46 protein-coding genes (2 of these 46 running past the window's edge) are annotated in these 57671 nt (G+C 60.0%); 26 read left to right on the top strand and 20 right to left on the bottom strand.

Going from position 1 to position 57671, the window contains the following annotated elements:
- From ACF6ZU_RS20125 to ACF6ZU_RS20135, 3 genes are all read left to right on the top strand, one after another.
- Nucleotides 1-6537: the 3' portion of a retention module-containing protein gene (locus tag ACF6ZU_RS20125; RefSeq protein ID WP_392886332.1), read on the top strand. Its footprint begins 588 nt before the window's first position; only the last 6537 of its 7125 coding nucleotides appear in the window; its start codon lies beyond the left edge, outside the window; the stop codon is at nucleotides 6535-6537.
- Between the two features lie 281 nt (nucleotides 6538-6818).
- Nucleotides 6819-8795 carry a hypothetical protein gene (locus tag ACF6ZU_RS20130; RefSeq protein WP_392886333.1) on the top strand — a complete coding sequence of 659 codons (1977 nt, stop codon included), beginning with the start codon at nucleotides 6819-6821 and terminating at the stop codon, nucleotides 8793-8795.
- A 217-nt stretch (nucleotides 8796-9012) separates the two neighbouring features.
- Nucleotides 9013-11292, top strand: coding sequence for an autotransporter outer membrane beta-barrel domain-containing protein (locus ACF6ZU_RS20135; protein WP_392886335.1), 2280 nt, complete (start codon nucleotides 9013-9015; stop codon nucleotides 11290-11292).
- A gap of 69 nt (nucleotides 11293-11361) precedes the next feature.
- On the opposite strand, the gene ACF6ZU_RS20140 is transcribed toward ACF6ZU_RS20135, so the two are convergent.
- The 3 genes from ACF6ZU_RS20140 to ACF6ZU_RS20150 all read right to left on the bottom strand — a co-directional run bounded on the left by ACF6ZU_RS20140 (nucleotide 11362) and on the right by ACF6ZU_RS20150 (nucleotide 13726).
- A complete protein-coding gene (locus ACF6ZU_RS20140) occupies nucleotides 11362-12570 on the bottom strand; it encodes a hypothetical protein (protein WP_392886336.1) in 1209 nt (402 codons plus the stop codon).
- Nucleotides 12571-12732: 162 nt separating this feature from the next.
- On the bottom strand, nucleotides 12733-13128 hold the full coding sequence (locus ACF6ZU_RS20145) for a YbaN family protein (RefSeq protein WP_392886337.1): 396 nt from the start codon (nucleotides 13126-13128) through the stop codon (nucleotides 12733-12735).
- A gap of 10 nt (nucleotides 13129-13138) precedes the next feature.
- Complete coding sequence (locus tag ACF6ZU_RS20150) at nucleotides 13139-13726, bottom strand: UPF0149 family protein (protein WP_368557619.1); 588 nt, start codon at nucleotides 13724-13726, stop codon at nucleotides 13139-13141.
- Nucleotides 13727-14802: 1076 nt separating this feature from the next.
- Between ACF6ZU_RS20150 and recQ the strand changes: the two genes are divergently transcribed.
- From recQ to ACF6ZU_RS20170, 4 genes are all read left to right on the top strand, one after another.
- Nucleotides 14803-16929 (top strand): DNA helicase RecQ, encoded by a 2127-nt coding sequence (gene recQ / locus ACF6ZU_RS20155; RefSeq protein ID WP_392886339.1) that lies wholly within the window; start codon nucleotides 14803-14805, stop codon nucleotides 16927-16929.
- Nucleotides 16930-17058: 129 nt separating this feature from the next.
- Nucleotides 17059-17493 (top strand): MarR family transcriptional regulator, encoded by a 435-nt coding sequence (locus ACF6ZU_RS20160; RefSeq protein WP_017337122.1) that lies wholly within the window; start codon nucleotides 17059-17061, stop codon nucleotides 17491-17493.
- Nucleotides 17494-17621: 128 nt separating this feature from the next.
- Nucleotides 17622-19379 (top strand): FimV/HubP family polar landmark protein, encoded by a 1758-nt coding sequence (locus ACF6ZU_RS20165; RefSeq protein WP_392886341.1) that lies wholly within the window; start codon nucleotides 17622-17624, stop codon nucleotides 19377-19379.
- A 45-nt stretch (nucleotides 19380-19424) separates the two neighbouring features.
- Nucleotides 19425-19712: a SelT/SelW/SelH family protein gene (locus tag ACF6ZU_RS20170; protein ID WP_008030428.1), complete on the top strand. Its 288-nt coding sequence runs from the start codon at nucleotides 19425-19427 to the stop codon at nucleotides 19710-19712.
- On the opposite strand, the gene ACF6ZU_RS20175 is transcribed toward ACF6ZU_RS20170, so the two are convergent.
- A complete protein-coding gene (locus ACF6ZU_RS20175; RefSeq protein WP_392886343.1) occupies nucleotides 19706-20599 on the bottom strand; it encodes a DMT family transporter in 894 nt (297 codons plus the stop codon). The genes ACF6ZU_RS20170 and ACF6ZU_RS20175 overlap by 7 nt on opposite strands.
- 92 nt (nucleotides 20600-20691) lie before the next feature.
- Nucleotides 20692-21456: an AraC family transcriptional regulator gene (locus tag ACF6ZU_RS20180; RefSeq protein WP_392886345.1), complete on the bottom strand. Its 765-nt coding sequence runs from the start codon at nucleotides 21454-21456 to the stop codon at nucleotides 20692-20694.
- A gap of 134 nt (nucleotides 21457-21590) precedes the next feature.
- Between ACF6ZU_RS20180 and ACF6ZU_RS20185 the strand changes: the two genes are divergently transcribed.
- A complete protein-coding gene (locus ACF6ZU_RS20185) occupies nucleotides 21591-22406 on the top strand; it encodes a UDP-2,3-diacylglucosamine diphosphatase (protein WP_392886347.1) in 816 nt (271 codons plus the stop codon).
- Nucleotides 22407-22525: 119 nt separating this feature from the next.
- On the opposite strand, the gene ACF6ZU_RS20190 is transcribed toward ACF6ZU_RS20185, so the two are convergent.
- Together ACF6ZU_RS20190 and ACF6ZU_RS20195 are read right to left on the bottom strand one after the other, a co-directional pair.
- Nucleotides 22526-23116 (bottom strand): HD domain-containing protein, encoded by a 591-nt coding sequence (locus ACF6ZU_RS20190; RefSeq protein ID WP_392886349.1) that lies wholly within the window; start codon nucleotides 23114-23116, stop codon nucleotides 22526-22528.
- A gap of 98 nt (nucleotides 23117-23214) precedes the next feature.
- Nucleotides 23215-23526, bottom strand: a complete 312-nt coding sequence (locus ACF6ZU_RS20195) for an Mpo1-like protein (protein WP_392886351.1) — start codon at nucleotides 23524-23526, stop codon at nucleotides 23215-23217.
- Nucleotides 23527-23686: 160 nt separating this feature from the next.
- On the opposite strand from ACF6ZU_RS20195, the gene ACF6ZU_RS20200 reads away from it, so the two are divergent.
- Nucleotides 23687-24748 carry an AraC family transcriptional regulator gene (locus tag ACF6ZU_RS20200; RefSeq protein WP_392886353.1) on the top strand — a complete coding sequence of 354 codons (1062 nt, stop codon included), beginning with the start codon at nucleotides 23687-23689 and terminating at the stop codon, nucleotides 24746-24748.
- On the opposite strand, the gene ACF6ZU_RS20205 is transcribed toward ACF6ZU_RS20200, so the two are convergent.
- Nucleotides 24705-26159 carry a TrkH family potassium uptake protein gene (locus ACF6ZU_RS20205; protein ID WP_392886355.1) on the bottom strand — a complete coding sequence of 485 codons (1455 nt, stop codon included), beginning with the start codon at nucleotides 26157-26159 and terminating at the stop codon, nucleotides 24705-24707. The two genes, ACF6ZU_RS20200 and ACF6ZU_RS20205, sit on opposite strands and share 44 nt — an antisense overlap.
- 121 nt (nucleotides 26160-26280) lie before the next feature.
- On the opposite strand from ACF6ZU_RS20205, the gene ACF6ZU_RS20210 reads away from it, so the two are divergent.
- Nucleotides 26281-26847: an NAD(P)H nitroreductase gene (locus tag ACF6ZU_RS20210; protein WP_392886357.1), complete on the top strand. Its 567-nt coding sequence runs from the start codon at nucleotides 26281-26283 to the stop codon at nucleotides 26845-26847.
- A gap of 109 nt (nucleotides 26848-26956) precedes the next feature.
- Here ACF6ZU_RS20210 and ACF6ZU_RS20215 read toward each other — a convergent pair whose 3' ends face one another.
- From ACF6ZU_RS20215 to ACF6ZU_RS20240, 6 genes are all read right to left on the bottom strand, one after another.
- Nucleotides 26957-28297, bottom strand: coding sequence for an ATP-binding protein (locus ACF6ZU_RS20215; protein WP_392886359.1), 1341 nt, complete (start codon nucleotides 28295-28297; stop codon nucleotides 26957-26959).
- 178 nt (nucleotides 28298-28475) lie between these two features.
- Entirely contained in the window at nucleotides 28476-28925 is a 450-nt protein-coding gene (locus tag ACF6ZU_RS20220; RefSeq protein ID WP_392886361.1) for a Spy/CpxP family protein refolding chaperone, read from the bottom strand.
- Between the two features lie 294 nt (nucleotides 28926-29219).
- Nucleotides 29220-29897 (bottom strand): response regulator transcription factor, encoded by a 678-nt coding sequence (locus ACF6ZU_RS20225; RefSeq protein WP_392886363.1) that lies wholly within the window; start codon nucleotides 29895-29897, stop codon nucleotides 29220-29222.
- Between the two features lie 7 nt (nucleotides 29898-29904).
- The gene (locus ACF6ZU_RS20230; RefSeq protein ID WP_392886366.1) at nucleotides 29905-30303 is read right to left on the bottom strand and encodes a translation initiation factor 2; all 399 of its coding nucleotides are present in this window, start codon (nucleotides 30301-30303) and stop codon (nucleotides 29905-29907) included.
- A gap of 109 nt (nucleotides 30304-30412) precedes the next feature.
- Nucleotides 30413-30712, bottom strand: coding sequence for a YciI family protein (locus ACF6ZU_RS20235; RefSeq protein WP_084320523.1), 300 nt, complete (start codon nucleotides 30710-30712; stop codon nucleotides 30413-30415).
- A gap of 1 nt (nucleotide 30713) precedes the next feature.
- Entirely contained in the window at nucleotides 30714-31310 is a 597-nt protein-coding gene (locus tag ACF6ZU_RS20240) for a septation protein A (RefSeq protein WP_392886368.1), read from the bottom strand.
- Nucleotides 31311-31397: 87 nt separating this feature from the next.
- Between ACF6ZU_RS20240 and ACF6ZU_RS20245 the strand changes: the two genes are divergently transcribed.
- The 7 genes from ACF6ZU_RS20245 (at nucleotide 31398) to arfB (ending at nucleotide 39100) form a co-directional block, all read left to right on the top strand.
- Nucleotides 31398-32261 carry a PHP domain-containing protein gene (locus ACF6ZU_RS20245; protein ID WP_392886370.1) on the top strand — a complete coding sequence of 288 codons (864 nt, stop codon included), beginning with the start codon at nucleotides 31398-31400 and terminating at the stop codon, nucleotides 32259-32261.
- Nucleotides 32262-32274: 13 nt separating this feature from the next.
- Nucleotides 32275-32904: an L-threonylcarbamoyladenylate synthase gene (locus ACF6ZU_RS20250; protein ID WP_392886372.1), complete on the top strand. Its 630-nt coding sequence runs from the start codon at nucleotides 32275-32277 to the stop codon at nucleotides 32902-32904.
- Between the two features lie 123 nt (nucleotides 32905-33027).
- A complete protein-coding gene (locus ACF6ZU_RS20255) occupies nucleotides 33028-33726 on the top strand; it encodes a segregation and condensation protein A (RefSeq protein ID WP_392893853.1) in 699 nt (232 codons plus the stop codon).
- An 11-nt stretch (nucleotides 33727-33737) separates the two neighbouring features.
- On the top strand, nucleotides 33738-34718 hold the full coding sequence (gene scpB, locus ACF6ZU_RS20260; protein ID WP_392886374.1) for an SMC-Scp complex subunit ScpB: 981 nt from the start codon (nucleotides 33738-33740) through the stop codon (nucleotides 34716-34718).
- A 317-nt stretch (nucleotides 34719-35035) separates the two neighbouring features.
- Complete coding sequence (gene rluB, locus ACF6ZU_RS20265; RefSeq protein WP_392886375.1) at nucleotides 35036-36274, top strand: 23S rRNA pseudouridine(2605) synthase RluB; 1239 nt, start codon at nucleotides 35036-35038, stop codon at nucleotides 36272-36274.
- Between the two features lie 774 nt (nucleotides 36275-37048).
- Nucleotides 37049-38464 carry an amino acid permease gene (locus ACF6ZU_RS20270; RefSeq protein ID WP_392886377.1) on the top strand — a complete coding sequence of 472 codons (1416 nt, stop codon included), beginning with the start codon at nucleotides 37049-37051 and terminating at the stop codon, nucleotides 38462-38464.
- Nucleotides 38465-38686: 222 nt separating this feature from the next.
- Nucleotides 38687-39100 carry an alternative ribosome rescue aminoacyl-tRNA hydrolase ArfB gene (arfB, locus tag ACF6ZU_RS20275; protein ID WP_008010994.1) on the top strand — a complete coding sequence of 138 codons (414 nt, stop codon included), beginning with the start codon at nucleotides 38687-38689 and terminating at the stop codon, nucleotides 39098-39100.
- On the opposite strand, the gene ACF6ZU_RS20280 is transcribed toward arfB, so the two are convergent.
- The 6 genes from ACF6ZU_RS20280 to phhA all read right to left on the bottom strand — a co-directional run bounded on the left by ACF6ZU_RS20280 (nucleotide 39097) and on the right by phhA (nucleotide 43505).
- On the bottom strand, nucleotides 39097-40296 hold the full coding sequence (locus ACF6ZU_RS20280) for an MFS transporter (protein WP_392886380.1): 1200 nt from the start codon (nucleotides 40294-40296) through the stop codon (nucleotides 39097-39099). The two genes, arfB and ACF6ZU_RS20280, sit on opposite strands and share 4 nt — an antisense overlap.
- 103 nt (nucleotides 40297-40399) lie before the next feature.
- Entirely contained in the window at nucleotides 40400-40582 is a 183-nt protein-coding gene (locus ACF6ZU_RS20285) for a hypothetical protein (protein ID WP_310337416.1), read from the bottom strand.
- Nucleotides 40583-40658: 76 nt separating this feature from the next.
- The gene (locus tag ACF6ZU_RS20290) at nucleotides 40659-40790 is read right to left on the bottom strand and encodes a hypothetical protein (RefSeq protein ID WP_392886382.1); all 132 of its coding nucleotides are present in this window, start codon (nucleotides 40788-40790) and stop codon (nucleotides 40659-40661) included.
- Between the two features lie 275 nt (nucleotides 40791-41065).
- Nucleotides 41066-42259: an amino acid aminotransferase gene (locus ACF6ZU_RS20295; RefSeq protein WP_392886384.1), complete on the bottom strand. Its 1194-nt coding sequence runs from the start codon at nucleotides 42257-42259 to the stop codon at nucleotides 41066-41068.
- Nucleotides 42259-42615, bottom strand: coding sequence for a 4a-hydroxytetrahydrobiopterin dehydratase (locus ACF6ZU_RS20300; RefSeq protein WP_060541364.1), 357 nt, complete (start codon nucleotides 42613-42615; stop codon nucleotides 42259-42261). The genes ACF6ZU_RS20295 and ACF6ZU_RS20300 overlap by 1 nt, the downstream gene beginning before the upstream one ends.
- Nucleotides 42616-42719: 104 nt before the next feature.
- The gene (gene phhA, locus ACF6ZU_RS20305; RefSeq protein ID WP_392886386.1) at nucleotides 42720-43505 is read right to left on the bottom strand and encodes a phenylalanine 4-monooxygenase; all 786 of its coding nucleotides are present in this window, start codon (nucleotides 43503-43505) and stop codon (nucleotides 42720-42722) included.
- A 380-nt stretch (nucleotides 43506-43885) separates the two neighbouring features.
- Here phhA and ACF6ZU_RS20310 point away from each other — a divergent pair, with 380 nt between their 5' ends.
- The 9 genes from ACF6ZU_RS20310 to ACF6ZU_RS20350 all read left to right on the top strand — a co-directional run.
- A complete protein-coding gene (locus ACF6ZU_RS20310; protein ID WP_392886388.1) occupies nucleotides 43886-45445 on the top strand; it encodes a sigma-54-dependent transcriptional regulator in 1560 nt (519 codons plus the stop codon).
- A 313-nt stretch (nucleotides 45446-45758) separates the two neighbouring features.
- Complete coding sequence (locus ACF6ZU_RS20315) at nucleotides 45759-46499, top strand: flagellar basal body rod protein FlgF (protein ID WP_392886390.1); 741 nt, start codon at nucleotides 45759-45761, stop codon at nucleotides 46497-46499.
- 45 nt (nucleotides 46500-46544) lie between these two features.
- A complete protein-coding gene (gene flgG, locus ACF6ZU_RS20320) occupies nucleotides 46545-47330 on the top strand; it encodes a flagellar basal-body rod protein FlgG (RefSeq protein ID WP_008030483.1) in 786 nt (261 codons plus the stop codon).
- Between the two features lie 52 nt (nucleotides 47331-47382).
- Nucleotides 47383-48078 carry a flagellar basal body L-ring protein FlgH gene (gene flgH, locus ACF6ZU_RS20325; RefSeq protein ID WP_392886392.1) on the top strand — a complete coding sequence of 232 codons (696 nt, stop codon included), beginning with the start codon at nucleotides 47383-47385 and terminating at the stop codon, nucleotides 48076-48078.
- Between the two features lie 27 nt (nucleotides 48079-48105).
- The gene (locus ACF6ZU_RS20330; protein WP_392893855.1) at nucleotides 48106-49194 is read left to right on the top strand and encodes a flagellar basal body P-ring protein FlgI; all 1089 of its coding nucleotides are present in this window, start codon (nucleotides 48106-48108) and stop codon (nucleotides 49192-49194) included.
- A gap of 11 nt (nucleotides 49195-49205) precedes the next feature.
- Entirely contained in the window at nucleotides 49206-50507 is a 1302-nt protein-coding gene (flgJ, locus tag ACF6ZU_RS20335; protein WP_392886395.1) for a flagellar assembly peptidoglycan hydrolase FlgJ, read from the top strand.
- A 22-nt stretch (nucleotides 50508-50529) separates the two neighbouring features.
- Nucleotides 50530-52593, top strand: a complete 2064-nt coding sequence (flgK, locus tag ACF6ZU_RS20340; RefSeq protein ID WP_392886397.1) for a flagellar hook-associated protein FlgK — start codon at nucleotides 50530-50532, stop codon at nucleotides 52591-52593.
- A gap of 13 nt (nucleotides 52594-52606) precedes the next feature.
- Nucleotides 52607-54178: a flagellar hook-associated protein 3 gene (locus tag ACF6ZU_RS20345; protein WP_392886399.1), complete on the top strand. Its 1572-nt coding sequence runs from the start codon at nucleotides 52607-52609 to the stop codon at nucleotides 54176-54178.
- Nucleotides 54179-54292: 114 nt separating this feature from the next.
- Nucleotides 54293-57671, top strand: partial view of a glycosyltransferase gene (locus ACF6ZU_RS20350; protein WP_392886401.1) — the 5' portion only. Its footprint extends 218 nt past the window's final position; 3379 of the gene's 3597 nt are visible here — the first part of the coding sequence; the start codon lies at nucleotides 54293-54295; its stop codon lies off the right edge, out of view.

Raw genomic sequence — 57671 nt, forward strand, 5'->3', positions numbered from 1 at the left:
AACGGTCTCGAAGTCGAGGGCGGTGAACTGACCGTCTACGAGAAAAACCTCCCCGCCGGTAGCGACCCTGATACCCCGGCCCTGACCCAGAACGGCTCTTTCACCGTCACTGCACCGGATGGCCTGCAAACCCTGACTGTGGGCGGGATCGCCGTCGTGACTGGCGGCGTGGCGGCGAACTTCCCACAATCGATCGCGACCGACACGGGCGCCACCTTCACCATCACCGGTTACAACCCGGCGACCGGCGTGGTGACCTACAGCTACACCCTGAGTTTCAGCGACACCCACCCGAATGGCGGTGATACCAACAGCATCTCCGAACATTTCGACGTGGTGGCCAAGGACGTCGACGGCAGCACCGCGACCGGGCAAATCAACGTCAACATCGTCGATGACGTGCCGACCGCGAACCACGACAATGCCTCGGTCGCCGAGGGCGGCATCATCAGCGGTAACGTGCTGTTGAACGACGTGAAGGGCGCCGATGGTCTCGCGTCGGGTGGCGGTGTAGTCGGCGTGCGCGCCGGCTCCGAAATCTCGACCCCGGTGCATGATGGCGTCGGTACCCAGATCAACGGCCAGTACGGTTACCTGATCCTGGACGCCCAGGGTAACGCCGAGTATCACAGCAACCCGAACTCGGTAGGCGACGGCGGTGCGACCGACGTGTTCACCTACACCATTCGTGATGCCGACGGTGACGAAAGCACCACGACGATCACCATCGACGTGATCAACAGTTGCATCACCGCGGCCAGCGATCACGAAATCACCGTCTACGAAAAAGCCCTCGACCTGAGCAAGGACGGCCAGGACCTGGCACCGGGCACCGTCGTTGGCAGCGATCCGCACAGCACGGGCGAAACGGCGTCCGGCACCCTGGTCGGTTCGGTCACCGGCGCCGTGGGCACGATCACCTATGCGTTGGTCGGCAATGGCGAAGGGGCGCATGGGCAACTTCTGCTCAATGCCGACGGCACGTATACCTACACCCTGACCTCGCCGGCCGGCACCTCGCCTCAGGCGAATGACGGCCCGAACACGCTGACCGAAACCTTCACGTATACGGCCACCGATCACGTCGGCAACACGGTCAGCAGCACCATCGTGGTCAACATTGTCGATGACGTACCGACCGCGCATAACGACGCTGCCTCCGTCGCCGAAGGCGGCATCATCAGTGGCAATGTGTTGGACAACGACGTGGCCGGTGCCGATGGCCTCGCGGCTGGCGGCGGCGTGGTCGGCGTGCGCGCCGGTGCCGGCTCGACCCCGGTGCATGACGGTCTCAACACCCAGATCAACGGCCAGTACGGCTATTTGACCCTCGATGCCCAGGGCAACGCGGAATACCACAGCAACCCGAATGCCGTAGGTCCCGACGGCGCAACCGATGTGTTCACCTACACCATCCGCGATGCCGACGGTGACGAGAGCACCGCGACGATCTCCATCGACGTGATCAACAGCTGCATCACGGCGGCCAGCGATCACGAAATCACTGTCTACGAAAAAGCGCTGGATCTGAGCAAAGACGGCCAGGATCTCGCTCCGGGCACGGTCACCGGCAGCGACCCGCACAGCACGGGCGAAACCGCTTCCGGCTCTCTGGTGGGTTCGGTCACGGGCGCCGTGGGCACGATCACCTACGCGCTGGTCGGCAATGGCGAAGGGGCCCATGGGCAACTGCTGCTCAATGCCAATGGCACCTACACCTACACCCTGACCTCGCCCGCTGACACCACGCCGCACGCGAATGACGGTCCGAATACCATCACCGAAACCTTCACCTACACCGCCACCGATCACGTCGGCAACACGGTCAGCAGCACCATCGTCGTGAACATCGTCGATGACGTGCCGACCGCCAACCACGACATCGCCTCGCTCGCCGAAGGCGGGATCATCAGCGGTAACGTGCTGGCGAACGACGTGGCCGGTGCCGATGGCCTCGCGGCCGGCGGCGGCGTGGTCGGCGTGCGTGCCGGTGCCGGCTCGACCCCGGTGCACGACGGTCTCAACACCCAGATCAACGGCCAGTACGGTTACCTGACCCTGGATGCCCAAGGCAACGCCGAATACCACAGCAACCCGAACTCGGTAGGGGGTGGCGGTGCGACCGACGTGTTCACCTACACGATTCGCGATGCCGACGGTGACGAGAGCACCGCGACCATTTCCATCGACGTGATCAACAGCTGCATCACGGCGGCCACTGATCACGAGATCACCGTCTACGAAAAAGCCCTCGATCTGAGCAAGGACGGCCAGGACCTGGCACCGGGCACCGTCGTTGGCAGCGATCCGCACAGCACGGGCGAAACCGCGTCCGGCTCCCTGGTCGGTTCGGTCACCGGTGCCGTGGGCACGATCACCTACGCGTTGGTTGGCAATGGCGAAGGCGCGCACGGGCAACTGCTGCTCAATGCCAATGGCACCTACACCTACACCCTGACCTCGCCGGCCGACACCACGCCGCACACGAACGACGGTCCGAACACCCTGACCGAAACCTTCACCTATACCGCCACCGACCATATCGGCAACACGGCCACCAGTACCATCGTGATCAACATCGTCGACGACGTGCCGACCGCCAACCACGACATCGCCTCGCTTGCCGAAGGCGGCATCATCAGCGGCAACGTACTGGCCAACGACGTGGCCGGTGCCGATGGCCTCGCGGCGGGTGGCGGCGTGGTCGGCGTGCGTGCCGGTGCCGGTTCGACCCCGGTGCATGACGGTCTCAACACCCAGATCAACGGCCAGTACGGTTACCTGACTCTCGATGCCCAGGGCAATGCCGAATACCACAGCCACCCGAACTCCGTGGGCCCCGGCGGCGCAACCGACGTATTCACCTATACGATTCGCGATGCCGACGGTGACGAGAGCACCGCAACCATTTCCATCGACGTGATCAACAGCTGCATCACCGCGGCCACTGATCACGAGATCACCGTCTACGAAAAAGCCCTCGACCTGAGCAAGGACGGCCAGGATTTGGCCCCCGGCACTGTCACCGGCAGCGACCCGCACAGCACCGGCGAAACTGCGTCCGGCTCCCTGGTGGGGTCGGTCACCGGTGCCGTCGGTACGATCACCTACGCGTTGGTTGGCAATGGCGAAGGGGCGCATGGGCAACTGCTGCTCAATGCCAATGGCACCTACACCTACACCCTGACGTCGCCGGCCGACACCACGCCGCACACCAACGACGGTCCGAATACCACCACCGAAACCTTCACCTACACCGCCACCGACCACATCGGCAACACGGCCACCAGCACCATCGTGATCAACATCGTCGATGACGTGCCGACCGCCAACCACGACATCGCTTCGCTTGCCGAAGGCGGGATCATCAGCGGCAACGTGCTGGCCAATGACGTAGCTGGTGCCGACGGTCTCGCCGCCGGTGGCGGCGTGGTCGGCGTGCGTGCCGGTGCCGGTTCGACGCCAGCGCATGACGGTCTCAATACCCAGATCAACGGCCAGTACGGTTACCTGACCCTGGATGCCCAGGGCAACGCCGAATACCACAGCAATCCAAACTCCGTGGGTCCCGACGGCGCGACCGACGTGTTCACCTACACCATCCGCGATGCCGACGGCGATGAAAGCACCGCGACGATCTCCATCGACGTACACAACGCCTGCATCACGGCCGCTACCGACAGCGACATCACCGTCTACGAAAAAGCCCTCGACCTGAGCAAGGATGGCCAGGACCTGGCCCCCGGCACCGTGGTCGGCAGCGACCCACACAGCACGGGCGAAACCGCGTCCGGCTCCCTGGTCGGTTCGGTCACCGGTGCCGTGGGCACAGTCACCTACACCCTGGTCGGCAGCGACCACGGAACGTACGGCCAGATCCTGCTGAACCCGAACGGCACCTACACCTACACCCTGACCTCACCGGCCAGCACCACGCCGAACGCGAACAACGGCGCCAACACGCTGAGCGAAAGTTTCACCTACAAGGCTACCGATGCACTGGGCAACTCCAGCATCAGCACGATCAAGGTCAACATCGTCGATGACGTGCCCAAAGCCGTGGCGGCCGAGCGTTCAGTGGCGGCGGCGGAGGTCGACACCAACGTGCTGCTGGTGATCGACGTGTCCGGCAGCATGAAGGACGCGTCCGGTGTGTTCAGCGCTTCCGGCGTCAGTCTGTCGCGCCTGGACCTGGCCAAGCAGGCGATCAGCGCCTTGCTCGACAAGTATGACGACCTGGGTGATGTGAAGGTGCAGATCGTCACCTTCAACGGCGGTGCCTCGGACAAAACCGACGTCTGGACCGATGTGGCCTTCGCCAAGTCGATCATTGCCGGCCTGAAGGCGGACGGCAACACCAACTACGATGCGGCCGTGGCGGTGGCGAAAGACGCGTTCGACACCAGCGGCAAACTCACCGGTGCACAGAACGTCGGTTACTTCTTCTCCGACGGCAAACCCAACGAAGGCGACATCGGCAAGACCGACGAGGCGAACTGGAAAGCCTTCCTCGAAGAGAACCACATCAAGAACTACGCGATCGGCCTGGGTAGCGGCGTCGGCAATGCCAACCTCGACCCGCTCGCTTACGACGGCAGCAACGGCACCGGCCATGGCACCAACACCAACGCGGTGGTGGTGACCGACCTCAACCAACTCAATTCGGTACTGACAGGCACCGTGGTCGGCGCGCCGGTCACTGGTTCGTTGCTGGGTGACGGCGGTACGTTCGGCGCCGATGGCGGTTTCGTCAAATCCATCACTGTCGATGGCACCACCTACACCTACGATCCGAAAGGCGACAACAACAAGGGTTCGCTGAATGCCAGCGGCGGCGCCAACCACGGCACCTTCAACACCGTCGACAACACCCTGAGCATCGCCACCAACGGCAAGGGCTCCCTGGTGGTGAACCTCGACACCGGCGAATACACCTACACCTCGCAAACAGCCACCAAAACGGTGATCACCGAAAACATCGGCTACACGCTCAGCGACAACGACGGCGACCTGGCCAGCTCGACGCTGGTGGTCAAGGTCGTGCCGAACGCGCCACCGGTGGCGGTCGATGATCACGTCATCACCAACATCCTGTCGGGCAACATCACCTTGCCGGGCGACGCACTGCTGGCCAACGACACCGATACAGACGGCGACAAGCTGACGGCCTCGCCGACCACGTTCAACACCGGCTGGGTCGCCAAAGGCGCGGACTTCATCGGCACCAACCAGTACTTCAGCTTTACCGGCAGCAACGCGCAATCGGTGAGCATCGCCCGCAGCGCCTTCGTCGCCAACACCGCGGCCATGACGGCCATGCTGGTGGTCAGCGGCGCGCTGGGTGAAGTCAAAAACAACAGCACCAACGACGAGGACCGCATCACCGTCACCCTTAAACAGGGTGAAACCCTCACCCTCGACCACAACCTGGCGGCCGGTCACGTGACCATGGAGTACTCGGTCAACGGCGGACAATTCATCGACATCGGCGATGGCAAGACCATCACCGCCGCCGCAGATGGCACCTACCAGATCCACATCACCAATATCGACGACGGCGGCAAGAACAACAGCGGCAAGGGCGCGGAAAACTACCAATTGACCCTGACCGTTGACTACTCCGGCGCCCACAACACCACCCCGGACTACCACGGCACCTACACCGCCAACGATCACCACGGCGGCAGCGACAGTGCGGCGGCAACAATCACCTACCAGGAAGGTCACACCCTCACTGGTACCACCGGCGATGACGTGCTGGTGGCGGGCACCGGCAGTAACGTGATCAACGCCGGCGACGGCAACGATGTGCTCACCGCCGGTGCTGGCAACAACGAACTGCACGGTGGTGCCGGCAATGACTTGCTCTACAGCGGCGCCGGCAACGACCTGCTCGACGGCGGCACCGGCACTGACACCGCGAGCTACGCCCATGCCACCGCCGGGGTCAAGGTCGACCTGAGCCTGCTCGGTGCGCAAAACACCCTGGGCGCCGGCACCGACACCCTGACCTCGATCGAAAACCTCATCGGTTCCGACTACGACGACAAGCTCACCGGCGACAGTCATAACAACATCATCACCGGCGGCCTCGGCAACGATGTGCTCAATGGCGGTGGCGGCGATGACTTGCTCATCGGTGGCCTGGGCAACAACACCCTTACCGGTGGCGCGGGTGCCGACACCTTCCAATGGCTCAAGGACAACAGCGGCCACGACGTGGTCACCGACTTCACCCCGGGCATCGACAAACTCGACCTGTCGCAACTGCTGCAAGGCGAGAACGGCACCGCGGCGTCGCTGGATGACTACCTGCACTTCAAAGTCACCGGCAGCGGCGATTCACTGGTCACCAGCATCGACGTCAGCAGCATGGCCGGTGCCGCGCCGAACCAGACCATCGACCTCGCGGGCGTGGACCTGGCCAGCCATTACGGGGTGACACCGGGAGCGGGCGGGATGATTGCCGGTGCGGACACGGCGACGATTATCAACGGCATGTTGAATGATCATTCGTTGAAGGTAGATACCGTGTGATCTGAAGCCTTAAACAATAAAACCCGCCATCCCTGTGTAAGGGATGGCGGGTTTTTTTTGCCTGCGATTTTTTACGCTGCCCGACCAGTGGTAGCAAAACCTGTTATTTCTGACAGTAGTCAGTTCTTCCTGAGTGCCTTTAAATCAAGACTCGTGATGTGTGAAGTAATCGATAAAAACTCATCTACGCAAGATGAATGCTCAATCTCGGTGCTTTTTTGTCTGGCGTTGAATAACCGAGCGTCAGGGCGATAAGGCTAAATATCAAAGGGGTATGAAAAATGTCTGTCAAACAAGGTTTTCCTGTTAATACCAGAAAAAAAAGAGCGGATTACTTAAAGTATCGAAACAGTCTGCGCATTGTAGATATGGATGCTCCCTACCCAGCGGACTCCAATCTTTTTTTAGATCCTTTGGTAGCAGGCGGCCCCAAGTTTCTTCCCGCTAGTCTTTTTAATAAAACACTGCAATTCATGCATCCGGTTTTTGATGGTCAAGATAGCAATAGCCCACCGAATGTTGTTGAATCGATATTGACGGTGGATGGTTCCCCGGACATGACATCCAAATTTGACGGTGTAACGCCTCTTGACCCACTTCCTCCTTTTCCCATGACCCTTCAGCTAACCAGTAAAGATACACAAGGATTGCGTAAAATTAGTTTGGCTTTTAAACTCCAGGACAACCCTGCAGATGTAGGGGTGTTCGAATATGAGGTCGATAAAGTCGCCCCCGTACTTGACAAGTCTGTAGAGCCACCGCCATCCGCCATTGCCGAAGGTTTGGATCCCTCGGACTTTGCTGGTGGTAAGACTGTTAAATTGACGTATGCACCCTGGTCGAATCAGAAACTTGGGGCTGTGATCAAATGCTATATCGGTCGTGATAAGAATACAAAAACGGAAATCGGAAGCATTACGATAACTGCGTCAAATTTAGGTCAGGCGCTCGAGTTTTTTTTGGAAGGTCGCCACGTTGTCAACTTTGATGGAAGGTATATTCTTTTCTGTGATGCCAGGAGTTATCCGGGTGTTCCGTCCTTGCCATCTGCAGAAACAGTATTGTATGTGTTTAAAGACCTTAAGCCTCAGGTGACGGAACGCTTGTACGTTCCCCAGATTCCAGACTCGACAGTTGATGTGATTGGAGTCCAAGAGTTGATTGATAAGCTGGGGGCTGGTCTTGAATCTCAGATACCAAACTTAAATACTTCATCGGATCAAATTGTTTACAACATCGATGGAAAGGATCAGCCCGAAAAGCCTATTCCTGGCATTCCAATTTTGCACAATCTCGATAGTGTTACCCTTGTTGAAAAGGGACATTTCAGAAATGATCTGAAACTAGGGTACAGAATTAAACGTGGCATCTTTTATTATCCGTCTCAACCTATCGTCACCAATTATTTGTTGGATGCTCGAAAACCGTGTGCACCATTTGATCCTCTTAATCCTGATCCCCCGGACACAAGTATGCTTCTCCCGTGGATTAAGGGCCCGGTTTCCACCATACCCAATCAGCTGACGGCAGCCGATAAGCAAAATGGTGGGGTTGTTAAAGGTTATTTACCCTATCACGCTAATTTTAAAGTAGGGGATTCGGCTCAATTTTACATTGGTGGTATTGCAGTGCCACCGCCGGGTGGGATCTTTGAGCCGGACATCACTGATGATCCAAAAGTGCCCGCTGAGTTTACAATGGATTGGACCTTTCTTGGGACTATTCCAGATAATAAAACTACACAACTCCAAGTCGTTGTTAGTCATGACTTGAATTATAATGAAGCGATATCTAGCGTGGATTTTGCGGATGTCAGTACGCAACCAATCATCCTGGCTGCGGCCGGATTCAAACACGCTCATGATAACCCGTTGATAGGTGTGAACTGCAACTCACTGAGAAAGCTGTCCAATGGCGATGTAGTGCTGGTTATTCAAATTCCTCCGGATTCAAGGCTGGCTAACAACGATGTTGTCATTAAGTACGTAGGGTATCCTGCTAATACACCTGGCACTCCTATTCCGGGATCTTCATGGGAAGATGAACCATATGCACCGTCTCCGCAAGAAGCGCTTTCCGGCTATGAAAGGTATATGCCTTATGACTATATGCTAGCTACACACAATGCCTACGGGCAGTTGAGCTATTCGACCACTATCAACAGTGAATTTGTCGAGAAAGATAGCGATATTATTCGGGTAAGTGCATTTAACGGCACGGTGACATGCGATCTGGCTAAACCGATTGACCCTGTATAAATCGATCGCCAGAAGGTAAAAGTTAACTTATTAGCTTGCTGTATATCCGGTGCCAGTCACCGGGTATACAGCGTTGTTGTTTGTAGTTTTTCGCGTCTGTTTTTTCTCGCTCTCACAGAGATTAATCCTACATTTTTTTGTAGGAAGTCTCTGTATCGTCCGCGGCCCTCAACGTTCTCCGCTTCTTGCAGGAGACAAGAAGACGGAAGGACAGCCCATGAGCTTCAACAACCTGATTTCACATAAACCTGCAGCCGCAGCCACGTTCAAAGTGTGGGCACTGTTGCCGGCCTTTTTGTTAATAAGCCCGTCGGCAATGGCGGCCATCATTGTTGGCGCGGGCGAAAACCTAACAATCGATCCGAATGACCCGGTCAGCGACTATTTGGTGGAAGATGGCGGCGTACTCAATGCAGGGGTGGTAACCACCCAAAGCTTGACCATCCGGACCGGATCGACCTTGAACATCGATGGCGCTACCGTCAATGGCAATCCTGGCTTCTACGGAATTCAGGTGTCTGATAGCCAGGCCACTATTCAACGGGCCACCGTGACGGCGGATACTGATGCTTTATGGGTTGCTCGACCACCGTCATCGACGCAGGGCTCGACGGTCGAGGCTACCGATAGCCGATTCCTGGGTGGTGAGACCGGCGCGCTGGTCACGGGGTTGAGTACATTGACGCTGACCAACAGCGAACTGCGAGGCACTAATGCCGGTAGTGTCGGACTGAAGAGTCGTGGCGGTGATGTCCGTGCACTGGCCGGCACGCTGATCAGCGGCGACAGCGCTGGCGTACAAATGATCAATGACGGCAATGGCCTGGGCACCAATACATTGTTGCTGGACAACTCCACCGTAGAGGGACGCAGCGGGCCGGCGATCCTGGTGGAAGGCGGTGTTCAAGGCGCGACCATCCAGGTGCAGAACAACAGTGTCCTGCGGGCGGGTAATGGGATTCTGTTGAAGGTACAAGGCGCCTCCACTGCGGCGATGAATGTCGTCGGCAGTGCCCTGGAAGGCAACGTGCAAGTCCTGGAGAACAGCACCGTCGACCTCTCGTTCAACGGGGCCTCGATGGTCGGTGACATCCTGCGCGAGGATGGCTCTACCGCCAATGTCACCTTGAACAGTGGCTCTTTGTTCACCGGGCGCTTGAACAACAGCAACCTGACGCTCAACCAGTCGAGCCTGACCATGGTCGACAATGACAGCATCGACAACTTGTCGATGAATGGCGGCCTCGTCAATTTCGGTACGCCGGGTGCGCAGCGCGCCAATCGACAACTTGAAGTGGGTGCGCTTGCTGGCGACGGTGTCATTGCCATGCAGGGCAATTTCCAGACTGGTGAAAGCGATTTGCTGAAAGCCGATGCCGCGACCGGCAGCTACGAATTAGCCGTCAATGCTTCGGGCAAGGACGCGTCGTCTCCTCAACAACTGACGCTGGTGCAAATTGGCAATAACAACGCGGATTTCGCACTGTTGGGAGGCCGGGTCGATGTGGGGACATTTGAGTACGATCTAGAAAAAAGAACCAATGCTACCGGTGATACGGAGTATTACCTGAACCCGACCACCCGACTCACTTCCGGTGCGCAATCGGTGGCAGCCTTGTTTCAAACCGCCCTTACTGTGTCATATGGCGAGTTGAAATCGCTGGAAAACCGCATGGGCGAGTTGCAGTCGGACGACAAGCGCCATGGCCTCTGGGTACGGTCGTATGGCAACAAGTGGAAGGTTGCCGACGGTTCATCGGGCGTGGGTTATCAGCAACAGCAGCAGGGTTTCACCATGGGTGGCGACACCCGGCTGGACGACAGTTCCTGGACAGTCGGTATGCTGGCGGGTTACAGCAAGTCCAATCTGGATCTCATTGGCGGCACCTCGGGCACAGTCAGCAGCTACTACTTCGGTCCCTATTTTGGCTTGCTGAATCGGGACAATGGCTACTACGTTGACGGCGCTCTGAAGTTCAACCATTTCCGCAATGAATCCAGCGTCAGGATGAGTGATGGCAAGCGTGCCGAAGGCGATTACAACAACTCGGCCGTGAGTGCGATTGTAGAAGGTGGCCGCAATATCGATCTTGGGGATGGCTGGTTTGCCAAACCTTCTGCCCAGGTATCCGCGGCAGTGATTCAGGGCAAGAGCTATCGGCTGGACAACGGCATGGAAGCTGAAGGTGACGACGTGCATTCGTTGCGGACGAAGCTGGGCGTCATGGCCGGTCGAAGCATCAACCTGGGGGATGCTCAGGTTCGTCCATACGGGCGAGTGGCGATGGTCCATGAATTTGCATCGAACGATAACAACGTGCGGGTAAACGGAAACTCGATCAATAACAACCTTGCGGGCACCGGTTTTGAAGCCGGTGCCGGGGTAACGGTTTCGTTGTCCGAGAAGCTGCATCTTGATATCGGTGTCGACTATGCCAAGGGTAAAAATATCGAACAGCCTGTGGCTGCGACCTTTGGTTTGAACTATCAGTTTTGAATGTGAGGGACGAAAAAAAACCGCTATTAGCGGTTTTTTTCGTTCTGCTTACTGCAGGTTTTTCTAACCTCAGGTGGGGGCCCGCGCCACGACACTCCAGGAATTGGATTCGGCCTTTTCATCTAATGTCAGGGCACTAACTTTATAGGTGCTCCCGACTATCAGGTCGCTTTGGAAATAGACCCATTTACCCTCAGCGTTGGTGCCCTCTGGAACGGGTTGGATAACATCGTTGACCTTGATTTTGACCGCACTATCCGGCGTATGGAGGCCTCTGGCAATAAACCAGTTCTTGTTTATATCTCCTCCGTTATTAATTGGGCGCCCATCGGCATCATAAATACGGGTGTCTGTTGGTGCGGTGGTGGCCGTTTCCACTTTAATCGTATGCGGCCCTGCGGTACCGCCACCGAAGTAGTTCCCAATGACGGTAATGATATTGTCGCCGTCGTCCAGCGGGCCTATCGGGAACTTGAAGACACCGGTTACTGGGTCCACAGTCGGTTTACCCGACAATACACCGTTGACGAATACTTCAGCTTCCTTCCCTGGTTCACACGTTCCTTCTACAAACCCGTTTTTGTCAGGTGTCGTGGCACCGTCAGCGATAGGAGTTCCGTTGCTATCGGTGACCTGTTTGAGGGTTACCGGCTCAACACCTTGCGCCACCACGGTAAAATTGAAAGGAGTCGATACCTTGCCATTGTTCGTCTTCACCGTGATGTTGTAGGAACCTTCTTCCACTTCCAGTCTAAAAACACACTTCCCGCAGGCGGTGGCTGGTTCCATTTTAAGTAAAACATCTTCATTAAACGCTTCCGCAGGCTGGTTCGGGAGTGCATCGCAGTGCAGGGTAACTTCCGTAGCAACGATGGTTTCTTTATCCTCAACCGGTACCCCTTCGTTGAAAACTGTGCGAATGATCGGCGTTAGGGTAGCCGCGGTAAAACGTTTGGGCAGTGACTCCGTAGTGGGTAGCCAATGGCCTTTGGCGCGCACGTTGTGGCAATCGAAGTTCTTCAAATTGAGCAACTGGCTTTCAAATGCGCCTACATCGTCGGTGTCTGCTTCGCCCAGTTTTTCATGTAGGTTCATGATCGAAACTTTGTTTCTCGGTACAGCATTGATGCCGGAAACTCTGATAACCGTTTTGTAGGTAGTTTTGTTTACGATGGAAACGCCATCATCATCGACGATTTTGCTGACTTCTAACAAGAGGCTGTCTTCAACCATTTCGTTCGGCGCATTCGATGAAGTGTTCGAGGGGAAATCGGTCATGGTCAGTACTCCGGTTGATCAAGGGGACGGAGTAATTTAAGGCCTCGAACTTACGAGTTGGCTACTGTCAGAAATAACAGGTTTGAGTATGTTTCCGATGAAAGGGGTAGTGCTGACGGATGTTGAAATCAGACCTATGTGCTAATAAAAACATCGGGAAGCTCAGGGTTCTCGCAAGGTCTTCTGCCGAAGAATGTACACCGTCACCAGCACCGCACTGGTCAGCATAAAACCGCGTGCCCACGGCAAGGGCACCAGGTAGCAGGAAAACAGTATGCTCACCCACATCAAGCCAATGGCGTAGACCTTGGCCTTGAGCGGAATGCCGTTGCCGTCGAGATAGTCGCGAATCCACGGACCCAAGCGTGGATGCTCCACCAGCCAGTTGTAAAAACGCGGAGAGCTGCGGGCGAAGCAGGCGGCCGCCAACAGCAGGAAAGGCGTGGTGGGCAACACCGGCAGGAAAATCCCGATCACCCCCAACGCTACGCTCAGCCAGCCGATGGCCAGCAGCACGTAGCGCAACATCAGGGAGCGGTGGCCTATGGGGTTGTCCATAGGCTGAACCTTAGTGGTGACGTGGCTTGAGGATCGCCGGTTTTTCGTCTGGCGCGTTGCACAGCAGGTACAGCGCGGTCAGGGCTTCCGGGATCTGTACGATCATGTCGTCCATCAGGTTGGCGTCGGCGGCGATGTCGGAGAACTCGGGCTGCTCGTCGAACAGGCCGGAACCGACCATGATCGGCAGCAGCATTTCGCTGACTTCGTCTTCGGCGGTTTCGAACCAGGCCGCTTCGCGCAGGAACACGCCTTCCATGAAACCGATGCACCAGCCGCGCAGGTCGGAATCGTCCGGGTCGTCGCCCAGGTCCAGTTCGCACGGCAGCTCGAACTCTTCGTCGGACGCCAGTTGGCGTGCGATGTGCGCCTTGAGGGCGAGCAGGGTGGATTCGATTGCTTCACGCTCGGTGTCGTCGGCGTAATGCGGCTCTTCGGCGAATAGGGCGTCGATCCATTCACGGTCGGGAACCTGTTCGGAACAGATCGACAGCGCGGTGAGGTAGCCGTGGGCGGCCACGTAGTCCAGCGCCTCGTCATGCAGTTCATCGGCGTCGAGGAAGACTTGCAGGCGGGTTAGTTGCTCAGCGAAGGACATTAAAGGGCTACCTTGGGAATTAAACGGATGCGGGAATTCTAGGCCTTCTTGAGCACGCAGGCCAGCCGCGCGGGATATTTGCACGCGGAGCACCGCAATCCTTGTAGGAGTGAGCCTGCTCGCGATGGCTGCGTGTCAGGCTACGGATTTTTTCAGGGTGTACATATCCATTCCTGCGGTAGTGGCCGCTATTGGTTTCACCCTTACGGCGAGTTACTTGGAAGAGCCCCAAGTAACCAAGGGCTCTTGCCCCTTTCGTTCGGTGGCTCGCTCCGGTCCTGCTTCGTGGGCCCGCCGCCATCGGCCATCCATGGCCGGGGGCGGCTACCGCGGCATCCTTGCCGCGGTGCCCACTGCGCAGAACCTCCACTCGGCCTAATGAGTGGTGAAAGTCAAAAGCCATACGCCAATCCCCTGTAGGAGCGAGCCTGCTCGCGAAAAACGCCCAGACACCGCGTTTATCCAGACAACCCGCGTCATCGTTGACGTCCATCGCGAGCAGGCTCGCTCCCACAGGGGGAACGCGGTCGAACAGAGAGCCAGGTCGGCTATCAGGCCGCCTCGACGGCTGTGGCGGTGGTCGCCCCCTCGAGAGGCCGAGTGGAGGTTCTGCGCAGTGGGCAACCCGGCATGGATGCCGGGTTAGCCGCCCCCGGCCATGGATGGCCGATGGCGGCGGGCCCACGGAGCAGGACCGGAGCGAGGGAATGCCGAGCCTAGGCGAGGCACCGAACGACAGGGGCAAAAGCGCTTGGTTACTTGGCGCTTTTCCAAGTAACTCGCCGTAAGGGCGAAACCAATATCAGCCATCACCACAACAATGGATATGTACCCAACCCAACCCCCTGATCACTGTGCAACATGAAGTCTCCAAAAAGCCGTCGCCTTGCGTTCCTCTTCTCAGCGGCGCCCTTTGCAAGGAAGCCCTCGGGTATACTCCCGCGTTTTGTGATGCCCTGCTGGCGTCGCGGCTGAAATGTGAAGCGTCATGCAACGCGCACTTACGATTAGTCGGTGCAGCCTTGCGGATCCTGAACCAGCCTTGCAGGGATGTTTCGGTGATTTTTGGAGTTTTTATGCTCGAACAGGCTCAACGCGTCCTCAAGGACATCTTCGGCTACGACAGTTTCCGTGGTCGCCAGGGTGCAATCATTGAGCGCGTGGCCAGCGGCGGTGACGCCCTGGTGCTGATGCCTACCGGTGGCGGCAAATCCTTGTGCTTCCAGGTGCCGGCGCTGCTGCGCAACGGCCTGGCGGTGGTGGTGTCGCCGCTGATCGCGCTGATGGACGATCAAGTGGCGACACTCGAAGAACTGGGCGTCGCCGCCGCCGCATTGAACTCCACGCTGAGCGCCGAGCAGCAACGCGACCTGGCCGCGCGGATCAAGCGCGGTGAAGTGAAAATGCTCTACCTGGCGCCCGAGCGTCTGGTCCAGCCGCGCATGCTGGCCTTCCTGCAAAGCCTGGAAATTGCCCTTTTCGCCATCGACGAAGCGCATTGCGTATCGCAATGGGGCCACGACTTTCGCCGCGAATACCTGCAACTGGGACAGTTGGCGGAATTGTTTCCCAATGTCCCGCGCATCGCCCTCACCGCGACCGCCGACAAGCGCACCCGGGAAGAAATCGTCGATCGCCTGCACCTCCAGGACGCCGAGCGCTTCCTGTCGAGTTTCGACCGGCCGAATATTTTCTATCGCATCGTGCCCAAGGAGCAGCCGCGCAAGCAGTTGCTGGCGTTCCTTGCCGAGCGGCGCAGCGATGCCGGCATCGTCTACTGCCTGTCGCGCAAAAAGGTCGATGAGGTTGCGGTGTTCCTCAGCGAGCAGGGCTTCCCGGCGCTGCCGTACCACGCCGGCCTGCCCAACGAAACACGCGCGCTGCACCAGAAGCGCTTCCTCAACGAGGAAGGCCTGATCATGGTCGCCACCGTGGCGTTCGGCATGGGCATCGACAAACCTAACGTACGCTTCGTTGCCCACCTCGATCTGCCGAAATCCCTTGAGGCTTATTACCAGGAAACCGGTCGCGGCGGTCGTGACGGCCTGCCGGCAGATGCCTGGATGGCCTACGGCCTGCAAGACGTGGTGATGCTCAAGCAAATGCTGCAGAACTCCGAAGGCGACGAGCGCCACAAGCGTCTGGAACATCATAAGCTCGACGCCATGCTCTCGCTCTGCGAAGAAACCCGCTGCCGTCGTCAAACCCTGCTGGCCTACTTCGACGAAGACATGCCCGAGCCGTGCGGCCACTGCGACAACTGCGTCGACGGCGTGCAGACCTGGGACGCCACCGAACCGGCGCGCCAGGCGCTCTCGGCGATCTACCGCACCGGCCAGCGCTACGGCGTCGGCCATCTGGTGGACGTGTTGCTGGGCAAGGACAACGAAAAAATCCGCAGCTTTGGCCATCAACATCTGTCGGTTTACGGCGTGGGCAAGGCGATGGGGGAGAGCGAATGGCGCTCCCTGTTCCGCCAGTTGGTGGCGCGCGGCCTGGCCGACATCGACCTGGAGGGCTACGGCGGCCTGCGTCTGAGCGACACCTGCCGACCGCTGCTCAAGGGCGAAGTGACCCTGGAGCTGCGTCGCGACCTCAAGCCGCAGACCACGGCGAAAAGCAGCAAGAGTCAGGCGAGCCAACTGGTGCGTGGCGAAGAGCGCGAACAGTGGGAAGCGTTGCGTGCCTTGCGGCGCAAACTGGCCGAAGAGCACGGTGTGCCGCCTTACGTCATCTTCCCCGACTCGACACTGCTGGAAATGCTCCGCAGCCAGCCGACCTCGCTGTCGGAAATGGCCACGGTCAGCGGTGTCGGCGCGCGCAAGCTGGAGCGTTACGGCGAGGCGTTCCTCGAAGTGCTCGGCGGTCAGGTCGAAGCGCCGAAAGTGGTGGCCGATGTGCGTCACGAGCTGATCACCCTCGCTCGGGCGGGCATGACACCGTTGCAGATCGCCGGTCAGTTGCAGTGTTCGGAAAAGAACGTCTACACGATGCTCGCCGAAGCCATTGGCAAGCAGCAGTTGTCGCTGGAACAGGCCCTGGACCTGCCTGAAGACTTGATGGGTGAAGTGCAGGATGCGTTCCTCGACGGCGAGGGCGAGTTGCCGCCAGTGGCGGAGATTGCCGAGCTGTTCGCCGGTCGCGTGCCGGAGGGCGTTCTGTATTGCGTACGGGCTGCGCTGCAGTCGGAATTCGAGATGTGATGCTCAAATCCTGAACACGTTCTATTGATGTAACGATTCAGTACAGAGCAAACCTTGCCTCAAACCGAGGGTCATGCTTAGCTGACTAATAATTAGTTTTATCTATTTCAGTCTAACCATGAGTGTTTTATGCCGTTAACCGATCAACACCGCTTTGGCATGCAACTGGCCCAGATGTCGCGCGGCTGGCGTGCCGAACTGGACCGCCGCCTGGCTGGCCTGGGTTTGTCCCAGGCGCGCTGGCTGGTGCTGCTGCACCTGGCGCGTTTCGAAGAAGCGCCGACCCAACGAGAACTGGCGCAAAGCGTCGGCGTCGAAGGGCCGACCCTGGCACGCCTGCTCGACAGCCTGGAAAGTCAGGGCCTCGTCCAGCGGCAGGCGGTGGTGGAAGACCGCCGGGCGAAAAAAATCCTCCTCTGTGCTCCGGCCCGTCCCCTGATCGAACAAATCGAAACCATTGCCACGCAACTGCGCCACGAATTGTTCGAGGGCGTCGACGAGGCGGATCTGAAAGTCTGCATGCGGGTTCACGGGCACATCCTGGCCAACCTGGAAAAATCTTGAGGCATAACCAGGTGTAAGCTTTTTGAGATACCCCGTTGGGCAGACTATAAAGAACTACTAGGCAATATCGTGTTCGTACCGGATGTGCGAACGCGCACCGGCTGGTTCTGGTTATCTAAGGGATGCTCATGCTTGAGAGTTGGCACGTAGTACTGCGGTGTTGCGCCAGGTTGCTTCTGGTCGGCGGGGTTGTCACTTACTCGGCAATGGCGCCCGCGCTGGGCCTGGGGGAAATCACCCTGCATTCGGCGTTGAATCAGCCATTGCGTGCCGATATTGCCCTGGAGGATGCGGCGGGTCTCGAAGAGGGTGATCTGTCGGTCAGCCTGGCCACGGCGGACGAGTTCAGTCGTGCCGGTGTCGAGCGGGTGTTCTTTCTCAATGACCTGAAGTTCACACCGATCCTCAAGGGCAACCGCAGCCTGATCCGCGTCAGCTCCAACAAAGTCGTCAATGAACCCTTCCTGAATTTTCTGGTGCAGCTCAATCAGCCCAACGGGCGCGTGCTGCGCGAGTACACCGTGCTGATCGATCCGCCGGGTTCACCGGGCATCGTACCGGTTGCCGACGAACCGCCCGCCAGTTCCCCGAACTCACCGTTCCCGAGCGTCAAACCTGCCGCTGCACCGGCGCCCGTCGCGAAAAAACCAGCCCCGAAAGTAGAACCCGTCGCTGCACCGGTCATCGATCCTTCCGCCGAGCAACTGGCGGCCAGTGTGCTGCAAAACCAGCAACTGCAAAAAACCGTCGATGAGCTGAACACGAAGCTTCAGGGCCAGGACGAGCAGATTGCCGCCCAGAAAAAACAGATCACCGAACTGGAAACCCGCTTGGCGGAGCTTCAGCAAGCACCCCCGGCGATCGTGGAAGCTGCAACGCCAGCACCTGTCGCCGCACCCGAACCCGAGACATTCAATTGGCCTCTGATCATAGGATTGGTCGTGCTGGTGGCCTTGTTGTTGCTGGCCCTGTTTGTTCGCCGTCAACGCCAGCAGATTCAGGTGATACCTGAAAACTCACCTGCTCAGCCATCGCGGCATGAGCCAGTGCTTGCTCCGGCTGTCGAACCAGCGGTAAGGACGTCGCAGCCGAAACCGGCGCCCGACCATCATGACGAGACACCCACAGGCGACGTGCTTGAAGGCGTGGGCATCTACCTGGCGTATGGCCGCTTCGCCGAAGCCGCGGGCCTGTTGCGCGATGCCTTGGCCAAGGAACCGCAGCGTACGGACCTGGCCGTGCAATTGCTGGAAGTCCTCGGCAAGCAGGGCGACACATCGGCCTATGACGCGCAGGAAACCCGCTTGCGGGAGGCCGGGTTCGATTCGCAGCAACTGCAGGACATGCGCGCCCGTTATCCGAAATTGAACACCGTGGTGCCAGTGGCTGCCGCCCCCGTGATCACCGCTCCAACGGTTACCGCACAGCCGCCCGCTGACGACTTTCAGTTGAACCTGGATGACCTGTCGATGGCGTCGAGCTGGGATCTGATCAGCCCCTTCGAAAATACCAAACCTGCGGAAAAACCAGTGAAGGCTGTGGAACCTGCCTTCACTTCGAACCTGCACGTGCTGCCTGATGTGTTCGAGATGCCGGAGGAGCCGACGCTGGACGAGCCTGAACTGGAATGGATCGCCGAGCCTGATTCGCAGTCTCTGGACGACGACTTTCTCAACGAATTCGCTGATGCCGGCCACTCACTGGAGCTCGAACCCCTGAGCCTGGAACCCGTGCTGCCGAGCCACGCCGGCAAACTGGAGCAAGCCCAGAACTGCATCGATGACGGCGATCTGGACAGCGCCATCGAGCTGCTCAATGAGTTGCTCGAGGAAGGCGATGAACCCCTCAAGCAGACAGCGCGCACGTTGTTGGCCGGTATCCGCTGAAGCCTTATCATGGCGGCGCCCACTGGCTCAGGAGTTTCGCCCGTCATGACCGCGCATAAACCGGAAATCGTCATCACCTACTGCACGCAATGCCAATGGTTGTTGCGTGCAGCCTGGCTGGCGCAAGAACTGCTCAGTACCTTTGGCGACGATTTGGGCAAGGTGTCACTGGTGCCCGGCACAGGTGGCGTGTTTCACATTTTCTGCAACGACGTCCAGATCTGGGAGCGCAAGGCGGACGGCGGTTTCCCGGAGGCCAAGGTGCTCAAGCAGCGAGTCCGCGACCAGATCGATCCGGACCGCGACCTCGGGCACAACGACCGTACTCAGTGAGACGCGGCTTCGGCGGCCACGGTTTTCTTGCTTGAGCCGCCCGAGAGCCGGCTGGACACCACAATCGCCACGATGATCAAGGCACCGCCGATCAACATGCGCAGCGTCGGGTTCTCATCGAACAGCAGCCACGCCACCGTGATGCCGTAGACCGGCTCCAGGGCGAACACCACGGCGGCGGTTCGCGCCTTGATCACCGCGAGGCTGGCGACGAACAGGCTGTGAGCGACGCCGGTGCAGAACACCCCGAGCAGTCCGATCCACAGCCAGTCGATGGCGCGGACTTCGCTCAACTGCGGCGCTGCCACCGGCAGCAGGCACAACGCAACCACCACGTTCTGGCACAGCGCCGCCTGTACCGGCGGTATTCTTCCGGAGCTGGCGCGGTTGGTCAGGGACAACAGGGCGAACAGCAAGCCGGAACCCACCGCCCACAGCAGGCCGGTGGTGGCGCCGCTGGCCAGGTCGAAATCCGGCGTGACCAGCACCAGGCCGACGCTCACCAGCACCACCAGCAGAATCTCGTTGGCGCGAATCCGCTCACGAAAAATCAGGCCTTCGAGGATCACGGTAAAGGCCGGGAAACTGGCAAAACCCAGGGTCGCAATGGCGACGCCCGCGACTTTCACTGCAATGAAAAAACTCACCCAGTGCCCAGCCAGCAGCAGACCGCTGAGCAGCAGGCGACGCCAGTCCACGGCCTGCAGTTTCTGCCAGCGCGTCTGGCTGGCGAATCGTGCGAACACGGCCAGGGCCAGCACGGCAAAGGCGGCACGACCGAAAACGATGACGGCGGGGGAGGTGGCGGCGAGTTTGCCGAACACGCCGGTCAGGCCAAACATCAGTGCGCCGATATGCAAGGCGCCGAGGGCGGTACGGGGAGTCATTGCGATCCTTGATGAAAAATGCGCCAGGTCAGAGACGAACGCAGGCTTGGTTCCATTTAATCGCGCCGTCGCCCTTTATGTCTGTCGGCAGACTATTGCGATTTGTCGCCAGCCTCGCGCCGCAATTTTCCGGGCGAGACCCCAAACTCGCGAAGCACCGCCGCTGAAAACGCGCTTTGCGAGCTGTAGCCAACGCGGCTGGCAATCTCGCCCATGGGCAGGGCTGAATCCCGTAACAGGCTCACGGCCATGTGCAAGCGGCGACTGCGAATGTAGTCCATCGGCGTCTGTCCGCATTCAGCGACAAACCGTGCATGCAGGCGAGCGCTGGAAAGGCCGGCGATGCGCGCCAGATCGGCGACTTGCAGCGGATAGGCCGCATATTGATCGATGTGGGCGTTCAACGCGGCGTAGGGCAGGCGCTTGCCGCCGGTCACGTCGGGCCTCGCGTTATTGAGGCTGGCCAGCAACAGCACCGCGCCTTGCTGCGCAATCACGGGATCGCTGACCGGACTGCCCGCCAGCCAGCTGACCAACTGGCTTTGCCCGGCATCCAGCGGCAGGCGCCCGGCGGTGTCGAGCAGGCGACGGCTGGCATCGGCGTGTTCGCCAAGGGACTGGGCAATCCACTGATCGCTCGGCACATCGAGCACCAGGCAGCGGCTGCCATTGGCGCTGCCGCAGGCGTGATGGAAACCGGACGGGACCACCACGAAGCTCTGTTGAACCACCTGGCTGCCACGCCCGTCGACCTCGAAATCCAGCGCGCCCGACAGGCCGAACACCAGTTGCGCGTGGTCGTGGCTGTGGACGATCAGGTCTTCCGTGTATTGGCGAAGCGTGAGGATCGGTCTCATCGCAGGTCTCCCGAATAAGGCCTCAGTCTACACCGAGGTCGTCCGGGCGCGTTGTCACAGGACTGACTTGCGACTGTCATGGGCAATTAACCCGACCGGCGCAAGCTTGCAAAAACTATCGCAGAGGGTTGCCCATGACCAGCGCCGAGCTCGCCAAACCCAGTCGTAAGCAACGTGTGCGGACCTTGTGGATTTCCGATGTGCACCTGGGCACCCGGGATTGCCAGGCCGAGCACTTGTCGCAGTTTCTCAAGGGCTACCACGCGGACAAGATCTACCTGGTCGGCGACATCATCGACGGCTGGAAACTGCGCTGCGGCATGTACTGGCCCCAGGCGCACACCAACGTGATCCGTCGCCTGTTGACCATGAGCAAGCGCGGCACCGAAGTGATCTACGTCACCGGCAATCACGACGAATTCCTCCGTCGTTATTCGAAGCTGATCCTGGGCAACATTCAACTGGTGGACGAGGCGATCCACGTGACCGCCGATGGCCGTCATTTACTGGTGATCCACGGCGACCAGTTCGACGTGATCACCCGCTATCACCGCTGGCTGGCTTTCCTCGGCGACTCGGCCTACGAATTCACCCTGACCCTCAACCGCTGGCTCAACCACTGGCGTGCCCGTTACGGCTACGGTTACTGGTCGCTGTCGGCGTACCTCAAGCACAAGGTGAAAACCGCCGTCAGCTTCATCAGCGACTTCGAAGAAGCCATCGCCCACGAATGCGTCAAACGCGAATTGCACGGCGTGGTCTGCGGGCACATTCACCATGCCGAGATTCGCAAGGTGGGTGAGGTGGATTACCTCAATTGCGGGGATTGGGTGGAATCGTGCACGGCGCTGATCGAGCACTGGGACGGTTCGATTGAGCTGTACCGGCTGGCGGATGCCCAGGCGCGGGAGGCGGAGTTGAAAGCGTTGAAAGTCCCGGAACCGGCATAGAAATGCAGTGCCTGGTCGGGTCCCTTCGCGAGCAGGCTCGCTCCCACATTTGGAATGCATTCCCCCTGTGGGAGCGAGCCTGCTCGCGATGGACCGCGAAGCGGTCCCCTTGACCCGCCTCAGGCCGGCGCGTGTTCCTCCATCGCCGCCTTGTAGATCGAGTTCTTCGGATGCGCAAACAACCGCTCCATCATCGGCTCGAAGAAGCTCAGCGGTAATGTCTCGTAAGCCGGATCAAACGCCGCCGCATCGTATTTGGCGCAGAATTCAATGGTCGCCTGATACTGCGGATGCCCGCTGAATTGCTCGCGCAAGTGCCGATCCATTCCCAGGTGATGGAAGAAGTAGTAGCCCTGAAAAATCCCGTGTTTCTCCACCATCCACAGATTCTCGGCGCTGACGAACGGCTTGAGGATCGCCGCGGCGATGTCCGGGTGGTTGTAGGAACCCAAGGTGTCGCCGATGTCATGCAGCAGCGCGCACACCACATATTCCTCATCGCGACCATCGCGCCAGGCTCGGCTGGCGGTTTGCAGGGAGTGGGTCAGCCGATCCACCGGGAAGCCGCCAAAATCACCCTCCAGTAATTTCAGGTGCGCCACAATCCGTGCCGGCAATTGCCTCGCGTAGGCACTGAAGTCGGCGGCGATGATCGCCCAGTCTTCCTGTGTGCCATCCTGCATGTGGGTGAAACGGGCGTTGGCATTCATCGGCCATCCTCTTGTCTTGTCGAAAGGGATTTTTTCAGTGTAGGACCTGTAACCGTTGGCGCACTGGCCGCGCGGGACGCATCGCTGGCCAATCGGGCCTAGAACGGCACGCGGCCCAGAATCATGTCGCGGTACATGACGAAATCGCCCAGCAGGCTGTAAAGCGGGTGTTGAAAGGTCGCAGGACGGTTCTTTTCAAAGAAGAAATGCCCGACCCAGGCGAAGCTGTAACCCGCCACCGGAAGCGCCAGCAACCCTAGCCAGGCGCCTTTGCCGATGCTCAGGGCCAGAATGAAGATAACCAGCGTCGTGCCGATAAAGTGCAATCGTCGGCAAGTACTGTTGCTGTGCTCGCTGAGGTAGTACGGGTAAAACTCAGCGAAGCTGTTGAAACGTTTGATGTTTTCCACGACTGCGATCTCTGTGGTTATTGTTCTGACTGCAAGTTGTTCTGCGGGGAGCTTATTTGAGTCTAGAGTGATCATTGGCATCAGCCAGTGACAATGGGCGCCACTTTAGTATCCTTCGGAAATTGGCCGTGGTATGCGGCTCACCAAGTAAGTAAACGCCATGAGCGAACGAACGACTTCTGCAAGCTGGGCGATGGGGATTGTCAAAGCACTGGAGATGGACGGCCTGGATTGCCGGGTACTGTTCAAGCAGCTGGGGCTCGACTACGCGTCACTGGATGATCCGGATGCGCGCTTCCCGCAAGATTCCATGACACGACTGTGGCAGCGCGCCGTCGAGCTGTCCGGCAACCCGGCGATCGGGCTGAACATGGGCAAGGTGGTGCGACCGGCATCCTTCCATGTGGCCGGCTATGCCTTGATGTCCAGCCAGACCCTGGCCGAGGGCTTTCAGCGGTTGGTGCGCTACCAGCGGATCATTGCCGAAAGCGCCGACCTGAGTTTCCGCCTGCTGGACGAGGGTTATGCGCTGATCCTGACCGTCCACGGCGACCACCTGCCGCCGACCCGGCAAAGTGCCGAAGCCTCGCTGGCCTGTGCGCTGGCGCTGTGTGGCTGGTTGACCGGGCGCACCCTGCAACCGCGCAAGGTGCTGGTGCAGGGTGAACAACCCGCCGATCTCGAACCCTATAAACAAGCCTTCCACGCGCCGCTGGTGTTCAACGCGCCCTACGACGCGTTGATCTTCGAACGTGCTGACATGGAAGCGCCGCTGCCGACCGCCAACGAAGCCATGGCGCTGCTGCATGACCGCTTTGCCGGGGAATACCTGGCGCGCTTTTCCGAGAGCCGCGTGACCCACAAGGCGCGTCAGGTGCTGTGCCGCTTGCTGCCCCAGGGCGAACCCAAGCGCGACACCGTGGCGCAGACGCTGCACCTGTCACAACGGACATTGCAGCGGCGCTTGCAGGAGGAGGGCACGAGTTTTCAGACGCTGCTCGACGATACCCGGCGCGAACTCGCTGAACAGTATCTGGCGCAACCGAGCATGACCTTGCTGGAAATTGCCTACCTGCTGGGGTTCGCCGATCCGAGCAATTTCTTCCGCGCCTTCCGCCGCTGGTTCGACGCCACCCCTGGCGAGTACCGGGTGCGGCTGATGGAAGCGCCGAACCAGGTCAGTGACGCCAGAACGCCGGAATACACAGAACAAACACCGTAATGATTTCCAGTCGGCCGAGCAGCATGCCGAACGAGAGGATCCACTTGGCGGCGTCCGGCAGGCTGGCGAAGTTGCCCGCCGGGCCAATGGTTTCGCCCAGGCCCGGGCCGACACCGGATACGGTGCTGGCGGCGCCGGTCAGCGCGGTCATCCAGTCGACACCGAGCAGCGACAGGAGCAGGGCGATCACGCAGATGGTGATGGCGAAGAAGAACGAAAAGGTCAGGATCGAACGCACGATCTCTTCGTCGAGGCGGTGGCCGTTGTACTTCTGCTTGATCACCGCGCGCGGGTGAATCAGCTGGTTAAGGTTGGCCTTGAGCAGGATGTAGGCGACCTGGAAACGGAAAATCTTGATCCCGCCCGCCGTCGACCCCGAACAGCCGCCGACGAACCCCAGGTAGAAGAACAGCATCAGCGAGAAATTACCCCAGAGGCTGTAGTCCCCCAGTGCGAAACCTGTGGTCGTGACCACGGACGTCACGTTGAGCGCCACATGCCGCAGCGCGTCCAGCCAATGCAGCTGGGTCGTCCACCAGTACCAGGTGCCGAGCACCAGCCACGTCACCAGCAACATGCCGATCAAGCCTTGCACCTGCTGGTCCTTGATCAGCGCCTTGCGGTTGCCGCGCAACGTCGCCACGTACAGGGTGAACGGCAGGCTGCCGAGAATCATGATGACGATCGCCACCCAGTGCACCGCCGGTTGCGTCCACTTGGCCAGGGACTGGTCGGACGTGGAGAAGCCACCGGTGGAGATCGCTGACATCGCGTGGTTGATCGCATCGAACGGGCTCATCCCGGCCCACCAGAACGCCAGGCTGCCGAGAATGGTGATGCCGACGTAGGCCGCCACGATCAGGCGCGCCACCATGTGCGAACGGGGCATGACTTTTTCGGAACGGTCCGAGGACTCGGTCTGGAACAACCGCATGCCACCGATGCGCAGCAGCGGCAGAATCGCGACCGCCATGCCGATGAAGCCGATGCCGCCGATCCAGTGCAACAGCGAGCGCCACATCAGGATGCCGGGCGACATGTCATCCAGATGATTGAGCACGGTGGAGCCGGTGGCGGTGATGCCGGACATGCTTTCAAAAAATGAATCGGTGTAGCTGATGTGCTGGGTCAGCAGGAACGGCAGCGCCGCGAAGATGCACACCACCAGCCAGCTGCTGACGGTCAGCAGGTACATGTCCCGCGGACGCAGGTGCACGTGTTCGGGGCGACCGGGAATCACCAGCGCCAGGCCGGCGAGGAAGGTGATCATGCTGGCCCAGAGAAACGAGGGCAGGTCGCCGGTGCGCTCGAAAATCACCAGCGTGGCCATGGGCACGACCATGGCGATGGCCAGCGTGATCAGGAAGAGGCCGATGATGAAACCAATGAGACGTAAAGTCGGCAACGCCATGAAGACCGCTCGGCTGAAAGTGGGAAGGGCGCCATTCTACGCGTGGGGCAGGGCATGTAAACCGGCACCGCCACGGCACTTGCAGCTAGAATAGCCAAACATTTTTTTCAGGAGGTGGCCGATGCAGGCTCTCGACGCTTTGCTCAACCGTGTTTCCGTTCCACGACTGATCGACCCGGCCCCCACCGCCGAGCAGCGCGAAGTGCTGTTCAACGCGGCGATGCGCGCTCCGGACCACGGCCATTTGCAGCCTTGGCGGTTCCTGACAGTCGAAGGCGCGGCGCGTGAGCAGATGGGCGAGTTGCTGGCCGAAGCCGCGAAACTGCAGGACAGCGAGGCTTCCGAAGCCGTGCTGGACAAGGCCCGCAATGGCCCGCTGCGCGCACCGTTGGTGGTCGTGGTGATTGCGCGGGTGCAGGATCACATCAAGTATCCGAAGTCTGAACAACTGCTGGCAGCCGGCTGCGCGGCCCACGGGATTTTGCTGGCGGCGTATGCGCAGGGGATTGGCGCGGTGTGGCGCACGGGTGAGCTGGCCTATTCGGCCCACGTGGCCAAAGGGTTGGGGTTGGCAGAAGGGGAGGAGGTGATTGCTTTCCTGTACCTGGGCACGCCGCTGAAAGAACCGCGTATTGCCGAGAAAGTCGAACTCGCCGAGTTCGTCAGCGCCTGGCCCGGCAAGAACTGACACCACCCATCAAATGTGGGAGCGAGCCTGCTCGCGATAGCGGTGTGTCATTCAAAGTAACTGGGGCTGACACACCGTTATCGCGAGCAGGCTCGCTCCTACAGGGGGATCAGGGTTGGACCAGGGCTCCGGGTATTAGGGGCAATTCCAGACTGGCAATGAACCCGCCCTGCGGATGGTTGGCCAGCACCAGGCTCCCGCCATGCCGTTCCGCCGCCCGACGCGCAATGGCCAATCCCAAGCCATGCCCCGCCGCCGTCTGCCCCGGCGCCCGATAAAACGGCTCACCCAACTGACTCAAATGCTCGGCTTCCACGCCGGGGCCATGGTCGCGCACGCTGACCACAATCCGCTCACCCTGACGCAACGCCAGCATTTCAATCGATTGCCCCGCCGGGTTAAAGCGCTGGGCATTGCGCAGCAGGTTGTCCACGGCGCGCTCGATCATCGTCGGCCAGCCCTTGAGGTTCAGGTACGGTTCGGCGTCGAGGCGAACGGACTGCTCCGGCGAGCCGAGTTGGGCATCCTTTTGCAGCGTGCTGAGCAGCGCATTCAGATCAACTTCTTCCGCGCTGGCATTGTCGGCATCGACTCGCGCCAGCACCAGGATTTCGCTGATCAGCGCTTCGAGCCGATCGCATTCGCGGGTCAGGCGCGGCCAGAGTTTTTCCCGCTCCTCGGGGCTTGCCCGTTCGGCCAGGGCCAGGGCGATGCGCAGCCGGGCGAGGGGGGAACGCAGCTCGTGGGACACGTCGCGCAGCAGTTGCCGCTGACTGCCGATCAGGCTTTGCAGGCGCGAGCCCATGCGGTTGAAGTCGTTGGCCAGCACGCCGAATTCGTCGCGGCGGTTGGCCAGTTTCACCAGGCTGTTCTGTTGATAGGTGGTTTGCCCCAGGTCATGCACCGCGCCGCGCAAACGGCTGAGTGGGCGGGTGATGGACAGGGTCACGAACAGGCTGAACAGGGTTAGCACCACCAGCGCGATGCCCAGCGCACTCAGCGGCCAGAGCAGGCTTTCGCGGTGCCAGGCGTCCAGCTCCGGGTGTGGAATGCGGTAGATCAGCAGGTAGGTGTCGCCGGTTTTCTCACTGGTGTATTCGGCGGTCAGGCGACGCCATGGCAGGCGGCGATCATCGTTGTTCTGTCGCGCTTCGAACGCTGCCGCCCGGCGCGGGAAGGTGCCACGAACGACCGGGTCGCCGCTTTCGTTGAGCACCTGGACGTCGATGTGATACTGGCGTTTGCGCTGTTCGAGAATGTCCTGCGCGGCTTCTTCGCCTTGGGCTTCGTAGGTTTGCGTCCATTCCTCGGGCAAGGTGTTGAGGCCCGGGTGGCGGCTGAGAATCCAGGCGTCCTGGTTGAGCATGTGCCCCAGCAGGATGGAGAGCCCTGCAACCAGAGCGATGGCCAGCCAGAAGCTGGCCAGGATACGCCAGAACAATGAGCGCACAGAAAATCCTCAAACAATCACAAATCCGAATGTGGGAGCGAGCCTGCTCGCGATAGCGGAGTGTCAGTCAATAAATGCTTTTCCTGACACTCCGCTATCGCGAGCAGGCTCGCTCCCACATTGAACCAAGTGGCAAAAGACCCAACGGTATTCAGCCGTTGGGTCCGGGGTCAGCGCATTATTGCGCTTTTTGCGGTTGCTGCGCTTTCCAGGCCTTGAATTCAGCCCATTCGGCACGACGCTCAGCCTGTTTTTTCTGGATCTCGTCGAATTGCTTCTGTTGATCCGGTTTCAGCAAGGCACGTACATCGGCCTCGGCTTTCTTGTGGTTGGCCGCCATTTCATCTTTCATGGCTTTCTGGTCGGCTGGCGAGAGTTTTTCCAGGTACTTGTCGACCACTTGCTTACGCTCGTGCATCTGCTCGCCCATGATCTTGCGGATCTGCTCGCGCTGTTCGCGGCTCAGGTCCAGTTGGCTGTATGGGCCTTTACCGTGCATGCCGTGCATCTGACCGCCGTGGCGCGGGCCGTCCATCGGACCACCCATCGGGCCGGCACCTTCAGGCATGGCCATGGCAACGGTCGGCAGGGCGGCAGCGAACATCAGAGCGATAAGAGTCTTGCGCATGGTGAATCTCCTTGTCTCGTTCCCGGTACGTTCCGGATGAGTACAGATTACGGAGATCAAGGTCAGCGGCGGTCAGCGGAGCGTAAAGCTTGGGTAAAGACGGTTTTGTATTTACCTGACACAACACGAAACCTGTAGGAGCCGGCTTGCCGGCGATTCAGGCGACGCGGTGTGTCAGGTAAGCCGCTATCGCCGGCAAGCCGGCTCCTACAAGGTTTTGTATTTCACCTGACACGATATCGAACCTGTAGGAGCCGGCTTGCTGGCGATGCAGGCGACACGGTATGCGGGGATTCAGAGGCTGTAGTAATAGCCGCGGCTACGCAGGGCGACGATGCGCGGCCGGCCATCGGGGTGGGGGCCGATCTTCTTGCGCAGGTTGCTCACGTGCATGTCCAGGCTGCGGTCATACAGGGTGAGCTTGCGGCCAAGGGCGATCTGCGCCAGCTCCTGCTTGTCCAGCGGCTCACCCGGCTGCTTGAGCAAGGCTTCGAGCAAGCGGCTTTCGGAGACGGTGAGGGTGAATTCCTGTTCATCGATGCTGACCACGCCGCGCACCGGGCTGAAACACAGGTCGCCCAGTTCGAGCTGGCTGGACACCGCCGCCGGGTGGCTGCGGCGCAATACCGCACGCAGGCGGGCGGTCAGTTCCCGTGGGTCGCAGGGCTTGGCCAGGTAATCGTCGGCGCCCAGTTCCAGGCCGAGGATGCGGTCCAGCGGCTCACCGCGGGCCGAGAGCATCAGCACCGGCAAGTCCGGGTGATCGTTGCGCAACTGCTTGAGCAGTTCGAGGCCGCTGCCGTCCGGCAGCATCACGTCCAGCACCACGGCGGCCGGAGAGGTTTCAGCCAGCGCGCGGCGAGCGCTCTGGCCATCGTGGCAGGCACGAACCTGAAAGCCTTCCTGGCTCAGCCAACTGACCAGCAGCTCACACAGCTCCTGATCATCATCAATTAGTAACAGCTCGCTCATGACTCACTCAATTTAGCCATTGTCGACGTTTTCGACTTGCACCACTGGCGAAGATACCGCAGAGCAAGGCCAATAGCGCTACTCCCGCGCCGATCACGAACCATTGCTGCTGATCCGTCAGGAAGCGCGGCAGCGAACTGCCGGCCTGGGCTTCCTTGAGTTGCAGTTTCAGGCGCTGGTTCTCCTGGCGCAACCGGCTCAGCTGCGCGCTTTCGCGCTCGGCATCGGCACTTTGCAGTTGTTTGCTCAATTCTTCCCGTTGCTGTTCGCTCACCTTCAAGCGTTGCTGCAACTCGGTGATCTGACCGCCGGCACTCAAGGACAGCGGCGTTGCGCTTTCCTCACCGTGGGCGGGTGCCACGATCGACAATGTCACCAACATCAGACACAACGGACCTTTGCGCATCGGAGCTCCTGATTCCAATCGATTATTGGGCAGGTTGTCGGCAGGCAAACGAGAATAATGAGCGATTGAGAGCGCGATGAACCGGGAAGGTTCATCGCGTGGGGGAGATTTACGGGAGGACTTGCTTGAACGGCTTGACCGAAACGTTGGCGTAGACGCCTGCGGCGATGTACGGGTCAGCGTCGGCCCAGGCCTGGGCGGCACTCAGGGAATCGAATTCGGCGACGATCAGGCTGCCGGTGAAACCCGCGGCGCCCGGATCATTGCTGTCGACCGCCGGGTTTGGGCCGGCCAGTACGATACGACCTTCGCCCTTGAGCACTTGCAGGCGCTCAAGGTGTGCAGGCCGCGCGGCCAGGCGGGCTTCCAGGGAGTTGGCGACGTCTGTGGCAACGATTGCGTAAAGCATGTCAGTCCTCGGTTTTTGGCGTGGTGGTATCGGCGTCGTGCAGGTGACGGGACAGGTAAATGCCCTGGGCGACCAGGAACAGCAGCGTCATGCCCAGGCTGCCGAAGACCTTGAAGTCGACCCAGTACTCCTGGAACGTGAACGCGACGAACAGGTTGGCGGCACCGCAGAACAGGAAGAATGCGATCCAGGCGACGTTCAGTCGGGCCCAGACCTGATCCGGCAGGGTCAGGGCGTGGCCCATGATGCGCTTGATCAGCAGCTGGTCACCGATGAAGTGGCTGCCGATGAACGCCAGGGCAAACAACCAGTTGACCACCGGTGCTTTCCATTTAAGGAAGGTTTCGCTGTGGAACGCCAAGGTCAGGCTGCCGAAGACCAGGCAGGCGATGAGGGTCAGCCACTGGCTCTTTTCCAGCTTGCGCTGCTTGATGAAAAGCGTGCCGTAGACCACCAGGGAGCTGATGATCAGCATCGCGGTGGCGCTGTAGATACCACCTACAGTCAGTTGATGACCGCCAATGTCGACGACCCGTGGATCAATCTTGAAAACGATGAAAAACAGCAGAAGCGGGATGAAATCGATGAATTGTTTCACAGTGGCAGCCAGAAGCAGGATGTGGCGGCATAATAACAAACATATGGGCGCGCGATAGCGCCAGCTGATTTGAGGTTACACATCCCCGTGAATGTCGATTTGCACTGCCATAGCACCGCCTCCGATGGCGCTCTTGCGCCTGCTGTCCTGGTGGCCCGTGCATACGAGAAAGGCGTGCGAGTCCTGGCCTTGACCGATCACGACACCCTCGAAGGGCTCGACGAGGCGCGCAACGCGGCGACTGCGCTGGGGATGCAACTGGTCAATGGTGTCGAGTTGTCCTGCACCTGGGGTGGCGCGACCATCCATGTGCTGGGCTACGGATTTGATGTGAATGCACCGCCGTTGGTCGAGGCGATCGCCCGATTGCACGATGGCCGCTGGTTACGGTCCGAAGAAATAAGCCGCAAGCTGGCATTGAAAGGCATGCCCGGCGCGCTGGAAGGCGCTCGCGCCATCCAGCAGGAACTGGGCGACAGCGGCAACGCGCCGGCCCGTCCGCACTTCGCCGACTGGATGGTGCGCGAAGGTTTCGTCAAGGATCGCGCCGAAGCGTTCCGCAAATGGCTGGGCGCCGGCAAGCTGGGCGACGTCAAGCAACACTGGCCGACCCTGGAAGAAACCGTCGAAACCCTGCGCGCGGCGAAAGCCTGGGTCAGCCTGGCGCATCCCTGGCATTACGATTTCACGCGCAGCAAGCGTCGCCGCCTGATTTCTGACTATATTCAAGCTGGGGGCCACGCTATCGAAGTGGTCAATGGCCATCAGCCCGCCGAGCAGGTGGGTAGCCTGGCGATTCTCGCCCGTGAGTTCGGTCTGCTGGTCAGTGCCGGCAGTGATTTTCATGGCCCTGGAGGCTGGTCCGAGATCGGTGAATACCGCCCGCTCCCGGAGGATCTGCCACCACTGTGGTGTCGATTCAAACATGACCCAATTATTGCCGCCGTCTGAACAGGTAGAGAATGTGAGTCAATTTTTCCAGATTCATCCGGAAAACCCGCAAGCGCGCCTGATCAAGCAGGCTGTCGAGATCATCCGCAAGGGCGGGGTGGTGATTTATCCCACAGACTCTTCCTACGCTATTGGTTGCCAGATCGGCGACAAGGTGGCCGTGGAACGCGTTCGCCGTTTGCGTGGCCTGGACGACAAGCACAACTTCGCGCTGATCTGCAGCGACCTGTCGCAGTTGGGGCTGTTCGCCAAGATCGACACCGGCACCTTCCGCCTGCTCAAGGCGCATTTGCCGGGGCCTTACACCTTCATTCTCAACGCCACCCGTGAAGTCCCGCGGCTGTTGTTGCACCCGAAAAAACGCACCATCGGCCTGCGTGTGCCCAGCCACCCGATTGCCCTGGCGTTGCTGGAAGAACTCGGCGAGCCGCTGATGAGCGTGACGCTGATCCTGCCGGGCGACACCGACCCGCTGAGCGATCCTTACGAAATGCGCCAATTGCTTGAGCATCAAGTGGACCTGATCATCGACGGCGGTTTCGGCGGGATCAAGGCGTCCACCGTGATCAACCTCGCCGACGGCGAGCCGGAAGTGATCCGCGTCGGTTGCGGCGACCCAGCGCCGTTCATGGCCGAGGCGTAGATGTCTGCAGTAGAACCCGTTGTCGACAGTCAGGCCGGAGCCCAGCAAGAGCTGCCGTTCGCCATGGTTTATGGCCAGGCGGTGCTGGAAATGCCCCTGGACCTGTACATCCCGCCGGACGCGCTGGAAGTTTTTCTGGAAGCCTTCGAAGGCCCCCTCGACCTGCTGCTGTACCTGATCCGCAAACAGAACATCAACATCCTCGACATCCCGGTGGCGGAAATCACCCGCCAATACATGGGCTATGTGGAGCTGATGCAGTCGGTGCGCCTGGAACTGGCCGCCGAGTACCTGGTGATGGCGGCGATGCTGGCCGAGATCAAGTCGCGGATGCTGTTGCCTCGCGCCGAAACCATCGAAGACGAAGAAGACGACCCGCGCGCCGAGCTGATCCGCCGCTTGCAGGAGTACGAACGCTTCAAGGCTGCCGCGGAAGGCATCGATGGCCTGAGCCGCGTCGGTCGTGATGTGGTGGTGCCCAAGCTCGACGCCCCGGAGGCACGGGCGCGCAAGCTGCTGCCGGACGTGAGTCTGGAAGAATTGCTGATGTCCATGGCCGAGGTCCTGCGTCGTGGCGACATGTTCGAAAGTCACCAGGTCAGCCGTGAGGCGCTGTCCACCCGCGAGCGCATGAGCGATGTGCTGGAACGGCTCAAGGGCGGCGGTTTCGTGCCGTTCATCGAGCTGTTCACCGCCGAAGAAGGGCGTCTGGGTGTGGTGGTCACTTTTATGGCGATCCTCGAACTGGTCAAGGAATCCTTGGTCGAGCTGGTGCAGAATGAGCCGTTCGCGGCGATCCACGTGCGAGCCCGAGCCGAATAACGAGTTGAATCATGAACCTGACTGAACCCCGCGAGCTGGCGCCACTGCTTGAAGCCTTTCTGTTGGCCTCGGGAAAACCGCAATCGCTTGAACGCCTGTTCGAACTCTTCGAAGAAGGCGAGCGCCCCGAGCCGCCGGTCTTCAAGAAAGCCCTGACGATTCTCGCCAAGTCCTGCGATGGCCGTGCCTTCGAGCTGAAGGAAGTCGCGTCCGGCTACCGCCTTCAGATTCGCGAAAAATTCTCGCCGTGGGTCGGGCGTTTGTGGGAAGAGCGGCCGCAGCGCTATTCCCGCGCCATGCTCGAAACCATGGCGCTGATCGCCTATCGCCAGCCGATCACTCGCGGCGAGATCGAAGACGTTCGGGGCGTGGCGGTCAACAGCCATATCGTCAAAACCCTGCTGGAGCGCGAGTGGATTCGCATCGTCGGCTATCGCGATGTCCCCGGTAAGCCGGCGATGTTTGCCACGACCAAGGCGTTTCTCGATCACTTCAACCTGAAGAATCTTGACGATCTGCCGCCGCTCGCTGAACTGCGCGAGCTGGAGCCCGACCCGGTACTGGATTTCGACGATGTGCCGGTGCCCGCCGGGTTGCAGGAACTGGCGGACGCCAGCGCCGAGCCGGAAGAGCCCAAGGAAGAAACCAGTTTCCATACGTTGTTGCTGGAACTGGACACCATGGAGGAGGGGCTCAAGACCGATTTCGATGACATTTTGCGTGATGGCGAGATAAGCGCGACCGAAGAGACATCGGTGCAATCGGAGCCCCTGGTCGAAGGTGAACTTCCAGTCGAAGCGGAACCCGAACCCGCCGTCGAAGAAGAACAGGAAGATGACGTGCTCGGTGTCGCTGAGGCGCGGGAAAAACTCCTGGCCGCGGTCGCTGCCCTCGACCAGCAGAAACCCGAACCCGAATTGTCCGACGAAGAAGCCGAAGCCCGGGCCCTCGCCGAAGCCATCGAAGCCGAACACCGCGAGTTCGAAGACTGATCCAAATCTCACAGACGATGAGACCCCTGTAGGAGCCGGCTTGCCGGCGATAGCGGAGTTTCAGCCACCAAATATTTCGACTGACCCACCGCGATCGCCGGCAAGCCGGCTCCTACAAAGGTTGTGTGGAATGGCGCCACCGGTCGGCGGAAATCCCGGTAACTCGCCATTCATCAGCTACTCTCTGATGCGCGAACGTTCACATGAGCGTATGATTCGCGACCCTTCGGCGATCCCTTCGCCCAAGTACAAGCTTTCAACGCTTCAGGACGCTCAATTCAGAGCCGCCTGAACAGACCACACCGGGAGGTGCCCAGATGAGTATCAACGACCAGAAAGACGACCAGGAAATCGGCCCAGCAGGCGAAAAACTGCAAAAAGTCCTCGCCCGTATCGGCGTCGGCTCGCGCCGTGACGTGGAAGCCTGGATCAGCCACGGCCGCATCAAGGTCAATGGCAAAGACGCCACCCTCGGGCAGCGCGTCGATATGCACGACGCCATCACCATTGATGGCAAGGTGATCAAGCGCGAAGAAGCCGCCGAGTCGGTACGCCGCGTGATCATGTACAACAAGCCCGACGGTGAAATCTGCACCCGCCTTGATCCGGAAGGCCGCCCGACCGTGTTCGACAAGATGCCGCGTCCGAAAGAAGGTCGCTGGATCAACATCGGCCGTCTGGACATCAACACCACCGGCCTGCTGATGTTCACCACCGACGGTGAACTGGCCAACCGCCTGATGCACCCGTCCTACGAAATGGACCGTGAATACGCGGTACGTGTCCGTGGTGAAGTCGATGACGAGATGATCGAGCGCCTGAAAGCCGGCGTGGTCCTCGAAGACGGCCCGGCCAAGTTCACCGACATCAAGCAGGCACCGGGTGGCGAAGGTTTCAACCACTGGTACCACTGCGTGGTGATGGAAGGTCGTAACCGCGAAGTTCGTCGTCTGTGGGAATCCCAGGGCCTGGTGGTCAGCCGCCTGAAGCGCGTGCGTTTCGGTCCGGTGTTCCTCAACTCCGACCTGCCGATGGGCCGCTGGCGCGAAATGAGCCAGTACGAAGTCGACATTTTGAGTGCTGAAGTAGGCTTGACGCCTGTGGCCATGCCGCAGATGAACGCCAAGAGCAAAGACAAACTCGACCGTATGCAGCGCAAATCGTCGCGTCCGATGGGCAAGACCGAGCGCGTGCGTTCGTTGCGTCCAGCAATCGGTAGCCAGACCGCTGCGACGCCGCGTGACTCCCGTGAGCCGCAAATCGAAGGCGAGCGTCCGTCGCGCAAACCCGCCGCGCCGCGTGCCGATGGCGAGCGTGGTCCACGCACGCCGCGTCCGGCCAACGGTCGCACCGAGCGTGGCGAAGGCCGCGGTGCTCCTGCTGGTCGCGGTACGCCAGTGGCGGATCGCCCGGCGGACACCAAGCGCCCGGCCAAACCGGCACCTAAGCGTCCGGGGATCAAGCTGGTCGAGGGCGACAAGCCATCGGGCAAGCGCCGCGGTGCGCCAGCCGGTTCGGGCCAGCGTCCGGGCTTCGGGCGTCGCAAGCCTGAGTAATCGTTAGCGCCACATGAAAAACGCCAACCTTCGGGTTGGCGTTTTTTTTTTGCCCAGGTTTTGGATTTTGTAGTGTCTGGCCTGGCGCTTTCGCGGGCAAGCCCGCTCCCACAGTGGACCGCATTCTCCCCTTGGAATACGGTCCCATGTGGGAGCGAGACCGGCTTGCCGGCGATTGCGTCATCGGCAACTTCGCGCCCTCTGAATTGGAAACCCACCGTTACGCCCCGTAACGAAATCCTGACGAAGCCCACTGGCCGGCCCCGTGAATTCGTCATCGCCGACACACCGTAAGAAAATACTTACGCCAATAGCCTTCCCTGACACTTTCCAACGCTCTGCCCCGCTTGTTTCAACGACGCCAGAAGGGTGTCATGCGCCCCATGCCTGTCGTGCAGGTGCAAAACAAGAAGGAGGCGCAATGAACGCCCTGACTCATCTCCATCCCTTCCCGTGGCGCAGTGTTTCCAGCGCCCGCGTCCAGGGCCTGCAAAGGTCCGGCTCACGCTTTGCAGCCGCCCGGGCACTTCGGGGCGGACACGTGCAATCCCGGCAACCGACACGCTGATCCAGCGGTGTCTGGCAGCAGGGGGTTAGCGGTGTACAATGCGCCGCGTTTTACCTGTGACCTCCTGCGCAGCTGCGCAAACCTCAAGGCTATCCGCCTTGTTCACTCCGCCACGTCACAAGCGTGCCGGGTTCGATTTCGTCACAGATAAAAACAAACAGGTGACGCATGACCGTTGTAAATACGCTGAACGTGGGACTCTTTTCATGAGTGGGCAAATCTCGCAAACAGGCGAGCTGAAACGCGGCCTGAAGAATCGTCATATTCAACTGATCGCCCTCGGTGGCGCGATTGGTACCGGCCTGTTCCTCGGCTCGGCCGGTGTACTCAAATCCGCTGGCCCGTCGATGATTCTCGGCTACGCCATCTGCGGTTTCATCGCCTTCATGATCATGCGCCAGCTCGGCGAAATGATCGTCGAAGAGCCGGTGGCCGGCTCCTTCAGCCACTTCGCGCACAAGTACTGGGGTGGTTTTGCCGGTTTCCTGTCGGGCTGGAACTGCTGGATCCTGTACATCCTGGTGGGCATGTCGGAGCTGACCGCGGTCGGCAAATACATTCACTACTGGGCGCCGGACATCCCGACCTGGGTCTCGGCCGCCGGCTTCTTCGTGCTGATCAACCTGATCAACCTGGCCAACGTCAAAGTCTTCGGTGAAGCCGAGTTCTGGTTCGCGATCATCAAGGTCGTGGCGATCGTCGGCATGATTGCCCTCGGCAGCTACCTGCTGGTCAGCGGCCATGGCGGCCCGGAAGCTTCGGTGACCAACCTGTGGTCCCACGGTGGTTTCTTCCCGAACGGCGTCAGCGGTCTGGTGATGGCCATGGCAATCATCATGTTCAGCTTCGGTGGCCTGGAAATGCTCGGCTTCACCGCAGCAGAAGCGGACAAACCGAAAACCGTGATCCCGAAGGCGATCAACCAGGTGATCTACCGCATCCTGATTTTCTACATCGGCGCGCTGGTCATCCTGTTGTCGCTGACGCCATGGGACAGCTTGCTGGCGACCCTGAACGCCTCCGGCGATTCCTACAGCGGCAGTCCGTTCGTGCAAGTGTTCTCGATGCTCGGCAGCAACACCGCGGCGCACATCCTTAACTTCGTGGTCCTGACCGCGGCGCTGTCGGTGTACAACAGTGGCACCTATTGCAACAGCCGCATGCTGCTGGGCATGGCCGAGCAGGGCGATGCGCCCAAGGCCCTGGCGAAAATCGACAAGCGCGGCGTGCCGGTGCGTTCGATCCTCGCGTCGGCGGCGGTGACGCTGATTGCGGTGCTGCTGAACTACCTGATCCCGCAAAATGCCCTCGAACTGTTGATGTCACTGGTCGTGGCGACCCTGGTGATCAACTGGGCGATGATCAGCTACTCGCACTTCAAGTTCCGCCAGCACATGAACAAGACCAAACAGACGCCGCTGTTCAAGGCCCTGTGGTACCCGTACGGGAACTACATCTGCCTGGCGTTCGTGGTGTTTATCCTCGGTGTGATGCTGCTGATCCCGGGCATCCAGATCTCGGTGTACGCGATTCCGGTGTGGGTCGCGTTCATGTGGATTTGCTACGGCATCAAGAACAAGCGCAGTGGTCAGCATGCGTTGCAGGCTGCCAGCGCGAAGTAAGCGCAACCTGCAGAAACAACAAACCCGGCCATGTGCCGGGTTTGTTGTTTTCAACCAGACACAAAACCCTGTGGGAGCGAGCCTGCTCGCGAAAGCGGTGCACCAGTCAACATTTACATCGCCTGACACATCGATTCGCGAGCAGGCTCGCTCCCACATTGGTCCGCATCTGCCTTCAGTCTATTCAGGTATCCTGCGCGTTCTGAATACGGACGCTTTTCCATGCTGGTGATATCCAACAACGTGCATCTGCCGGATGCCGAGATCGAGTTGACGGCCATCCGCGCCCAAGGCGCCGGCGGGCAGAACGTCAATAAAGTCTCCAGCGCCGTGCACCTGCGCTTCGACATCCCCGCGTCGTCCTTGCCGGAGTTCTACAAGGAGCGACTGCTGGCGCTGCGGGACAGTCGCATCACCAGCGAAGGGGTGTTGATCATCAAGGCCCAGCAATACCGGACGCAGGAAGCCAACCGCGCCGATGCGCTGGAGCGCCTGACCGAGTTGATCCTCAGCGCCACCAAGGTCGAGAAGAAACGCCGTCCGACCAAACCCACCCTCGGCTCGAAAAAGCGCCGGCTCGAATCCAAGACCAAGCGCGGCAGCATCAAGGCCGGGCGCGGCAAGGTCGATTTCTAGCGGGCGTCACGCGCTTCACGATACTTGGGCGCTTGCCGGTACAGGTAAACGCTCAGTGCCAAACCGCTCAACGCGGCGAGGGCGGCGAACAGGAAGATCGAGGCAAAACCGAAGCCCGCCGCAATCGCGCCCGCCAAAGGCCCGGTGATCCCCAGCGACAAATCGATGAACAGCGAGTAAGCGCCCACCGCTGCGCCACGGCTCGACGCTGGCACAAGGTTAACCGCTTCCACGCCCAGCGCCGGGAATACCAGTGAGAAACCGAAGCCGCTCAAGGCCGCACCCGCCAATGCCCAATGGGCGTCCGGCGCCAGCCATAGGAGCAACAAACCCAGGGTTTCCACCGACAGGCATGCAATCGCCACGCGGAAACCGCCGAGCCGGTTGATCAGGTTGCCGAACAGCAGGCGCGCGCCAATGAAGCTGGCGCCGAACAGGCTCAGGCACAACACCGCGTTGTCCCAGTGTTGCGTGGCGTAATACAGGGTGATGAAGGTGGCGATGGTGCCGAAGCCGATCGAGCCCAGCGCCAGGCCGCAGCCGTGCGGCAGCACTCGACCCAGTACATGCATGAACGGCAAGCGTTCGCCGACCACGATAGGCGCAGCGGTTTTCGGCCAGGCCAATGCCAGGCCCAGAACAGCGAGCAAAACGATGCTGACGCCCATGCTCCACAAGCCTAACTGACTGACCAGCAGCACGCCCAGCGGCGCGCCGACGGCCAGTGCGCCATAACTGGCGATGCCGTTCCAGGAGATGACTTTGGCGGTATTCGCCGCGCCGACCCGGCCGATGCCCCAGCCAATCGAGCCGGAACCCACCAGGCTTTCCGCGCTGCCGAGTACCAGTCGGCCGATCAACAGGCTGATCAGGCTCAGCATCGGCAGGCTCTGGGTCCAGGCCGAAATCAGCATGAACACTCCGCTCAAGCCACAGCCGGCGAGGCCATACATCACCGCGAGCTTGCTGCCCTTGTTGTCGATGATCTTGCCGGCGTAAGGCCGGCTGAGCAGGGTAGCCAGGTATTGCACGCTGATCACCAGCCCCGCGATCACCGCGCCGAAGCCCAGGTCGCTGTGGACGTAGCCCGGCAACACGGCGAGGGGGATGCCGATATTGAGGTAGCCGATAAAGGTAAAGAGGACGATGGAAACAACTTGCAGCGTGACCGCCAGGGGGCGCTGGTTTTCAGACATGGGTAAAGGTCCACGGGAAAGCAGATAGATAGGCTGCTTATGATAGCGGCGCGAGCGGCCGTGGGGCGTGGAAAAGTAAAACTATTTGCCGGATGGCGATGTTTCAGGGCTTGGCGGGGGCGACCAGCTGCGTCGTGACCAGGGCGGCCAAGGCATTTTCTTCGGTTCCGAAGCGGGCGAGCAAGGCGGCTTGTTTCTCGGGGGACAGGCGATTCCAGATCTCGATCATCTTCTCGGCGGTGCCGATCAGGACGCTGGCCTGGCTCTCGTTGAATTCGTCGGTCATGGTGCGCAGCTCAAGGTTCAGGCGGTGTGGAAAGCGCATGTTAGCGCTTTCCACACGGTCTGGCATTGCGGGTGTTTCAGTCTTCGCTGTCAGCCTTGCGACTGTCAGTGGCTTCTTTCGGTTCGGGCTGTTGGGCGCCGGCTTGTTGCGGGGGTGTCTGCTCAGTTTCGTGCAGGCTTGGGAAGGGGAGATTAGGGATCTCGTGCATGGTTCGCGCTCCTCGCAAAGTCTGTTGATAGATCTGGTAGATCCGCGCTTTTACAAAGCTTGGGCAGGATACAGCAGGAGAAATGACAAATAGACTTTTATATCTATTTGTTTCGACGGATGGGCTTGTCTAGACAGGTGTGGAAGAGGGCGCGACGCAAAACAAATGTGGGAGTGAGCCTGCTCGCGATAGCGGTGTGTCAGTCGACATCAATGTTGAATGTCAGACCGCTATCGCGAGCAGGCTCGCTCCCACATGGGGTTGTGGAGGGGGGATTATTTGCAGACTTCGGCGATGGCTTCGGCCAGCAGGTTCAGGCGCGTTGCATCGATCCCCGCCACGTTCGCCCGGCCAGTGCCGACCATGTATACGCTGTGATGATCGCGCAGTTGTTTGACCTGCTCAGGCGTCAGCCCTGTGTAGGAAAACATCCCGCGTTGCACACCAATGTGCGCGAAGCGTTCGCCCAACCCGTGGGGCTCCAGCGCTTCAACCAGGCCGCTGCGCAGTTGCGCGATGCGTAATCGCATGGCTTCCACTTCGTCGGCCCAGAGGCTTTTCAGTTCCGGGTCACCGAGGATCGTCGCGACCACCGCCGCGCCATGATCCGGCGGCGTCGACCACAGGTTGCGGGCGATGTTGGCGAGTTGGCTGCGGATATCAATCAGTTTGTCAGCGGTTTTCGCGATGACAATCAAGGCACCCGTGCGATCACGGTACAGACCGAAGTTCTTCGAGCAAGAGCTGGTGATCAGCACTTCCGGCAGTTCAGCGGCGAACAACCGGGTCGACCAGGCATCCTGTTCCAGGCCATCGCCGAAGCCCTGGTAGGCGAAGTCGATCAGCGGCACCAGATCACGGCTGCGCACCACGTCGAGCACGCGGCGCCAGTCGTCATGGGACAGGTCGAAGCCGGTCGGGTTGTGGCAGCAGGCATGCAACAACACGACATCGCCTTTTGGCGCTTCACCGAGTACCGCCAGCATCGCTTCAACGTCGAGACGGTTGTCGCTGCCGACATACGGGTAATGACTGACCTTGACCCCGGCCGTGGCGAAAATGGTTTCGTGAATCGGCCAGGTCGGGTTGCTCAGCCACACGCCACGGCCCGGCAGGCACTGGGCGATGAAGTCCGCGCTCAGGCGCAGCGCCCCGGTGCCGCCCGGTGTCTGGGTCGCGCCGGCGCGTTGTTCGGAGATCAGCGCAGAATCGGCACCGAGCACCAGCTCATTGATGGCTTTGCCGAACGCCGGTTCGCCGTGGCCGCCGATGTAGGTCTTGGTGGTCTGGCGATCCACCAGGCGCTGCTCGGCGAGTTTCACGGCCTGGGGAATCGGCGTCAGGCCCAGGGCGTCTTTGTAGACACCCACGCCAAGGTCGAATTTGCGCGGATTCGGGTCCTGCGCATAGGCCTCCATCAGGCCCAGGATCGGATCGCCGGGTACTCGACCTATGGCGTCGAAATGCATTATTTGCGGCCCTCGGCGTCCTTGGCCACTTCGTCAGTGCGTGCGGCCATGATGAAATCGTTGCGGTGCAGGCCCTTGATGGAGTGGCTCCACCAGGTCACGGTGACTTTGCCCCATTCGGTCAGCAGGCCCGGGTGATGACCTTCGGCCTCGGAGATTTCCCCGACGGCGTTGGTGAACGCCAGTGCGTGCTTGAAGTTCTTGAACAGGAAAACCTTTTCCAGTTGCATCACGCCGTCGCGCACTTCGATGTTCCAGTCGGGAATCTGCTTGATCAGTACCGGCAGTTCTTCGTCGCTGACTTGTGGGGCATCGGCGCGGCAGGCTTCGCAGTGGGCTTGGTTCAATGTGGACATGATCTGATCCTGAATTCGAATGATTGAAAATCGGCCGCCAGTGTCACCACGCTAAACCAAAGCGTCGGTTCCTGACAGGCTCACTTGATTCTAAAAGCTACGGATCACGCAGCTTTCGGCGGAAATTTCGGTGCGTGCAAACCCAGCTGCATGCCTTGCTTGACCATGCCCATGATGTCTTCGTGGGCGAGATCGAACAGGCGCTTGAGGTTGGGCAGGACGAAGTACAGCGGTTGCAGGATGTCGATGCGATAGGGCGTGCGCATGCATTCCAGCGGATCAAAGGCCTGATGTTCAGGTTCGTCCGACAGGCAGTAAACGGTTTCTTTCGGCGAGGAGAGAATGCCGCCGCCGTAGATGCGCTGGCCTTGCGGTGTATCCACCAGGCCGAACTCGATGGTCATCCAGTACAGGCGCGCCAGGTACACGCGTTCTTCCTTGGACGCTTGCAGGCCGAGTTTGCCGTAGGTGTGGGTGAATTCAGCGAACCAGGGGTTGGTCAGCAGCGGACAGTGGCCAAAGATCTCGTGGAAAATGTCCGGCTCTTGCAGGTAATCCAGCTCTTCGCGTGTACGAATAAACGTCGCCACGGGAAACTGCTTGCTCGCCAGCAATTCGAAAAAGGTCTGGAAGGGAATCAGTGCGGGAACCCGGGCCACCTGCCAGCCGGTGGTTTCGCCGAGGACTTTGTTGATTTCACCGAGTTGCGGAATGCGGTCGTGGGGCAGACCGAGTTTTTCGATACCGTCCAGGTATTCCTGGCACGCACGCCCTTCGATCACTTTCAGCTGGCGAGTGATCAGCGTGTTCCACACCGCGTGTTCTTCGGCGGGGTAGTCGATAAAACCTTGCGCATCGGGCTCGCGAGCCACGTATTGCGTCTGCTTCATGCTGCTCTCCTGCTAGGGGATTTCGTTCTTGTTATGTCCTGCTATGGATCTAGAAATACCTCAAGGATTGCGGAGGTGCAGCAGGTGGGTGCCGTCATGCGGAGGAAAATTCGTGGCGTTTCGTAAAATTTTCGTTACATATTTGCCTGTAAGGCGCAGATATTGAGTTTTCCGGGTTTGAAATGCTTCGAAGGTGTCACATAATCTTGACGACTATCTGAGCGTCAAAGCAGAAAATCATCCTTGTGGGAGCGAGCTTGCTCGCGATGACGTTGAGGGCAACGCGTTTAATCAGGGGGAGCGCGTTTTCGTTAACGTCCATCGCGAGCAAGCTCGCTCCTACAGGTGCGTACCTTCCTCACCGTTTCTTCGGGCCTTTTATGCGTATCAAAGTCCACTGCCAAAACCGCATCGGCATCCTGCGTGACATTCTCAACCTGCTGGTGGAGTACGGCATCAACGTCGCGCGCGGCGAGGTGGGGGGCGAGCATGGCAACGCGATCTACCTGCATTGCCCCAACCTGATCAACATCCAGTTCCAGGCGCTGCGTCCGAAATTCGAGTCGATTGCCGGAGTCTTTGGCGTCAAGCGTGTAGGGCTGATGCCCAGCGAGCGTCGGCATATGGAACTCAATGCCTTGCTCGGCGCACTGGAATTTCCGGTGTTGTCGATCGACATGGGCGGTTCGATTGTCGCGGCCAACCGTGCGGCGGCGCAGCTGCTTGGGGTGCGTGTCGATGAGGTGCCGGGGATTCCGTTGTCGCGTTATGCCGAGGATTTCGATTTGCCGGAACTGGTGCGCGCCAACAAGTCGCGGATCAACGGGCTGCGGGTCAAGGTCAAGGGCGACGTGTTTCTCGCCGACATCGCGCCGCTGCAATCGGAGCATGACGACAGCGAAGCCATGGCCGGCGCGGTCTTGACGCTGCACCGCGCCGATCGGGTGGGGGAGCGCATCTACAACGTGCGTAAGCAGGAGTTGCGCGGCTTCGACAGCATTTTCCAGAGTTCGAAAGTGATGGCGGCGGTGGTGCGCGAAGCCCGGCGTATGGCGCCGCTGGATGCACCGCTGTTGATAGAAGGTGAAACCGGCACCGGCAAGGAATTGCTGGCGCGGGCCTGTCACCTCGCCAGTCCGCGTGGCCAGTCGCCGTTGATGGCGCTCAATTGCGCCGGCCTGCCGGAGTCGATGGCCGAGACCGAGCTGTTCGGCTACGGTCCCGGCGCCTTCGAAGGCGCCCGCGCCGAAGGCAAGCTCGGGCTGCTGGAATTGACGGCGGGTGGCACGCTGTTTCTCGATGGCGTCGGGGAAATGAGCCCGCGCTTGCAGGTGAAATTGCTGCGTTTCCTGCAGGACGGTTGCTTCCGCCGTGTAGGCAGCGATGAAGAGGTCTACCTCGATGTTCGAGTGATCTGTGCGACCCAGGTCGACCTGTCTGAGTTGTGCGCCCGTGGCGAGTTTCGCCAGGATCTGTATCACCGCTTGAACGTGTTGTCGTTGCACATCCCGCCGTTGCGCGAGTGCCTGGATGGGTTGCCGCCGCTGGTGGAGCATTTCCTTGACCAGGCCAGTCGGCAGATCGGTTGTCCGCTACCGAAACTGGCGCCGGCGGCCATGGAGCGGCTCAGTCACTATCACTGGCCGGGTAATGTCCGGCAGCTGGAAAACGTCCTGTTCCAGGCGGTTTCGTTGTGCGATGGCGGGACGGTCAAGGCAGAACACATTCGCCTGCCGGATTATGGCGTGCGTCAGCCGCTTGGCGATTTCTCGCTTGAGGGCGGGCTGGACGAGATTGTCGGGCGGTTCGAGAAGGCGGTGCTGGAACGGCTTTATTCGGAGCATCCGAGCAGTCGGCAGTTGGGCAAGCGCCTTGGTGTTTCCCATACCACAATTGCCAACAAGTTGCGTGAGTATGAAGTCGGCAAGACCGAGTCCTGACTGGCACTTGCTGTGTTTGTGCTGGCCTCATCGCGAGCAGGCTCGCTCCTACAGGGGAATGCATTTCAAATGTAGGAGCGAGCCCTGCTCGCGATAGCGGTAGTCCGGTCAGCCCCCAGGTCAAGCCTTGCCACTTACCGGCATAACACCGCCGGTTTTTCGTCTTCAACACAATCCGTCATTCCCCTCTGATCCCCCTCAAGTCCTTTGTTTGCCGGGCCCGGCGCCGCCAGAAAAAAGTTGGTCTGCAAATTGCTTATCGCTCAGCAGTACAGCGGTGGGCGGCAAACGTCCGGCATGCAGAGGAAAGAGTGTGGACAAGTACCTTTATGTGGCAATGACCGGCGCCAGCCAGAATGCACTGGCGCAGAAGGCTCACGCGAACAACCTGGCGAACATCTCCACCAACGGTTTCCAGAAAGACCTGGAGCAGGCGCGTTCGATGCCGGTGTTCGGTGACGTCTTTCCGGCGCGTGCATTTGCCATGTCCGAACGTCCGGCCACCGACTTCTCTGCGGGCTCGCTGGTGGAAACCGGTCGCGACCTCGACGTCGCGGTGCAGGGCAACGGCTGGATCGCGGTGCAGAATCCGGACGGCGGCGAAAGCTACGTGCGCACCGGCAGCCTGAACATTGACGCCCTTGGCGTCCTGCGCGCCGGCAACGGCATGCCGGTGCTGGGCAACGGCGGGCCGATCTCCGTGCCGCCCGAGCAGCAAGTCGAAATCGGCGAGGACGGCACCATCAGCATCCGTGCGATGGGCGAAGGGCCTCGCGTGATGGCGGAAGTCGACCGCATCAAGCTGGTCAACCCTGACTTCAAGACCATGACCAAGGGGCTGGACGGTTCGATCCACACCAAGGACGGTCAGCCGGCGCCAGCCGATGCCAACGTCAAACTGGTGTCCGGGTTCGTTGAATCGAGCAACGTCAATGCCGTGGAAGAGATGACCTCGGTGCTGGCCCTGGCCAAGCAGTTCGAGCTGCACATCAAGATGATGAACACCGCCAAAGAAGACGACCAGGCCATGGCTCGGGTCTTGCAGATCAGCTAATTATCAGAACGTCGCGCCGTAAAACAGGCGCACGAGGAGAATCGAATGCTTCCGGCTCTATGGGTTGCCAAAACAGGTCTGTCCGCCCAGGACACCAACCTGACGACTATTTCCAACAACCTGGCAAACGTGTCGACCACGGGTTTCAAACGTGACCGCGCCGAGTTCCAGGACTTGCTGTATCAGATCAAGCGCCAGCCAGGCGCCCAGTCGACCCAGGACAGCGAACTGCCGTCCGGTCTGCAACTGGGTACCGGTGTGCGCATTGTCGGCACCCAGAAAAACTTCAACGCCGGCAGCCTGCAAACCACCGAGCAGCCGCTGGACATGGCCATCGACGGTCGCGGTTTCTTCCAGATCCTGCAACCGGACGGCACCACGTCCTACACCCGTGACGGCACGTTCCACCTCGATTCCAACGGCCAGATCGTCAACGCCAGCGGCTTTGCCCTGGAGCCGGCCATCGTCATTCCGAACGACGCGCAGACCTTCACGGTCGGTCGCGACGGCACCGTGTCCATCACCGTTGCCGGCAACCCGGCGTCGCAAGTGATCGGCAACCTGCAAACCGCCGACTTCATCAACCCGGCCGGCCTGCAAGCCGTGGGCAACAACCTGTTCCTGGAAACCGCTGCCAGCGGCGCGCCGCAAGTCGGTACGCCAGGCCTCGCCGGTTTCGGTACCACGCTGCAGAACACCCTGGAAACGTCCAACGTCAGCACCGTTGAAGAGATGGTCAACATGATCACCACTCAACGTGCCTACGAGATGAACTCCAAGGTGATCTCCACCGCCGACCAGATGCTCTCGTTCGTAACGCAGAATCTGTAATCAAGTCTATGAGGCGGCCATGAGGTCGCCTGCAACACCGTGAGGTAGGGTCATGAATCGCTTTGTATCTGTTCTGGCACTGAGTGGGGTCGCCGCGTTGGCGGGGTGCGTCGGTCCGACGCCCAAGCCCAACGACCCTTACTACGCCCCGGTGTTGCCGCGTACGCCGTTGCCGGCTGCCGCGAACAACGGTTCGATCTATCAGGCCGGTTTTGAACAGAACCTGTACAGCGACCGCAAGGCGTTCCGGGTCGGTGACATCATCACCATCACCCTGAACGAGAAGACCCAGGCCAGCAAGAATGCCAACTCCCAGGTTGGCAAGACCAGCAAGGCGAGCATCGGTTTGTCGTCGCTGTTCGGCACGGTGCCCAACACCAACAACCCGCTGGGCAGTGGTGACCTGACCCTGGACGCCGGCTACAGCGGTGACCGCGCGACCAAGGGCGACAGCAAGGCCGGGCAGGGCAACAGCCTGACCGGTTCGATCACCGTGACCGTCGCCGACGTGTTGCCCAACGGCATCATCGCCGTGCGCGGCGAGAAGTGGATGACCCTCAATACCGGTGACGAGCTGGTACGGATTGCCGGCCTGGTCCGGGCCGACGACATCGCCACCGACAACACGGTGTCATCGACCCGCATCGCCGATGCGCGCATCACCTACTCGGGCACCGGTTCGTTTGCCGATGCGAGTCAGCCAGGCTGGTTCGACCGTTTCTTCCTCAGCCCGCTGTTCCCTTTCTAGGTGGCTACGTTGAATTTCAAACACCTGATGGTGGCTGCGTTCCTGATGTCCGCAGCCTTCGGTGCTCAAGCCGAGCGGCTGAAGGATATCGCCAGTATTTCCGGCGTGCGTTCCAACCAATTGATCGGCTACGGCCTGGTGGTCGGGCTTAACGGCACCGGCGACCAGACGACGCAAACCCCGTTCACCCTGCAGACCTTCAACAACATGCTCTCGCAGTTCGGCATCAAGGTGCCGCCGGGTTCGGGCAACGTGCAGTTGAAGAACGTCGCGGCGGTATCGATCAGTGCCGACTTGCCGGCCTTCGCCAAACCCGGTCAGCAGGTAGACATTACCGTTTCCTCCATCGGTAACTCCAAGAGCCTGCGGGGCGGCACCTTGCTGCTGACGCCGCTCAAAGGTATCGATGGCAACGTCTATGCGGTTGCCCAGGGCAACCTGGTGGTCGGCGGTTTTGACGCCGAAGGTCGCGACGGTTCGAAGATCACGGTCAACGTTCCGTCGGCCGGTCGCATCCCTGGCGGTGCGTCGGTGGAGCGGGCGGTACCGAGCGGTTTCAACCAGGGCAACAGCCTGACGCTGAACCTCAACCGTTCGGACTTCACGACAGCCAAGCGCATCGTCGACAAGATCAACGACATGCTCGGCCCTGGCGTTGCCCAGGCCATCGACGGCGGTTCGATCCGCGTCAGCGCGCCGTTGGACCCGAGTCAGCGCGTCGACTACCTGTCGATCCTGGAAAACCTCGAAGTCGATCCGGGCCAGGCGGTGGCGAAAGTCATCATCAACTCCCGTACCGGCACCATCGTGATCGGCCAGAACGTCAAGGTTTCTCCGGCCGCCGTGACCCACGGCAGCCTGACCGTGACCATCACCGAAGACCCGATCGTCAGCCAGCCCGGCCCTCTGTCCAATGGCCAGACGGCCGTCGTGCCGCGTTCGCGGGTCAATGCCCAGCAGGAAGCCAAGCCGATGTTCAAGTTCGGCCCGGGCACCACCCTCGACGAGATCGTGCGTGCGGTGAACCAGGTCGGCGCGGCACCGGGTGACTTGATGGCCATCCTCGAAGCACTGAAGCAGGCCGGCGCATTGCAAGCCGACCTGATCGTGATCTGAGGACGGCGACCATGGATATGCGCAAAGGCGGTCTGGGTGTCAGCAGCAGCGATTCGGGTTCTTACTCTGACCTGAACCGGCTGAACCAGCTCAAGGTCGGTGACAAGAACAGCGATGGAAACCTGCGCAAGGTGGCGCAGGAGTTCGAGTCGCTGTTCCTCGGTGAAATGCTCAAGTCCATGCGCAAGGCCACCGATACGCTGGGCGAGGACAATCCGCTCAACACTCCGGCAGCCAAGCAGTATCAGGAAATGTACGACCAGCAGCTGGCCGTTTCCATGTCTCGCGAAGGCGGCGGCATTGGTCTGGCAGACGTGCTGATGCGGCAGATGTCGAAGAACAAACCGATGGCGCCGGGCGAGGCTGCTGCCGCGTCGGCGGCCAAGCAGGAAGCCGCGAAAGCCGCTGCGAACGCCGCCGTGGAAACGCCGGTTGCCGCCGGTACGGTCGCCCTCAATGGGCCGTTGTCGCGGGTCAATGGCGAGCGTCCGTTGTGGGCGTCGCGTTCGGTCCGTTCACCGCAGGCATCGGGTGACGGCACGCATCGCAATGACATGGCACTGATCAATCAGCGACGCCTGGCATTGCCGCCGAAACTGGCTGACCGCTTGCTGGCAGGCCTGGTGCCTTCGGCCACACCTGCCGCGACCACGGTCAACCAGACGCCATTGCCGGAGCGCACTCTGCCAACCGGTTCGGGTCCGCTGTACAACGGCGACTGGCTGGCGAATGCGCAAATGGCCTCGAATGGCGGCCTGCAGATTCACGGTCGCGCAATCGCCCAGATCCCTCTGGCGCCGGCGAAGAAAGCCTTCAGTTCCGCCGATGAATTCGTCAACACCATGCTGCCGATGGCCAAGGAAGCGGCCGCGCGCATCGGCGTCGATCCGCGTTACCTGGTGGCCCAGGCTGCGCTGGAAACCGGTTGGGGCAAGTCGGTCATGCGCGCCCAGGACGGCACCAGCAGTCACAACCTGTTCGGCATCAAGGCCAGCAGCAATTGGCAGGGTAATTCGGCACGGGCGATCACCAGCGAATTCAGGAATGGCGCGATGGTCAAGGAGACGGCCGAGTTCCGTTCCTATGACTCTTACAAAGACAGCTTCCATGACCTTGTGACTTTGCTGCAATCCAACAATCGCTATCAAGATGTGCTGAAGGCGGCCGATAAACCAGAACAGTTTGTACGCGAGTTGCAAAAGGCCGGTTACGCAACCGACCCGGACTACGCAAGCAAGATTTCGCAGATAGCCAAGCAGATGACGAGTTACCAGAACTACGCTGCGGCGGGCGCTTCCACCACGCCTTTATAGGCACAAGGATTAAGGTCGAACCATGAGTTTGCTCAATATCGGGATGTCGGGTCTGGCCGCAGGCCAATCCTCGTTGATGACCACCGGCAACAACATTGCCAACGTCGACACCGCCGGGTACTCGCGCCAGCAAACAGTGCAGAGCACAAAGGCCTCGCAGCAGTTCGGCAACGTGTACATCGGCACCGGCACGACGCTGGCCGATGTCCGTCGGGTGTACAACAGCTACCTCGATGCGCAGTTGCAGACCACCACGTCGCTGAACAGCGATTCGGCCGCGTACCTGAACCAGGTCACGCCGTTGGACACCTTGCTGTCCGATAGCAGCACCGGCCTGAATGGCGCACTGACCAAGTTTTTCGCCTCGGTGCAGAACGTCAATGCCAAGCCGGGTGACGACGCTTCCCGCCAGTTGCTGCTCAGCGATGCCCAGGCCTTGAGCAACCGTTTCAACTCGATGTCCAGCCAGTTGAACTCGCAGAATGCGAGCATCAACGGCAACCTGACGAACATGGCCGATCAGGTCAACAAGCTGGCCGCGACCGTGGCTCAGTTGAACCAGAAGATTGCCGAGGTTTCCAGCTCCGGCGGCATGCCGAACGAACTGCTCGACGCCCGTAACGAAACCGTACGCCAACTGTCGACCTTCACGGGGGCGCAAGTGGTGGAGCGCGAAGGCAGCCTTGATATTTACCTGGGCAGCGGTCAGCCGCTGGTCATGGGCAACACTGTCAACAAGCTTGAAGTGGTGCCGAGCAAAGACGATCCAGGTCGACTGGGCCTGCAACTCAATCGCGGTTCCAGCACCATCGATATCACCTCGATCATGACCGGTGGCGAGATCGGCGGTCTGCTGCGTTATCGCAGCACCGTGCTGGATCCGGCAATGAACGAATTGGGTCGTGTGGCCCTGGTCGTTGCGGATCAGATGAACAGCCTCCAGGCGCAGGGCATCGACAAAAACGGTGACTTCGGTTCGAACCTGTTCAACAGCATCAACAGCGCCGCGCAAGTGGCTCAGCGCAGTGTGGCTTCCACTGGCAACAGCGTCGGCTCGGGTAACTTCGGTGTGAGCATCGAAGACTCCGGCAAGCTGACCATCAATGATTACAAGGTGACTTTCACCTCGGCCACCGACTACACCGTTCAGCGTCTGCCGGACAATACTCCCATGGGGACGTTCAGCACCGCACCACCGGCAACGCCACCGGTCATCGACGGTTTCTCGTTGAATTTCGGCGGTGGCACTGCGGTCGCGGGCGATACATTCCGGATTACTCCGACGCGTAACGCCGCGACGAGCATCAAGACCGAAATGACCGATTCGAAGCGCCTGGCCATCGCCGCACCGCTGAGTGCAGCCATCGCTCCAGGTGGCAGCGGTACGCTGACCATTTCGTCCAGCGGTCAGCCGACCCTGACGACGCAGTTCGATATCTACGATTCGGCGACCACCAAGATCATGCAGGACGGGCTGAAGAATTCGACGCCAGTCAAAGTCGTGTTCGGTGCCTCCGGTGGTTCGACCCAGACGTATCAGATGCTGGATGCCAAGGGCAACGTGCTCAGCAGCGGCAGCATCGTGCCGAATCAGAACAACACCATGAGCCTGACCGTTCCGCTGGTCGATGCCTCTGGTGCACCGATCATGGACCCGGGTCCGCCTTCCGTGCAGCGTACCGTTTCGTTCGACATGACGGTCGCGGGCTCGCCAGGCACAGCGTCGGCGATCAACATTTCCCTCGCTCAAGCGGGCACGCTGGACAACCGTAACGGTACAGCGCTGGCCGGCTTGCAGACCAAGCAGACCGTCGACACTGGCTCGGCCAGCAAGGGTGTTTCCCTGGGCGATGCCTACGGCAAGCTGGTGGAAGGTGTTGGTTCCAAAGCTGCCCAAGGCAAACTCGACAGCGCCGCGACCGGTGCGATTCTGGCGAATGCCAAAGGCGCCCGCGACTCGCTGTCCGGCGTCGATCTCGACGAGGAGACCGGTAACCTGGTCAAGTATCAGCAGTACTACACCGCCTCCTCGCAGATCATCAAGGCTGCGCAGGAAATCTTCAGCACATTGATCAACAGCATTTAAGGAGTCGTAGCCCATGCGCATTTCCACTGGCCAGTTTTACGAGTCCACGGCTGCGAATTATCAAAAGAACTTTGCCAACGCGGTCAAGAGCAGTGAAGAGGCGAGCAGCCTCGTTCGCGTGAACACCGCTGCCGATGATCCGGTCGGTGCTTCGCGTTTGCTGCAACTGGGCCAGCAGGCTTCGATGCTCGATCAGTACAACGCCAACACCAACACGATCAAGGCGACCCTGGGCCAGACCGAATCGGTCATGACCAGCATCAACAACGTGCTTCAACGTGCGCGGGAACTGGCCATTGGTGTGGGTAACAGCGGCTACACTGACGCTGATCGCCAGGCTAATGCCTCGGAGCTGGGGCAGATTGAAGAGCAGCTGTTGAGCCTGATGAACGCCAAGGATGAAAACGGCACTTACATTTTTTCCGGTTCCAAGGGTGATACCGCACCTTTCTCGCGCAACCCCGACGGCACCTACAGCTACAACGGCGACCAGGTAACCCTCGATCTGCCGGTTGGCGACACCATGTCGATGGCGACCAACAGCACCGGTTGGGATGTGTTCCAGCAGGCGATCAATACCAGCCGCAGCCAGGTCACCATGACTGCGCCGGCCGTGGATGATGGCCGCGTGACCCTGTCCAACGGCCAGGTGTCTTCGAACGTCACCTACAACAGCAAATTCCGCAGCGGTGAGCCGTACACGGTCAGCTTTATCAGCGGTACCCAGCTCAGAATCACCGACTCGGGTGGTAACGATGTCACTGCCGAAGCCAGTCAGGGTGGTGTTTTTGACTCGACGGGCCCTCAGAGCCAAGGTGTTACGTTCCGCGGTGTCGAGCTGAACCTGAACATCAATCTCAAGACTGGTGACGTCGCCGGTACCGTGCTGCCAGGTCATAGCTTCACCTTGGCGGCCAAGCCCGATACCTTCACCGCAACCCGTGGTCCGGGTAACCCGACGACCGCGCAGGTCACGGCAACCAATATCACCAACCCGGCGAACTACCACGCCAGTTTCCCTACAGGCGCGGCCGTCCTGAAGTTCACCAGCGCCACTGATTTTGACCTGTACGCGGCACCGTTGACCGCCGACAGCAAGCCGGTGTCCTCCGGGACCATGGTCGGCAACGTTGCCACTGCATCGGGCGTGAGTTTCACCATGACCGCTGCACCGGCGCCAGGGCCTAACGATCAATTCAACATTGCCGTCAATACTCATGAAACCCAGAACATTCTGGACACCGTGAGTCAATTGAAGAGCGCGTTGAACACCCCAACCAATGGCGATCCGGTGCTGATCCAGAAGCAGCAAGCGGCCGTGTCCTCGGGCATTGCCAACCTGGCCAGCGGCAACGATCAGTTGTCCAGTGCCTTGAGTTCGGTGGGTGGGCGTGGTTCGGCCCTGGATATTCAGGCCGAGATCAACCAGAGCCTGACCATGGCCAACAAAACGACCCAGTCCTCGATCCGTGACTCCGATCCCGCGGAAGTGATGACGCGCCTGACCTTACAGCAAACCATGTTGCAGGCCTCGCAACTGGCGTTCAGCAAGATCACTCAGTTGGGTCTGTTCAACAAGATCTAAAGGTGTCGGGCGCGAGAGCGCCCGGCCTTGGGTCACCGAATACCAATCGCCTTTTTTCAGCGGTCCCAGGGGCTCACCCGGCCGGGTGAGCATCCGCCGCTTGAGAGCCCCGCCGTGAATCCAGTCTCGTTAGTCAGCGTCGTCATTCCCGCCTTCAATCCGCGCTTTTTCGCCCGGGCCCTGCGCAGTGCCCTGGTCCAGCAATACGCCAACCTCGAAATCATTGTGTGCGACGACAGTCGCGGCGACGAGATTCGGAGCGTTGTCGATTCGCTGACGGGCGATATCGCGCTGCGAGTGCGTTATGTACGAAACCCGCAGACATTGGGTTTTGTCGGCAATCTGCTGGCATGCTTGAGCGAAGCCAAGGGCGAGTTCATCAAATTTCTGTGCGATGACGATCAGTTGTCACCTGCCTGTATTGAACGTCAGGCACAGGTGCTGGCTGAGAATGCCGACATCAATCTGGTGCTGGCTCAGCGCTTGTTCTGGGATGCGGACGATCACCCGTTGCCGTCGCGGTTAGAGAACAGCACGCTCTCGCCCGTGTGCGGCATGTTCAAGGGCGATGACCTGCTGGCGATTTTCGAGAACTTTCCGGTCAACTTCCTCGGCGGATTCAGTAACGCGCTGTTCCGCCGTGAAGATGTCCAGGAGCTGATGCCTGTCCTGACACAACCCGGCCATTGCTTTGTCGCATCACTGGATTTGGCCTTGTTCATCTGCCTGATGCGGCGGGGCAACATGGCGCAGCTCAACTTCGTGTTGAGTGTCGAGCGACTGCACCCGCAGCGATTGTCTCGGCAGCAATCGATGAAAGATGCGATCGAGGTGGAAAGGGACTGGCTGGTGCAGATGCTCAAGGGGCGCGGTGGTGAAGGTGCGCCTGCGGGTGGGTGGGTGCGATACCTGCCGCTAAGCCGCAGCAAAGAAGAACCGCGTGTCTGGGACGAATTGCCCCTGGCTCGAACCCTGGGTGCAAGCCAGTCCAACCAGCAGCATCGGGTGGGCATCGCCAGCGAGAACTTTTCCCAGCTTTACGCTCAGTGGCTGGCATGCCGCACGCTTAGCGAAACCCAACGTCGTCTACTGCCGGACACCCTGGCCGGTTGGTCGCGGCAACCGAAAATCGTTCCGATCATCATTGATGACCAGGCCAGCCGCGCCGGTCTGGATCTCACGCTTCAGAGTCTGAGCGGACAGCTTTATGCGCCGGACCTGATCCTGGTGTTGTCCAGCGCCTGCGACGAAACGCAACTTGAAGAGCGGGTGTTCAGTTTGCCGTTGCAGGACGACTGGCACGAGCAGGTCAATGGGTTGCTGGCTCAACTTGATGGCGTTGACTGGTTCTACGTGGTGCGTGCAGGCGATCGTCTGGTAGAGCCCGCGTTGCTGCTGATGGCCGAGCGCATCAGTGTCTCGCCTAATGCATTGTGTCTCTACGGCGATGAAGGCGGATTGCGTGACGGTGAGTCGGAAGACCCGGCCTTCAAGCCGGATTTCAATCTGGACCTGATGCGCACTTATCCCTACGTGGGACGGTCGCTGGCGTTTCAGCGCGAGCGCTTCCTCGCCCTCGGCGGTTTCAATTCGAGCTACGGCGAAATGGCACCTCACGATGTGCTGTGGCGTATGGTCGAAAATGAAGGTGTCGAGGTCGTCGAACATATTGCCGAGGTGCTGCTGGAGTCGACGTTTAGCCTTGCGCAGTGGCTGGCATTGCCGGAAGTCATTGAGCTCAACCTTCAGGTCGTGGAAGCGCATCTTCAGCGATTGGGTGTTGCCCATGAGATTCGCCAGGGCAGTTACACCTTGCTTAATCGCGTTGATTACCTGCACGCAGCTCGACCATTGGTGTCGATCATTATTGTCTGCAAGGACCAATTGGCCGCCGTGCAGCGTTGCGTTGAAACGCTCCTCGAGAAAACCGCCTACAGCGAATACGAATTGCTGTTGATCGACAATGGAAGCGAATCACCGCAGACCCTCGAGTGGCTGGGTGCCATGGCGCAGTTGGGCAGCGACCGCTTGCGGGTGGAAGCGTTTGCTCAGCAAGGGAATGTCGCAGCGACTCGCAACTTTGCGGCGCAACAGGCCCGTGGTGAATATTTGCTGATGCTTGATCCCTATGCGGTGATCACCCGTGACGACTGGCTGGATGAGTTGCTTAACCATGCACAGCGTCCGGAAGTTGGCGTGGTTGGAGCCAAGTTGTTCAATCCTGACGGATTGGTGGTGCATGCCGGCCTGATCCTGGGCTTGCAAGGGCCGGCCGGCTCGCCTTTTTTCGGCGATCCGCTGAGCTCGGCTGGCTATATGCATCGCTTGCAGGTGGTTCAGGAGATGAGCGCAGTTGGCGCCCATTGCCTGATGGTGCGCAAAGCGCTGTTTGACCGTGTGGGTGGGTTGCAGGAGCAGGACTTTGCCTTGAGCCTCTACGAGGTGGACTTGTGCCTGCGAATCCGTCAAAGCGGCTATCTGGTGGTGTGGACACCGTATGCCCAACTGGCAATGGGGGCATCGCCTGCGGTCGAAGCAGCCGCGGACGAGCTGGCGCTTCGCGGTCAGGAGCAGGAAACGTTTTTCCGCCGCTGGCTGCCCATCATTGCCCGCGATCCGGCCTACAACCCCAACCTGATGCTGAATACGCCGGGGGGCTCCAGTTTCGGTCTGGAGCCAGGCTTGCGCACCGGGTGGAGCCCGTTTTCAACTCGGCAAGTGCCCAAGGTCATGGCCGTGCCCATCAACGCTTCTGCGGTCGGGCACTATCGAGCGATCCAGCCGTTGGTCGAGTTGGAAAAAGCAGGTCGGGCAACCGGGCGGGTCTACTATGAAATGCCGTCGGTCATCGAAATCGAGCGTCAGTCGCCGGACGTCATCATTTTGCAGGGACGCTACAGCGAGGGCCCCGTCAACGAGATCGCTGCCTTCAAGCCCTACACCAATGCCCGCCTGATTTTCGAGCTGGATGACTATGTCATCAAGGCGCCGAAGAAGAACCTGCACATTCGCAATATGCCGGACAATGTCGAGATGGAGCGTCTGGTTCGTCGTGCTATCGGCTTGTGCGATCGGGTGGTGGTCTCGACGCAACCACTGGCAAATGCATTGTCATCCATGCATCACGACATTCGGGTCGTGCCGAATATGCTCGCCACGGACCTCTGGAGCAATCTGCACAGCCAGCGCCGGACCTCAAAAAAACCAAGGGTTGGCTGGGGTGGCGGTACCAGTCACTCGGGTGACCTGGCGATCATTGCCGATGTGGTTCGCGAGCTGGCCAACGAAGTGGATTGGGTGTTCTTCGGCATGTGTCCAGAAGAGCTGTTGCCTTACATGCATGAATTCCATGGGGTCATTGACCTGAGCGTCTACCCGGCGAAGCTGGCCAGCCTGAACCTGGACCTGGCGCTGGCACCTTTGGAGTTTCATATCTTCAACGACTGCAAGAGCAACCTGCGTTTGCTGGAGTACGGCGCATGCGGCTACCCGG

It is taken from the genome of Pseudomonas migulae, assembly GCF_043225285.1.
GTDB classification, from domain to species: Bacteria; Pseudomonadota; Gammaproteobacteria; order Pseudomonadales; family Pseudomonadaceae; genus Aquipseudomonas; species Aquipseudomonas migulae_C.

Coding starts and splice junctions, on each gene's coding strand:
- ACF6ZU_RS20300 (WP_060541364.1), bottom strand. CDS start 42,615: ATGTCCACATTGAACCAAGCCCACTGCGAAGCCTGCCGCGCCGATGCC.
- ACF6ZU_RS20165 (WP_392886341.1), top strand. CDS start 17,622: ATGCTTGAGAGTTGGCACGTAGTACTGCGGTGTTGCGCCAGGTTGCTT.
- ACF6ZU_RS20295 (WP_392886384.1), bottom strand. CDS start 42,259: ATGCATTTCGACGCCATAGGTCGAGTACCCGGCGATCCGATCCTGGGC.
- flgK (WP_392886397.1), top strand. CDS start 50,530: ATGAGTTTGCTCAATATCGGGATGTCGGGTCTGGCCGCAGGCCAATCC.
- ACF6ZU_RS20170 (WP_008030428.1), top strand. CDS start 19,425: ATGACCGCGCATAAACCGGAAATCGTCATCACCTACTGCACGCAATGC.
- ACF6ZU_RS20290 (WP_392886382.1), bottom strand. CDS start 40,790: ATGCACGAGATCCCTAATCTCCCCTTCCCAAGCCTGCACGAAACTGAG.
- ACF6ZU_RS20270 (WP_392886377.1), top strand. CDS start 37,049: ATGAGTGGGCAAATCTCGCAAACAGGCGAGCTGAAACGCGGCCTGAAG.
- ACF6ZU_RS20225 (WP_392886363.1), bottom strand. CDS start 29,897: ATGAGCGAGCTGTTACTAATTGATGATGATCAGGAGCTGTGTGAGCTG.
- ACF6ZU_RS20180 (WP_392886345.1), bottom strand. CDS start 21,456: ATGAGACCGATCCTCACGCTTCGCCAATACACGGAAGACCTGATCGTC.
- ACF6ZU_RS20330 (WP_392893855.1), top strand. CDS start 48,106: ATGGTGGCTGCGTTCCTGATGTCCGCAGCCTTCGGTGCTCAAGCCGAG.
- rluB (WP_392886375.1), top strand. CDS start 35,036: ATGAGTATCAACGACCAGAAAGACGACCAGGAAATCGGCCCAGCAGGC.
- ACF6ZU_RS20190 (WP_392886349.1), bottom strand. CDS start 23,116: ATGAATGCCAACGCCCGTTTCACCCACATGCAGGATGGCACACAGGAA.
- ACF6ZU_RS20230 (WP_392886366.1), bottom strand. CDS start 30,303: ATGCGCAAAGGTCCGTTGTGTCTGATGTTGGTGACATTGTCGATCGTG.
- ACF6ZU_RS20220 (WP_392886361.1), bottom strand. CDS start 28,925: ATGCGCAAGACTCTTATCGCTCTGATGTTCGCTGCCGCCCTGCCGACC.
- ACF6ZU_RS20145 (WP_392886337.1), bottom strand. CDS start 13,128: ATGGACAACCCCATAGGCCACCGCTCCCTGATGTTGCGCTACGTGCTG.
- flgH (WP_392886392.1), top strand. CDS start 47,383: ATGAATCGCTTTGTATCTGTTCTGGCACTGAGTGGGGTCGCCGCGTTG.
- ACF6ZU_RS20200 (WP_392886353.1), top strand. CDS start 23,687: ATGAGCGAACGAACGACTTCTGCAAGCTGGGCGATGGGGATTGTCAAA.
- scpB (WP_392886374.1), top strand. CDS start 33,738: ATGAACCTGACTGAACCCCGCGAGCTGGCGCCACTGCTTGAAGCCTTT.
- arfB (WP_008010994.1), top strand. CDS start 38,687: ATGCTGGTGATATCCAACAACGTGCATCTGCCGGATGCCGAGATCGAG.
- ACF6ZU_RS20160 (WP_017337122.1), top strand. CDS start 17,059: ATGCCGTTAACCGATCAACACCGCTTTGGCATGCAACTGGCCCAGATG.
- ACF6ZU_RS20345 (WP_392886399.1), top strand. CDS start 52,607: ATGCGCATTTCCACTGGCCAGTTTTACGAGTCCACGGCTGCGAATTAT.
- phhA (WP_392886386.1), bottom strand. CDS start 43,505: ATGAAGCAGACGCAATACGTGGCTCGCGAGCCCGATGCGCAAGGTTTT.
- recQ (WP_392886339.1), top strand. CDS start 14,803: ATGCTCGAACAGGCTCAACGCGTCCTCAAGGACATCTTCGGCTACGAC.
- ACF6ZU_RS20285 (WP_310337416.1), bottom strand. CDS start 40,582: ATGACCGACGAATTCAACGAGAGCCAGGCCAGCGTCCTGATCGGCACC.
- ACF6ZU_RS20235 (WP_084320523.1), bottom strand. CDS start 30,712: ATGCTTTACGCAATCGTTGCCACAGACGTCGCCAACTCCCTGGAAGCC.
- ACF6ZU_RS20175 (WP_392886343.1), bottom strand. CDS start 20,599: ATGACTCCCCGTACCGCCCTCGGCGCCTTGCATATCGGCGCACTGATG.
- ACF6ZU_RS20185 (WP_392886347.1), top strand. CDS start 21,591: ATGACCAGCGCCGAGCTCGCCAAACCCAGTCGTAAGCAACGTGTGCGG.
- ACF6ZU_RS20310 (WP_392886388.1), top strand. CDS start 43,886: ATGCGTATCAAAGTCCACTGCCAAAACCGCATCGGCATCCTGCGTGAC.
- ACF6ZU_RS20135 (WP_392886335.1), top strand. CDS start 9,013: ATGAGCTTCAACAACCTGATTTCACATAAACCTGCAGCCGCAGCCACG.
- flgG (WP_008030483.1), top strand. CDS start 46,545: ATGCTTCCGGCTCTATGGGTTGCCAAAACAGGTCTGTCCGCCCAGGAC.
- ACF6ZU_RS20210 (WP_392886357.1), top strand. CDS start 26,281: ATGCAGGCTCTCGACGCTTTGCTCAACCGTGTTTCCGTTCCACGACTG.
- ACF6ZU_RS20150 (WP_368557619.1), bottom strand. CDS start 13,726: ATGTCCTTCGCTGAGCAACTAACCCGCCTGCAAGTCTTCCTCGACGCC.
- ACF6ZU_RS20280 (WP_392886380.1), bottom strand. CDS start 40,296: ATGTCTGAAAACCAGCGCCCCCTGGCGGTCACGCTGCAAGTTGTTTCC.
- flgJ (WP_392886395.1), top strand. CDS start 49,206: ATGGATATGCGCAAAGGCGGTCTGGGTGTCAGCAGCAGCGATTCGGGT.
- ACF6ZU_RS20130 (WP_392886333.1), top strand. CDS start 6,819: ATGTCTGTCAAACAAGGTTTTCCTGTTAATACCAGAAAAAAAAGAGCG.
- ACF6ZU_RS20205 (WP_392886355.1), bottom strand. CDS start 26,159: ATGGCGTTGCCGACTTTACGTCTCATTGGTTTCATCATCGGCCTCTTC.
- ACF6ZU_RS20140 (WP_392886336.1), bottom strand. CDS start 12,570: ATGACCGATTTCCCCTCGAACACTTCATCGAATGCGCCGAACGAAATG.